Origin of the sequence: Ferruginibacter lapsinanis, from assembly GCF_020783315.1 — a bacterium.
Classification (GTDB): domain Bacteria; phylum Bacteroidota; class Bacteroidia; order Chitinophagales; family Chitinophagaceae; genus Ferruginibacter; species Ferruginibacter lapsinanis.
Genome location: NZ_CP086063.1, coordinates 3276937 through 3334342, shown reverse-complemented (window position 1 = coordinate 3334342; position 57406 = coordinate 3276937). Strand labels below are relative to the sequence as shown.

At 37.9% G+C, this 57406-nt stretch carries 63 protein-coding genes and 1 tRNA gene (2 of these 64 running past the window's edge); 25 read left to right on the top strand and 39 right to left on the bottom strand.

The genetic code is table 11. The features are described from left to right. The 4 genes from LK994_RS13965 to LK994_RS13950 form a co-directional block, all read left to right on the top strand. On the top strand, positions 1 to 35 hold the 3' portion of the coding sequence (locus LK994_RS13965) for a DinB family protein (RefSeq protein WP_229760713.1). The gene continues 427 nt to the left of window position 1, outside the view; 35 of the gene's 462 nt are visible here — the last part of the coding sequence; the start codon falls outside the window, past its left edge; it ends in the stop codon at positions 33 to 35. 342 nt (positions 36 to 377) lie between these two features. Beyond that, on the top strand, positions 378 to 881 hold the full coding sequence (porL, locus tag LK994_RS13960) for a type IX secretion system motor protein PorL/GldL (RefSeq protein ID WP_229760712.1): 504 nt from the start codon (positions 378 to 380) through the stop codon (positions 879 to 881). Between the two features lie 196 nt (positions 882 to 1077). Then, the gene (locus LK994_RS13955) at positions 1078 to 2439 is read left to right on the top strand and encodes a GldM family protein (protein WP_229760711.1); all 1362 of its coding nucleotides are present in this window, start codon (positions 1078 to 1080) and stop codon (positions 2437 to 2439) included. A 27-nt stretch (positions 2440 to 2466) separates the two neighbouring features. Further along, positions 2467 to 4590, top strand: coding sequence for a hypothetical protein (locus tag LK994_RS13950; protein WP_229760710.1), 2124 nt, complete (start codon positions 2467 to 2469; stop codon positions 4588 to 4590). Positions 4591 to 4724: 134 nt separating this feature from the next. Here the strand turns inward: LK994_RS13950 and LK994_RS13945 are convergent. Then, positions 4725 to 4797: transfer RNA gene (locus LK994_RS13945), tRNA-Lys, on the bottom strand. A gap of 5 nt (positions 4798 to 4802) precedes the next feature. After that, positions 4803 to 5240, bottom strand: coding sequence for a DUF4395 domain-containing protein (locus tag LK994_RS13940; protein ID WP_229760709.1), 438 nt, complete (start codon positions 5238 to 5240; stop codon positions 4803 to 4805). Between the two features lie 127 nt (positions 5241 to 5367). Between LK994_RS13940 and LK994_RS13935 the strand changes: the two genes are divergently transcribed. Beyond that, positions 5368 to 6795, top strand: a complete 1428-nt coding sequence (locus LK994_RS13935) for an indoleamine 2,3-dioxygenase (protein WP_229760708.1) — start codon at positions 5368 to 5370, stop codon at positions 6793 to 6795. On the opposite strand, the gene LK994_RS13930 is transcribed toward LK994_RS13935, so the two are convergent. Then, entirely contained in the window at positions 6792 to 7286 is a 495-nt protein-coding gene (locus LK994_RS13930; protein WP_229760707.1) for an asparaginase domain-containing protein, read from the bottom strand. The genes LK994_RS13935 and LK994_RS13930 overlap by 4 nt on opposite strands. A gap of 33 nt (positions 7287 to 7319) precedes the next feature. Beyond that, positions 7320 to 7718, bottom strand: coding sequence for a winged helix-turn-helix transcriptional regulator (locus tag LK994_RS13925; RefSeq protein WP_229760706.1), 399 nt, complete (start codon positions 7716 to 7718; stop codon positions 7320 to 7322). Positions 7719 to 7823: 105 nt separating this feature from the next. On the opposite strand from LK994_RS13925, the gene LK994_RS13920 reads away from it, so the two are divergent. Further along, a complete protein-coding gene (locus LK994_RS13920; protein WP_229760705.1) occupies positions 7824 to 8228 on the top strand; it encodes a DoxX family protein in 405 nt (134 codons plus the stop codon). A gap of 1 nt (position 8229) precedes the next feature. Continuing rightward, positions 8230 to 9249 carry an LLM class flavin-dependent oxidoreductase gene (locus LK994_RS13915; protein WP_229760704.1) on the top strand — a complete coding sequence of 340 codons (1020 nt, stop codon included), beginning with the start codon at positions 8230 to 8232 and terminating at the stop codon, positions 9247 to 9249. A gap of 90 nt (positions 9250 to 9339) precedes the next feature. On the opposite strand, the gene LK994_RS13910 is transcribed toward LK994_RS13915, so the two are convergent. Further along, positions 9340 to 9612, bottom strand: coding sequence for a DUF4242 domain-containing protein (locus tag LK994_RS13910; protein WP_229760703.1), 273 nt, complete (start codon positions 9610 to 9612; stop codon positions 9340 to 9342). 880 nt (positions 9613 to 10492) lie between these two features. On the opposite strand from LK994_RS13910, the gene LK994_RS13905 reads away from it, so the two are divergent. Beyond that, on the top strand, positions 10493 to 10693 hold the full coding sequence (locus LK994_RS13905) for a DUF5678 domain-containing protein (RefSeq protein ID WP_229760702.1): 201 nt from the start codon (positions 10493 to 10495) through the stop codon (positions 10691 to 10693). Then, positions 10693 to 11148: a hypothetical protein gene (locus LK994_RS13900; RefSeq protein WP_229760701.1), complete on the top strand. Its 456-nt coding sequence runs from the start codon at positions 10693 to 10695 to the stop codon at positions 11146 to 11148. The genes LK994_RS13905 and LK994_RS13900 overlap by 1 nt, the downstream gene beginning before the upstream one ends. Here LK994_RS13900 and LK994_RS13895 read toward each other — a convergent pair whose 3' ends face one another. The 5 genes from LK994_RS13895 to LK994_RS13875 all read right to left on the bottom strand — a co-directional run bounded on the left by LK994_RS13895 (position 11149) and on the right by LK994_RS13875 (position 13968). Then, a complete protein-coding gene (locus tag LK994_RS13895) occupies positions 11149 to 11358 on the bottom strand; it encodes a helix-turn-helix domain-containing protein (RefSeq protein WP_229760700.1) in 210 nt (69 codons plus the stop codon). Next, positions 11358 to 12281, bottom strand: a complete 924-nt coding sequence (locus LK994_RS13890; protein ID WP_229760699.1) for an IS1595 family transposase — start codon at positions 12279 to 12281, stop codon at positions 11358 to 11360. The genes LK994_RS13895 and LK994_RS13890 overlap by 1 nt, the downstream gene beginning before the upstream one ends. A gap of 41 nt (positions 12282 to 12322) precedes the next feature. Further along, complete coding sequence (locus LK994_RS13885) at positions 12323 to 12505, bottom strand: hypothetical protein (RefSeq protein WP_229760698.1); 183 nt, start codon at positions 12503 to 12505, stop codon at positions 12323 to 12325. A 157-nt stretch (positions 12506 to 12662) separates the two neighbouring features. Further along, positions 12663 to 13592, bottom strand: coding sequence for a P63C domain-containing protein (locus tag LK994_RS13880; RefSeq protein ID WP_229760697.1), 930 nt, complete (start codon positions 13590 to 13592; stop codon positions 12663 to 12665). Continuing rightward, on the bottom strand, positions 13576 to 13968 hold the full coding sequence (locus tag LK994_RS13875; protein WP_229760696.1) for a transposase: 393 nt from the start codon (positions 13966 to 13968) through the stop codon (positions 13576 to 13578). Before LK994_RS13875 ends, LK994_RS13880 begins: the two co-directional genes overlap by 17 nt. Before the next feature lie 153 nt (positions 13969 to 14121). Between LK994_RS13875 and LK994_RS14565 the strand changes: the two genes are divergently transcribed. Continuing rightward, complete coding sequence (locus tag LK994_RS14565; protein WP_262907834.1) at positions 14122 to 14250, top strand: hypothetical protein; 129 nt, start codon at positions 14122 to 14124, stop codon at positions 14248 to 14250. Positions 14251 to 15586: 1336 nt separating this feature from the next. Here the strand turns inward: LK994_RS14565 and LK994_RS13870 are convergent. The 5 genes from LK994_RS13870 to LK994_RS13850 form a co-directional block, all read right to left on the bottom strand. Further along, complete coding sequence (locus tag LK994_RS13870; RefSeq protein ID WP_229760695.1) at positions 15587 to 17017, bottom strand: TolC family protein; 1431 nt, start codon at positions 17015 to 17017, stop codon at positions 15587 to 15589. Further along, complete coding sequence (locus LK994_RS13865; RefSeq protein ID WP_229760694.1) at positions 17001 to 20177, bottom strand: efflux RND transporter permease subunit; 3177 nt, start codon at positions 20175 to 20177, stop codon at positions 17001 to 17003. Before LK994_RS13865 ends, LK994_RS13870 begins: the two co-directional genes overlap by 17 nt. A gap of 31 nt (positions 20178 to 20208) precedes the next feature. After that, positions 20209 to 21288 carry an efflux RND transporter periplasmic adaptor subunit gene (locus LK994_RS13860; protein ID WP_229760693.1) on the bottom strand — a complete coding sequence of 360 codons (1080 nt, stop codon included), beginning with the start codon at positions 21286 to 21288 and terminating at the stop codon, positions 20209 to 20211. 158 nt (positions 21289 to 21446) lie between these two features. Beyond that, positions 21447 to 21809, bottom strand: coding sequence for a hypothetical protein (locus tag LK994_RS13855; RefSeq protein WP_229760692.1), 363 nt, complete (start codon positions 21807 to 21809; stop codon positions 21447 to 21449). Positions 21810 to 21927: 118 nt separating this feature from the next. Next, complete coding sequence (locus tag LK994_RS13850) at positions 21928 to 22254, bottom strand: DMT family transporter (RefSeq protein WP_229760691.1); 327 nt, start codon at positions 22252 to 22254, stop codon at positions 21928 to 21930. Between the two features lie 109 nt (positions 22255 to 22363). On the opposite strand from LK994_RS13850, the gene LK994_RS13845 reads away from it, so the two are divergent. Then, the gene (locus LK994_RS13845; RefSeq protein WP_229760690.1) at positions 22364 to 23071 is read left to right on the top strand and encodes an HD domain-containing protein; all 708 of its coding nucleotides are present in this window, start codon (positions 22364 to 22366) and stop codon (positions 23069 to 23071) included. Positions 23072 to 23625: 554 nt separating this feature from the next. Here LK994_RS13845 and LK994_RS13840 read toward each other — a convergent pair. From LK994_RS13840 to LK994_RS13830, 3 genes are all read right to left on the bottom strand, one after another. Further along, the gene (locus tag LK994_RS13840) at positions 23626 to 24021 is read right to left on the bottom strand and encodes an OsmC family protein (RefSeq protein WP_229760689.1); all 396 of its coding nucleotides are present in this window, start codon (positions 24019 to 24021) and stop codon (positions 23626 to 23628) included. Positions 24022 to 24025: 4 nt separating this feature from the next. Continuing rightward, a complete protein-coding gene (locus tag LK994_RS13835; protein WP_229760688.1) occupies positions 24026 to 24907 on the bottom strand; it encodes a pirin family protein in 882 nt (293 codons plus the stop codon). A gap of 110 nt (positions 24908 to 25017) precedes the next feature. Further along, positions 25018 to 25764 (bottom strand): COG4705 family protein, encoded by a 747-nt coding sequence (locus LK994_RS13830; RefSeq protein WP_229760687.1) that lies wholly within the window; start codon positions 25762 to 25764, stop codon positions 25018 to 25020. Positions 25765 to 26491: 727 nt separating this feature from the next. On the opposite strand from LK994_RS13830, the gene katG reads away from it, so the two are divergent. Next, positions 26492 to 28705: a catalase/peroxidase HPI gene (gene katG, locus LK994_RS13825; RefSeq protein WP_262907833.1), complete on the top strand. Its 2214-nt coding sequence runs from the start codon at positions 26492 to 26494 to the stop codon at positions 28703 to 28705. A gap of 88 nt (positions 28706 to 28793) precedes the next feature. On the opposite strand, the gene LK994_RS13820 is transcribed toward katG, so the two are convergent. The 15 genes from LK994_RS13820 to sucC form a co-directional block, all read right to left on the bottom strand. Next, positions 28794 to 29150, bottom strand: a complete 357-nt coding sequence (locus LK994_RS13820; protein WP_229760686.1) for a helix-turn-helix domain-containing protein — start codon at positions 29148 to 29150, stop codon at positions 28794 to 28796. A gap of 1 nt (position 29151) precedes the next feature. After that, positions 29152 to 29445, bottom strand: coding sequence for a type II toxin-antitoxin system HigB family toxin (locus LK994_RS13815; RefSeq protein ID WP_229760685.1), 294 nt, complete (start codon positions 29443 to 29445; stop codon positions 29152 to 29154). A 69-nt stretch (positions 29446 to 29514) separates the two neighbouring features. Then, complete coding sequence (locus LK994_RS13810; RefSeq protein ID WP_229760684.1) at positions 29515 to 30033, bottom strand: hypothetical protein; 519 nt, start codon at positions 30031 to 30033, stop codon at positions 29515 to 29517. 89 nt (positions 30034 to 30122) lie between these two features. Then, positions 30123 to 30689 (bottom strand): DUF4256 domain-containing protein, encoded by a 567-nt coding sequence (locus tag LK994_RS13805; RefSeq protein ID WP_229760683.1) that lies wholly within the window; start codon positions 30687 to 30689, stop codon positions 30123 to 30125. 53 nt (positions 30690 to 30742) lie between these two features. Continuing rightward, positions 30743 to 31318, bottom strand: a complete 576-nt coding sequence (locus LK994_RS13800) for a YdeI/OmpD-associated family protein (protein ID WP_229760682.1) — start codon at positions 31316 to 31318, stop codon at positions 30743 to 30745. Between the two features lie 5 nt (positions 31319 to 31323). Next, positions 31324 to 31713 (bottom strand): DoxX family protein, encoded by a 390-nt coding sequence (locus LK994_RS13795; protein ID WP_229760681.1) that lies wholly within the window; start codon positions 31711 to 31713, stop codon positions 31324 to 31326. 7 nt (positions 31714 to 31720) lie between these two features. Beyond that, positions 31721 to 32185 carry an SRPBCC family protein gene (locus tag LK994_RS13790; protein WP_229760680.1) on the bottom strand — a complete coding sequence of 155 codons (465 nt, stop codon included), beginning with the start codon at positions 32183 to 32185 and terminating at the stop codon, positions 31721 to 31723. A gap of 1 nt (position 32186) precedes the next feature. Continuing rightward, positions 32187 to 32507 carry an ArsR/SmtB family transcription factor gene (locus LK994_RS13785; protein ID WP_229760679.1) on the bottom strand — a complete coding sequence of 107 codons (321 nt, stop codon included), beginning with the start codon at positions 32505 to 32507 and terminating at the stop codon, positions 32187 to 32189. A 175-nt stretch (positions 32508 to 32682) separates the two neighbouring features. Continuing rightward, a complete protein-coding gene (locus tag LK994_RS13780; protein ID WP_229760678.1) occupies positions 32683 to 33123 on the bottom strand; it encodes a VOC family protein in 441 nt (146 codons plus the stop codon). 1012 nt (positions 33124 to 34135) lie between these two features. Continuing rightward, positions 34136 to 34639 (bottom strand): hypothetical protein, encoded by a 504-nt coding sequence (locus tag LK994_RS13775; protein WP_229760677.1) that lies wholly within the window; start codon positions 34637 to 34639, stop codon positions 34136 to 34138. 118 nt (positions 34640 to 34757) lie between these two features. Continuing rightward, positions 34758 to 35141: a hypothetical protein gene (locus tag LK994_RS13770; protein ID WP_229760676.1), complete on the bottom strand. Its 384-nt coding sequence runs from the start codon at positions 35139 to 35141 to the stop codon at positions 34758 to 34760. A gap of 118 nt (positions 35142 to 35259) precedes the next feature. Continuing rightward, positions 35260 to 36036, bottom strand: a complete 777-nt coding sequence (locus tag LK994_RS13765) for a hypothetical protein (protein WP_229760675.1) — start codon at positions 36034 to 36036, stop codon at positions 35260 to 35262. A 205-nt stretch (positions 36037 to 36241) separates the two neighbouring features. Beyond that, entirely contained in the window at positions 36242 to 36748 is a 507-nt protein-coding gene (locus LK994_RS13760) for a GNAT family N-acetyltransferase (protein WP_229760674.1), read from the bottom strand. A 13-nt stretch (positions 36749 to 36761) separates the two neighbouring features. Continuing rightward, a complete protein-coding gene (locus LK994_RS13755; protein WP_229760673.1) occupies positions 36762 to 37142 on the bottom strand; it encodes a hypothetical protein in 381 nt (126 codons plus the stop codon). 173 nt (positions 37143 to 37315) lie between these two features. Beyond that, positions 37316 to 38527 (bottom strand): ADP-forming succinate--CoA ligase subunit beta, encoded by a 1212-nt coding sequence (sucC, locus tag LK994_RS13750; protein WP_229760672.1) that lies wholly within the window; start codon positions 38525 to 38527, stop codon positions 37316 to 37318. 144 nt (positions 38528 to 38671) lie between these two features. Between sucC and LK994_RS13745 the strand changes: the two genes are divergently transcribed. From LK994_RS13745 to LK994_RS13715, 7 genes are all read left to right on the top strand, one after another. Continuing rightward, the gene (locus tag LK994_RS13745; protein WP_229760671.1) at positions 38672 to 39484 is read left to right on the top strand and encodes a purine-nucleoside phosphorylase; all 813 of its coding nucleotides are present in this window, start codon (positions 38672 to 38674) and stop codon (positions 39482 to 39484) included. A 242-nt stretch (positions 39485 to 39726) separates the two neighbouring features. Then, positions 39727 to 41748: a putative porin gene (locus tag LK994_RS13740; RefSeq protein ID WP_229760670.1), complete on the top strand. Its 2022-nt coding sequence runs from the start codon at positions 39727 to 39729 to the stop codon at positions 41746 to 41748. Positions 41749 to 41814: 66 nt separating this feature from the next. Beyond that, the gene (locus LK994_RS13735) at positions 41815 to 42198 is read left to right on the top strand and encodes an HYC_CC_PP family protein (protein WP_229760669.1); all 384 of its coding nucleotides are present in this window, start codon (positions 41815 to 41817) and stop codon (positions 42196 to 42198) included. 94 nt (positions 42199 to 42292) lie between these two features. Continuing rightward, on the top strand, positions 42293 to 42838 hold the full coding sequence (locus LK994_RS13730) for a heavy-metal-associated domain-containing protein (RefSeq protein ID WP_229760668.1): 546 nt from the start codon (positions 42293 to 42295) through the stop codon (positions 42836 to 42838). An 11-nt stretch (positions 42839 to 42849) separates the two neighbouring features. Next, positions 42850 to 43392 carry a heavy-metal-associated domain-containing protein gene (locus LK994_RS13725; RefSeq protein WP_229760667.1) on the top strand — a complete coding sequence of 181 codons (543 nt, stop codon included), beginning with the start codon at positions 42850 to 42852 and terminating at the stop codon, positions 43390 to 43392. Positions 43393 to 43441: 49 nt separating this feature from the next. Then, entirely contained in the window at positions 43442 to 44242 is an 801-nt protein-coding gene (locus tag LK994_RS13720; RefSeq protein ID WP_229760666.1) for a hypothetical protein, read from the top strand. 58 nt (positions 44243 to 44300) lie between these two features. Next, on the top strand, positions 44301 to 44777 hold the full coding sequence (locus LK994_RS13715; RefSeq protein WP_229760665.1) for a peroxiredoxin family protein: 477 nt from the start codon (positions 44301 to 44303) through the stop codon (positions 44775 to 44777). Here LK994_RS13715 and LK994_RS13710 read toward each other — a convergent pair. After that, positions 44766 to 45776, bottom strand: a complete 1011-nt coding sequence (locus tag LK994_RS13710; RefSeq protein ID WP_229760664.1) for an acyl transferase — start codon at positions 45774 to 45776, stop codon at positions 44766 to 44768. The genes LK994_RS13715 and LK994_RS13710 overlap by 12 nt on opposite strands. A gap of 30 nt (positions 45777 to 45806) precedes the next feature. On the opposite strand from LK994_RS13710, the gene LK994_RS13705 reads away from it, so the two are divergent. The 3 genes from LK994_RS13705 (at position 45807) to LK994_RS13695 (ending at position 48202) form a co-directional block, all read left to right on the top strand. Beyond that, positions 45807 to 46241: a hypothetical protein gene (locus LK994_RS13705; protein ID WP_229760663.1), complete on the top strand. Its 435-nt coding sequence runs from the start codon at positions 45807 to 45809 to the stop codon at positions 46239 to 46241. Positions 46242 to 46362: 121 nt separating this feature from the next. Next, positions 46363 to 47067, top strand: coding sequence for a UbiA prenyltransferase family protein (locus tag LK994_RS13700; protein WP_229760662.1), 705 nt, complete (start codon positions 46363 to 46365; stop codon positions 47065 to 47067). Positions 47068 to 47095: 28 nt separating this feature from the next. Continuing rightward, positions 47096 to 48202: a M42 family metallopeptidase gene (locus LK994_RS13695; protein ID WP_229760661.1), complete on the top strand. Its 1107-nt coding sequence runs from the start codon at positions 47096 to 47098 to the stop codon at positions 48200 to 48202. A gap of 42 nt (positions 48203 to 48244) precedes the next feature. Here the strand turns inward: LK994_RS13695 and LK994_RS13690 are convergent, their stop codons facing one another. The 5 genes from LK994_RS13690 to LK994_RS13670 are packed head-to-tail and all read right to left on the bottom strand — an operon-like array spanning position 48245 to position 54228. Then, entirely contained in the window at positions 48245 to 49648 is a 1404-nt protein-coding gene (locus tag LK994_RS13690; protein WP_229760660.1) for an alpha-amylase family glycosyl hydrolase, read from the bottom strand. A 42-nt stretch (positions 49649 to 49690) separates the two neighbouring features. Then, on the bottom strand, positions 49691 to 52189 hold the full coding sequence (locus LK994_RS13685) for a TonB-dependent receptor (protein WP_229760659.1): 2499 nt from the start codon (positions 52187 to 52189) through the stop codon (positions 49691 to 49693). Between the two features lie 18 nt (positions 52190 to 52207). Next, positions 52208 to 52858, bottom strand: coding sequence for a ribulose-phosphate 3-epimerase (rpe, locus tag LK994_RS13680; RefSeq protein WP_229760658.1), 651 nt, complete (start codon positions 52856 to 52858; stop codon positions 52208 to 52210). A gap of 45 nt (positions 52859 to 52903) precedes the next feature. After that, positions 52904 to 53701, bottom strand: coding sequence for a tetratricopeptide repeat protein (locus tag LK994_RS13675; RefSeq protein WP_229760657.1), 798 nt, complete (start codon positions 53699 to 53701; stop codon positions 52904 to 52906). 41 nt (positions 53702 to 53742) lie between these two features. Then, complete coding sequence (locus LK994_RS13670; RefSeq protein ID WP_229760656.1) at positions 53743 to 54228, bottom strand: metallophosphoesterase family protein; 486 nt, start codon at positions 54226 to 54228, stop codon at positions 53743 to 53745. 119 nt (positions 54229 to 54347) lie between these two features. Here LK994_RS13670 and LK994_RS13665 point away from each other — a divergent pair, with 119 nt between their 5' ends. From LK994_RS13665 to infA, 3 genes are all read left to right on the top strand, one after another. Beyond that, positions 54348 to 56627, top strand: coding sequence for a DUF5723 family protein (locus tag LK994_RS13665; protein ID WP_229760655.1), 2280 nt, complete (start codon positions 54348 to 54350; stop codon positions 56625 to 56627). A 125-nt stretch (positions 56628 to 56752) separates the two neighbouring features. Then, positions 56753 to 57157 carry a hypothetical protein gene (locus LK994_RS13660; protein ID WP_229760654.1) on the top strand — a complete coding sequence of 135 codons (405 nt, stop codon included), beginning with the start codon at positions 56753 to 56755 and terminating at the stop codon, positions 57155 to 57157. Positions 57158 to 57354: 197 nt separating this feature from the next. Beyond that, positions 57355 to 57406 carry the 5' end (the start) of a translation initiation factor IF-1 gene (gene infA, locus LK994_RS13655; protein WP_229760653.1) on the top strand. It continues 167 nt past the right edge of the window, so the window shows 52 of its 219 coding nt (coding positions 1-52); its start codon is at positions 57355 to 57357; the stop codon falls past the right edge of the window.

The window sequence follows — 57406 nt, the reverse complement described above, 5'->3', positions numbered from 1 at the left end:
GGCAAATAAACTTATTAAGGAATCTACTTGTTTAGAATCTGCTTTTTTATCAGACCAATATGTGTTAGTGATCTAACCAATAATAAACATCCTTCATTTATTTTTAATGTTAGTATTCTTCTAAATTTTAGCAGAAAATTGTCTGATTAATGTCAGTTTTCTTCATAAATCATAAAATTCTGCCAAATTTTGCAAATAAATAAACGCATATAAAATTTACATATACAAATAGCTTCTACGTAACTATCTGAAATTGAATGAATTTTGAGTATCAGATTTGTGATTTTTATGTTTTTTTTTGTGAAATCGTTGAAAGTAGAGGGCGGAAGGCTATATTTGTAGACCTAAAATCTATTAACAACATAACCTTTTCTACAATGAAGATCAGAAATTTTGATTTCTTTAACTTATTCTATTCTTTTGGTGCTGCAATTGTATTACTCGGGGCCCTTTTCAAAGTTTTAGATACTACCTACGCAGATTATATTTTTATCACAGGACTTGTGGTAGAAATTTTGGTGTTCCTTGTTTCCGCTTTTTTATTCAGTAAAAAGCAAAAAGAGCTTTCCTGGGAAAAAGTTTTTCCGGAACTGGTTAGTGAATCTGGTGAACCTATTCAATCAGAAAATCCGGCTAATCAGAGTGTAATGTCTTTGGGAAACAATATGCAGGAGCTATCTCAAAATTTAGGAGACATAGCTAATTCGTTCAAACAAATGAGAAACACTATCAATAATCTTGATAGTTCTGTATCTCAACTTGAAAATGCAAATTCAGGGTACAAAGAAGAAATGCAGGCGTTGAAAAAGAATTTAGCAGATATCAATGACTACTATTCTGATTTTATTACAGCACTTAGTTCCAAAACCAAAAGGGACTAAAACGCTTTAGTTTCCAAAAAAAATATTGTAACAGGAGAAGGTAGTGATCTTTCTCTCTCCAAAATTATTAAAGATGACGAATGCTTTAAAAATAAGGCAAAAGTTTATTAACCTGATGTATCTGGTTTTTATTCTATTTGCGTTTATATATGCTCCAACTAACTCTTTGGACTCATTGTTGTATACCACAAAATCAATGAAGAGATCAAATAGCCTGTTAAGGGTTGAAACAAAAATGCTGAAAGATTCTGTGCAAAATGATGGGGAGTTTATCAGTGGAAATCAAAATGTTTATAATGCTATCATGAGTATTAATGATAGCGTAGAATATCTGATAAAAAGGCTGGATAGCTTTCAAAATATTTTATTGGAGCCAAAGCTAACAGGTATCGCCGGTTATCCAAAAAACTTCAGAAGTGCTTCTTTGGCAAATAAAACTTTCATTTATAATCATGCTGCTGAAGACCTGAAATTGTCTATCGAAAGAATAAAAGCTAATTTGGTAAAAGTAGGGTTGAATGATATTAAAAAGAGTATCGATAGCTTATTGCCCACCAACTCAGAGATGATCAACTCAAAAGGAGCTGAACGTGCCTGGCCTACATTTTTCTTTGCCAAAACGCCAAAGGCTGTGTTGTTGTTAACAACAGAAAAGATAAAGAACGATCTGTTAAATATTTCTAAGGATATGTTGGCTCACCTGGTTTACTTACGTACGCAGTGTATGCCGATCAAAAATCCTGAAATGTCTGATACATCATTGTTTATTGTAAAATTATTAAACGGTGTAGAAGTGCCTATTAAACTTGATTGGTCTACAGTTTCAAGCGATAGTCTTAAAGAAGTGATGTTTGATCAGATCGCTAAGCATAAACTGACAGGATTGATCAGAAGAAACGGAGCTGATATCAGTTCGGCTACATTTAATCAAAAGCCAATGAATCCGCCGCCACCTGTTAAAGATGAGCAGATGTATGCATTTGTTGGTGGAGGAGGATATGATGAAATGTATCTGGGAGTTGATAACCCGGTTGATGTTGCCTATTCAGCACCTGAAGGATATACACAGGAAATAACTTTAAGCGACGGAGAGGTTGTAAATAAAAGCGGTAAATATTTTTTAAGATTTAAAAAAGAAGGGTTTACAAAAGTGGATGTGTATGCTGTAAAGGGTGGTGTTAGAAAATTATTACAGGAAAGAACCTTTAAAGTTATTTTGATCCCTAATCCGGATGTTTATTTATCAGGATATAAAGGAGGTACTATTTCGAAGGATATTGTTAAGGTAGCTAATAGTATTGAGCTTAAGAATGAGGCCAGCAATCTTTCCAACACCGTTTATAATTGCGAAAGTTTCGACGTAACCTTAGTGCCTTTTGATAATCCAATCGGAGAAGTAAGAGTAAAAGGTAATAAAGGAACCGCATTCTCTGCGGAAAGCAAAGGGATCTTAAAGAATGTAAAACGAGGAGATGTTATTATTCTGGATAATTTCAAAATACAAACAGTAGACGGAATAATCAGGAGAATACCTACAGTGGTTTACAGGGTTATTTAAGTTTTTTAAATTGACAATTACAAACTAATGAAGAAAATTATTGTATTATTTATTCTGTGTTGCAGTCTTAAAAATATCTCTGCACAGATGCTTAAACCTGAAACAGGGTATATCTTGAGGGAGCGATACGACAGTAGTATTACATTAAAGAAAGGTGATTATATAGTGCAAAGCGATGTCGTGTTTGCTAAAACAGCATTATTGACCATTGAGCCCGGTGTAAGGATATTCTTTTCACCCGGTGCAACTATGAAAATAAACGGAGGCTTGCATGCTAATGGTGAACCAAACAATTTAATTCAGTTTTCGAGTGCAGGTGGCAGAGAGTCTGGTACAGGGTTAGTAATTGGCAGCAGCAGTCCCGATGCTGATATTAAAATTACTTACTCAAGTTTCAAATTTTTAATTAAACCATTAGAATTTATTAAAGACTGGTATAGAAAAGGAGTAGAAATAACTAATTCTGATTTCTTTAATACTTATGAATTCAATGATGCGGTTTCTGTAAGAGAGGTGGAGTTTTATCTGAATAAACAACCATTAGATTTTGTTTTCAGGAATAACGTTTTTGCGGATAACTATTCAAATATTACGATCACCAATGCAACATCTTACAGAGTAAGATACTTATTTGAAAAGAACGTTTTTGCTAACAACTTGTATTTTGATAACAGGACCAAAGTGGAAAGTAATCCGCTTTATGTTGGGCTTGATGATATCCAGGGAAAATATACAATGAAGGTATATGATAATGCTTTCTCGGATAACTATATACTTTCTCAGGATTCTTTGAAATTATTAAACCTGGGAACGATAGGGTTTTTGCATCCTAAGTCGGATTTTATCATAGAGAATAACTTTCTGAAACACGGGGTTGACAAGAAGTATATCCAAAAAGATCCGAACTTTAACTTGCATGCTTTCCCTATGGAATTAAGCATCAATGGAAAAAATATTTCTCAGGATGCGCCTATTGATTCGCTGGCAGGAAAATCGATAAAGATACTTTTTAATACTTCTATCGCTCCGAGTCAAAAGGACTATAAAGTATACTTCAACTTTATTGATACTATTTCCGGAGATATTTTAAAAATTCATGTAGATAAAAATTACACTTTTGCTGCATCATCCGGAAATGCAGCAGACTTCAGTTTTACTGATTCAATTTTAACTCAACCTATTGGTTATATCAGCATCGAAAATTTAAAAAACAGAGATGGTGTTACGGTACCAAGTGTGAATTTAGGTTTGTTGGATTTCTTTAAACGTTGTGGTAACAGAAGCTATAAAATGGATTACGTTACGCTACAGCCAAAAGATATTCAGCAGTATAATTCTAAATTGGTTGATACCACTAAAAATATTATTACTGAGATCGATTCTGTAAAATTCGGCAAATGGGAAGTTGGGATTTTTGGAGGAGTGAGCGGCTATGCCGGCGATCTAAACCATGATTGGTTCAACCAGGAAAAATGGAATAAAGCATTTGGTTTAAAGATCAGGTATCATATCAACAGGAATATTGCGGCCAGATTATCTGTAGATTTTACAAATGTTCAGGCAACGGATTATGGATTGTATGGTCCTAGAAAATTGCGATTTAAGAGTAAGATCATTAGCGGATTTGTAATGGGCGAGTATAGTTTCAGCGATAAATACAGTTCAAATCGCCACAAGGGTAATACAACGCTTGGGAAAAAATTATATCCTACTTTTGGTATCGGTGTAGGTCTTGTGAAATTTAATCCTATGGGCCAATACACAGATAGTAACTGGTATCCATTAAGACAATACGGCACTGAAGGTCAAACGGCTCCGGGTGGAAAACAATACAGTACGCTGGCTTTAACCACACCGTTCATGGCCGGAATAAACTATAGGATCACCAAAAATTTAAAAGTAGCAGTAGAGTTTACCGCTTTCAAACTCTATACAGACTATCTGGATGATGCCAGTAAGGTTTCATATGTGGATGATGGTATCATCAGAGCCGCTAATCCGGGGAATGAGGATATTGCTTCATACTTTAGAAATCCGGGAGTTGATCTTGGAGCAAGAGGTAATCCTAACGACAGAGACTTCTTCTATAACATAGGTTTTTCTATCTGGTACAGATTTAATCATAAAAAAGACCGTGACGAAGAAAGATAATATTGATCAAATAAATATAAAAAAGCCCCGGACATTTATTTCGGGGCTTTTTTATGTTCAGGATAACATGTTACACTTTCATTTTTTTGCATAAAAAAAAACTGCAGACCAATTAAAGTATGCAGTTTTTTATGTGACCCCGCGGGGGCTCGAACCCCGGACCTATTGATTAAGAGTCAATAGCTCTACCAACTGAGCTACGGAGTCATTCATTATTTTATAGTTTTTGTTTTCCTGATAAAACTATAGATGTAGCAACCTACACAAATTCCTGCAAATGATTCCAAAAAAGCAAGAATAGCAAATACAATTTTACATCCTAATGCTATTTTATACAAATGTAACTGTAATAAAATTAGTATAATAAAGGATACGATAAAACCGATACCTGCAGCAAAACGTCTTGGCTCCGCAGCGATAGGTTTATCAGGTATATTCAGTTGTTGTATGGTGTTTTTACTGTGCCAGTTTATCAGACTGAATTTTTCGAAATTAAAAGTACGAAGAAAGAAATCAGCAGCTAAAAACATGTAGATAGGTGTAGCTGCAAAGAACAAGGAAAATGCAATGAGAATAAATACCCATAAAGCATTCAATCTTACTATGTTCTCATTTATTTCAACACCATCAGCCGGGGCTTTATTTTCCATACAATCAGTTTGTTTTTTATCGATCCTGTAAAATTAATTAAAAAGAACAACAGCCCGAGGGTAGCGTAAAGTTAATTGTTCGGGAAAGAGTTTTTTCATAGCTTCATATGGCAAAATAACGATTGCTATGCCACTATTATCTAATTACAGTGATGGCTTTTTCAATGTAGGTGCCGATTGTGGTTTTCTGCCTTTGAAAGCTCCCCTTGAAACTTTGCCTGAAAGATATCAAGCTTTACAAGTTATTTTAGATGCAATGCCGGTTGTAATAGAAGGGAATAAAAACGGGTTATTACATACTCCCGATGCTATTGTAGCTCCTGTTTTAGCACTGCCTAATTTCATCGATATTGTAAGTGCAGAAACAGATGTATTTGTTATACAGGCATTGTTCAGGTCTTATGGTTTTTTGACTTCGGCCTATTTACTTGAACCATCCTTTCAGCAATTCAGAAAAGATGGCAGCTACGGAAAAGCGAGGAATTTTTTGCCAGCCAATATAGCCCAGCCTTTTTGTAAGGTTGCTGAAAAATTGCAGGTGTTCCCCTGGCTTGATTACCACTATGCTTACTCGTTAGGTAATTACAGAAAACTTAATGCTGATGGTGACCTGAACTGGGAGAACGTTACGATGTGCAATCGTTTTTCGGGGCAACCGGATGAGGTGGGTTTTATTATGCTGCATGTAGATATCAATCGTTTTTCTGCAGGCCTGGTAGGAACTGTAATGCAAACCATACAACAGTTGCAACAAACCGATGCCACTGTATCTTCTTTATTAGCGAAGAATTGGCAAACGATGAAACAGATGAATCTAAGGCGGAAGGAAATGTGGAAGGCATCGAGATGGCAGCATTACAATGATTTCAGGATTTTTATTATGGGGGTGAAAGGTAATGAGGCTTTATTTGGAGAAGGTGTTACGTATGAAAAAGTGTGGGATGAACCAAAAGCTTTCAGAGGGCAAACGGGGGCACAGGATGATATCATTCCGATGCAGGATATTTTTTCGGGAGTGATATTTTATTATCCTGAAAACGAGCTGACTAAATATTTGCTGGATCTGCGATTGTATCGACCCAAATGTATTCAGTCATTTTTTATTGACCTGGAAGGATCGGTGAAAGCGTTGCACCCTAAAGGATTGATGGGTAAGTTGGTGGATAATAAAGATATAACAGGACTTTGCTACCTGCTGGGGATACTCGAAGAAATTTATCATTTCAGAAACGGGCACTGGCAGTTTGTGCAAAAATATATTATGGCGAATACCAAATATGCTACTGCGACCGGAGGAACACCTATTACATCCTGGATACCCAACCAGATACTGTCTGTCATCAGCCAAATGGAAGATGTAATAAAGGCCTTGCATACATTACCTGTTGCTGAAGATGAGCAGGCGTTAATTCTGTTTAGAAAAAATGATGAAACATTGCCTACGAAAAAAGGACTGATAGAAGGACAACTGGAATTGGTTCGTAAAAATAATTTTTCTGCTGAAGCTGTATTTGCATTGAATGAAAAATTCGGATACAATGATCAGCACGATTAACTGATAGATTCAAATTCGCCTTTGTCGGTATTCTTTTTGACCTTATCTGCTTCAAATATTTTACCATTCATAGCAATATAAACACCTGCAGGTAATATCTGCACAAATGCCAGGGCGCTGCCTAAATTAAAAAGTCCGTCTGAACTACCGAATTTATAAGGGACCATAGCACCGGTTAAAACGATGGTCTTATTGCGACAATTTTTTGCCAGATAGGATGCAGTGATTGTCATCGTATCGGTACCGTGTGTGATCAGGATCCTTTCTTCTGCGGCAGCCGAACAGGCGTTGGCTATTGATTGTCTGTCTGCGTCATTAAAGTCAAGGCTATCTTTCATCATTAATGTATCGATGGAGAGATCGAGTCTGCATCTGCCGAGTGTAAGCATTTCATGCAAATGTGTTTCTTTAAAAAAAAGACTTCCATTCAATTCGTTGTACTCTTTATCAAAAGTGCCACCGGTGATAAAGACTTTTATTTTTTCTTTCATACAATATATTTTTTGATGAAGCTGATGTTTGTATTATGCCTCTACCATTTCTTTTGCTTTCTTACTTCTACGACTGTTATTCATCATACGCCTTCTGTGCTGCATTCCCCATTCACGCATTTCGCTGATGATCTTATTGAGCGATTGGCTGTATTTTGTTAATTCATATTCAACCGTAACAGGCGAAGTAGCGTATACGGTCCTGGTAACAAATTCATTCATCTCCAATTCTTTTAATTCTTTAGAGAGGATCTTTGGTGTGATGTCCTGTAATTCTCTTTGCAGATCTTTAAAACGGGTAGGGCCTTTTAATAGCGCAATAATAATGGGTAATTTCCATTTGCCACTTAATACATACAAAGTGTCTCTTACCGCCGCAATACTTTGCATGCAGGTTTCCTTTGTGTGCAGATTTTCTTTACAGTTTGTCATGATGAATGCGTTTAATGCTATACAAAAGGATACCGGTATCTAAAAGTATACTGGTATCTTTTAGATAGTGAAGGTAAATAACTTTGTGTTTTAAAACAAAATAATATGACACAAAAAACAAGAAACATTATTGGTTGGGTGCTTACCGGTTTATTAGCATTTGTATTTTTAAGCAGCGCAACGATGAAATTGATAGGTGGTGAAGAAGCGGTAAAAGGAGCTGCTGCTATGGGCTTATCGGCGGCAACTGTAAAATTATTGGGTATGGTGGAGATCATTTCCATTGTACTTTTTATTGTTCCCCGAACCGGCCTGTTAGGAACATTGCTTTTGGCTGCTTATCTTGGTGGAGCTATCGCCACGCATGTTGAGCATCAGCAAGCAGCTATGGTGCCGATCATTCTCCAGGTTGTGCTTTGGATAACGGCGGTGGTACGTTTTAACGAGTTAAGTAAAAGATTGGTGAGTGATCATGTGATCGCCTATGATAACCATCTGATAAAAAAATAATATGGAAATAGGAATAGATAGTTTTGCGGCAAAGTTCAGTAACCAAAATGGAAGTGCAACGGATAATAAAGCTGCAATGTCCGAATTACTGGAACGAATAGAACAGGCAGATACTGTTGGGTTGGATGTATTTGGTATAGGGGAGCATCATCGTAAAGATTTTTTGGATTCGGCACCTGCTTTGATCCTTTCGGCAGCCGCCGCCAGAACAAAGCGCATACGACTTACAAGTGCTGTTACTGTGTTAAGTGCTGCTGATCCTGTAAGGGTATTTCAAAATTTTGCTACACTGGATCTTATCTCAGGAGGTCGTGCAGAAATGGTTGTTGGCCGTGGATCTTTTACGGATGCGTTTCCTTTGTTTGGATTGAACCTGAGGGATTATGATGCGTTGTTTGCAGAGAAGCTGGAGTTGTTGCTGAAGATACGTGCCGAAGAATTTGTGACATGGTCGGGTAAATTCAGACCTGCTTTAAACAACCAGCCTGTTTACCCAAGACCATTGCAGGATGAACTGCCTATTTGGTTGGGAGTGGGCGGAACACCTGAATCGTTTATACGTGCAGGTATGCTTGGACTGCCGCTGATAGTTGCTATCATTGGAGGCGAAACGCATCGCTTTAGACCTTTGGTAGATCTGTACAGAGAAGCCGGAAAGCAGGCGGGCCATTCGCCGGAAAAATTAAAAGTGGGATTGCATTCATTGGGATATGTTGCTAACACGACAAAGGAAGCGTTGGACGGTTTTTATCCCGGCTACGCCGAGAGTATGACCAATATCGGGAAAGAACGTGGATGGCCACCTATGACCCGATCAAGATTTGAAGCCCAGATGGGACCGCAGGGAGCATTGCTTGTGGGTGGTGCGGAAGAAGTTGCTGAAAAAATTCTGCGACATGCGGAAGCATTGGGAGGTATAACGAGGCTTAGTTTTCAAATGGATACAGCGGCTTTGCCTCATGCAAAACTGATGGAGTCAATTGAATTGATAGGGAAGAAAATAAAGCCTCTTTTGGATTAATAACTTTGTTAAGCTGAATGTACATTATTGACAGTGATAGCTGTGTTGGTACAAATGCCAACACAGCTATCATAACCCGAAAGCAAGCACCTACTCTGACGTTGTTGGATCGATGATCGCTTTTACTTCATTCACTGCATTTGCGGGGAAGCCGCCTTGTTTGGCATGTTCTCTAACCATTTCTTCATTGGGAGCAATGTACACACAGTAGATCTTGTCGCCGGTAACATAGCTTTGTATCCACTGTATCTGGGGCCCCATGTTACTTAACACTCCACAGGAAGTTTGTGAAATTCCTTTTAATTGTTCTGCGGTTAATTTACCTGCACCGGGGATCTCTCTTTCGATTACATACTTAGGCATGGTGAATATTTTTAGTTTTCCTACTCATATGGCTTTTCGGTTACGCCCCGTTTTTTTATGTGGTAGCTTGTTTCCACATTGCGGTTGATTCGCAATATTGAAGATACCTTTTTAGGGAGGTTGTTGCAAGTGTTTTTACAAAAAAATACATTTTGTTTTGTGTGGGGGTGGTGTTTTCTGCTTTGACGATGTTGATTTCTGTGCTGACAAAATCGATTTCTGCACTGACATTGTCGATTTCTTGAGTGGAGTTGTTGATTTCTGTCCTGGAGTTGTCGATTTCTTTACTGACAAAATCGATTTCTTCTCTGACAGAATCGATTTCTGCTCTGACAATGTTGATTTCTTCTCTGACGATATCGATTTCTACTCTGATAGAATCGATTTCTGCTCTGACAATGTTGATTTCTTCTCTGACGATATCGATTTCTTCTCTGACAAAATCGATTTCTACTCTGACAGAATCGATTTCTTCTCTGACGCTATCAATTTCTACTCTGACAAAATCGATTTCTTTTCACGAAGGATCATTAATTTATTGGTAATCAATTGTGATTAATGATTTTACTTTTTTGTCTTGAAAGGTAACTATATACCTGTTAGACCATGAAAATTGTATATAATCACCAAACAGCTACCATATATATTAAATATTTTTTTATTTCGTTATAAGAAATTTTTTCTATAATAGGCTAGGTTTTATGTGTTATTCTACTATATTTGTCAAACCTAAACCTACAATACATTAGATGAACCACCCACTATTAGACCTATCTTATGACGTTTTTAACAATTTTATGCAACAAAATACAATAAACTGGGCTTTAATTTGTTCTGTTAATAATATATAAAACTTTATTTAAAATAAACCCTTTCGGTTATGGTACAAAAACAACAACAAAAATTTGTTTTGACAGTAAGGCCTAAGCATGCTGATTCAAGATGGGTAGCGTTGGATGTGAACGATAAAATTATTTCAGAAGGTAAAAACCCTAAAGATGTTTCTTTTCAGGCTCAAAAGATATGTTCTAAGTTCTTTTTATTTTTTATTCCCGAAAGAGGTCATACTTACGTTTTCTAATGGCAATATTTGAGTATCCTTTTTATGATAAGGGTGTTACTTTATCCCCTCATGTACCTATAATTATTACTAACCCTATCGAAAATATTTCGATAGCAGTTTACGCACTATTAGATACGGGGGCAGATGATAGCGTCTTTACAAATTATATAGCAGACGCTACATGGCATAATTTAAAAGGGGATGGCGTACAAAACTCTATTACACAAGGTGTGGGTGCTGGTCATGTAGAAACATGGAAACATACTTTTACTATTACCCTTTTATCACCTAATAAAAATACCAAGATTTGGCGGAGTGAAAATAGTTTAATAAGCTGTGTAGATCACGACCTAATGCCGCCAATTTTAGGGTTCACGGAGTTTTTGTCAAAATTCAAAATAACTTTTGACTATAATTGCAATAAGATAATAATCGAGATTCCTGATGACCAGCTAATCAATGAACCGTATTAATTATAAAAAATCTTTCACATCCTTATTATAAACGTCTGCAATTTTCTTTAAGTTTAGTATATGTATATCCTTCCTGCCATTCTCAATAAACCATAGGCTTGTAAGATGTAGCCCTGCCAACAAACCCAACTCCCTTAATGAGTGTTTGTTGGCTAACCTTTCTGCTTTGATCTTGCTGCCCATTTCCTTTAAAAATATTCCGTCTTTCATTATTTACCTGTTAGTTGTTTATACTTTAAAGAACCGTTACAATTAGCCAATGCAGCCGCAAATCTTTCATCTTGAAATACACCTCTGTTATTATACCTGAAAGCACTTTCGTTACAATAACGTTGTAAGTGTTTTGGACTAACTGAATGATGTATGCCGTCTATTTGTTTCTTTAAGATGCTCCAATAACCTTCAATGTTGTTTGTATGTACTTTCAAACCCTTTTCATTACGTACATATTCTTTATCCCTGTGGTTAACAGTTTTATGGTTATACTTTTCACCAACTTTTTTATACGCATGGTGTTCGTCTGTTACCATAGTACTATCCTTTGCAACAAAATCTTCTATTGCATTAGTTACATTTTCTAAGTTAGTTTGTGGGATAACTCTTGTTCTCACTTTACCGTCACGTTGTACAGCACCAAATACCATAGTCTTACCGCCTACACCTGCCTTTACTTTTCTTTTGCTTTTATGTTTGTTAGCTTCTTTACCGCCTACATAAGTTTCATCGCACTCAACAATACCTTCTAATAGTTCGGGTGCGTTATCTGTCAGCATTTCACGAATACGGTGGTTTAAATGCCATGCAGTCTTTTGGGTTACTCCCAACCATGATGCTAACTGTAAACTGCTAATCCCTTTACTATGTACCGATAAAATGTAAGTAGCTAAAAACCATTTAGCCAAAGGAATTTTTGTGTTTTCGTAAATTGTTCCCACAGTAACACTAAACTTTTGTCTGCATTGCTTTTCTCTACACTTGAATATTTTACTATTAGGGAAACGATGTACATTTATAGAGCCACAAAAAGGACAGGCGGGTGTACCGTTCCAACGTTGTTCTTCTAAATACTTTCTGCACTTCTCTTCGTTGCTAAACTCTTTCTGGAAATCTAATATGTTTTTGAATGTTTTCATTATTTTGTAGTTTATAACTTTCAACTATTATGATAAAAAAATTATTTCCTCCTATTCGCTACTGGAATAGTAGGGTATTTGTCTGTTTCAATAAATTGTATGCCATCAATAACAAAGCTGCTCATCTTGCCTTCTTTTATCAATTTGTATATATAAGATGCTGTCACACCTTCTCTATCAGCGTAGTTTTTAATGTTCATTAAATGTTTAATCTCAACTTTCATATAACAAAGATAGTATTTTAGTTTGTAATTGCAAACTAACAACTAATTATTTTAAAAATAATTTTGTACCTTTAATAAAATGAAGCGGGGTGAGTCTGCTAAACTCGATTACAGTTGACTAATGAGATCAATTTTCACCCCCGCTCATTCGGCTTCTTTATTCTTCTTCGAATCCTAATTCTTGTATCTGACTTCCGTCCTTACCGAATTTTGGTAATGCTTTATTAACCATTCTTTCCCATGCATTCCAATTGTATCCCGCTGCTTTTGCGAAAGCGGTTAATATCATTAAATGATCTTTAAGCTTTGGATGTCCGTATTTTTCGTCAATATATTGGGTATACTTCCCCTTCCTTTTCCCCGTTACTTCATCTTTAGGACTTACTCGCCTTAATTCTTCTAAGACTTTAGGCCCAATTCTCTCATAAACATAATTATTAAGTAAATGACCAAAGTACTGCGGTTTTTTACCTTTGTTAGCCAAAGACCAATTTAATCCTCTCATTTTAAATAAGGCTTCAAAAAAATCATCAGGGTATGTTGGCATATACACACCACGTTGTTCTTTTATAAACCTTGATAAAAACTCTTGTAATGCGTTTTTATCTCTTTCTTCCTGATAACCTGTCACTTCATCTACCAACCCAATAATACCAACTTTTGCTAATGCCCTTAAAACAGTTTCAGCAGCAAATACATTTGGCATCTGCTTGGTTGTTAGTACTGGTGTTCCATTGGATTTTATTGCATTTCTTGCATCAACATATACTTCGCATATTAACGGCAAAATTGTTGCGTCATATCCGTCCGTTCGTTTACCTTTTAAATCTTCATATTCCACAACTTTGATCAGTTCATATAACTCATTAGATATGAATGGTTTAAGGTTCTTTGCATCTATCAAACCAGGCAGTTTTGGAACATCTTGATCAGCTAATGATCTTGAGCCACGCATTGGTCTTCCAAATGCTTCAAAAATTGCAGACTGAGTAATAATTCGTTTGCGATTTGAAAGAACAGCGACCTTTAAGTTAGCCGTTCCAATTGTTATTTCTCCTTCGTGTGTTGCTTTAATAATATTGCTCATATATTTCTTTTTTTATTTTATTTATAATGTCAGGTCTATTACGACGGGCTATCGAGATTCGCACTAACATAAAATGTGCGGTGTCTTTTGTTACTCCAATTTGCTTAGCTAGTTTACGGCAAGTAAGATGATCATTTGAAACAGCAAAAAACCATTTTTGCAAATCAACCTTTGTTTTATGAAAAAGTGTTAATACAGTTACGCTGAATGGCGATTTACACGCCTTGCACCTATACCTATTTTCTGTTTGGATAGTATTATATTTTCTATATCCACAAAAGGGGCAAATAGGTGAACCATCCCAAAAAATGCCTTCCAAATACAGGATGCATTCTTTTTGATTTTTGAAACGTTTATATATCGGTGTTAAACTCATCTTAATATTATAGATGCAAAGTAATGAAGCCAAGAATCCAATATCTATGACAAGCTAAGATTATGTATCCATTAAGTATGACATTTTTTAAAATTCCATTCCATTAAGTATGACGCTATTAAAATGAAGTAAATATTTGTACCTTTATTATCTATGGCAAAAGCAGTAAAAAAAGATATCGACAAAACACCTAAAGAGGCATCTGCCTTATTCCATAACATAATGGCTGCATCTGTAAAGGGTAATCCTAAGCCTGTAAAGAAAGCTGCTAAAAAGAAATGACACCCGAGGAAAAACATGATATGAAGTTAATAGCAATTTTAGTAGCTGTTATAGCTTTAATATGTATAATTGCTATAATTAGAGCAATAGCACATTGGGGTATGTGCTAATTTTTTACCCTCATGGTCTAACAGATATATAGTTACCTCTTGAAACAAAAAAGTAACAAAAAAATTCAAGGCAGAAACGATTACAGCCCGTTTCTGCCGTATAGCTATGTGCATCTGTTGTACTACTGTGAATTCAGCATTGGTAATTCTATTCTTAGGGGCGGAGAGTTTATGTTTTTTGGATTGCTTGTTATGAATGATGATTTTGCTTTTTTGTCTTGAAACAGTACTTCGACAAGCTCAGTAGTAACAAAAAAATTCAAGGCAGAAACGATTACAGCCCGTTTCTGCCGTATAGCTATGTGCATCTTTTGTACTACTGTGAATTCAGCATTGGTAATTCTATTCTTAAGGGCGGAGGGTTTATGTTTTTTGGATTGCTTGTTATGAATGATGGTTTTACTTTTTTGTCTTGAAACAATACTTCGACAAGCTCAGTAGTAACAAAAAAATTCAAGAACGAAAGAAATACAGCCTCTTTCGTTCAAGTAGCTATGTGCATCTGCTGTACTTCCCGAGACTACGCTCGGGATTTGCAAACTGTGGCTTCGGCATTGGTAATTCTATTCTTAGGGGCGGAGGGTTTATGTTTTTTGGATTGCTTGTTATGAATGATGATTTTACTTTTTTGTCTTGAAACAAAAAAGTAACAAAAAAATTCAAGGCAGAAACGATTACAGCCCGTTTCTGCCGTATAGCTATGTGCATCTTTTGTACTACTGTGGCTTCGGCATTGGTAATTCTATTCTTAGGGGCGGAGGGTTTATGTTTTTTGGATTGCTTGTTATGATTGATGATTTTACTTTTTTGTCTTGAAACAAAAAAGTAACAAAAAAATTCAAGGCAGAAACGATTACAGCCCGTTTCTGCCGTATAGCTATGTGCATCTTTTGTACTACTGTGGCTTCGGCATTGGTAATTCTATTCTTAGGGGCGAAGGGTTTATGTTTTTTGGATAGGGTGTGGAAGGGGCTTCGCCATAGTTGGTCGCCTGACCAACTATGGTAATATTTTTACAGTAGTGCAAAATTTTATTACAGCAGTGGAATTACGGATGATTTTGGATTTCTAACTCATTATAATGGTTGATTATATTGAGTGTTATGGGTTGTATTGAAAGTTGTTGGTCAGGCGACCAACAACGGCGGAGTAGTATTAATGTTTGTTACATAACACAATCCCATACGCCAGGGCGTATGGGATTGTGTTATTAGTATGCTGTGCGATCATTGCCAGCCGCCGCCTAAGGAGCGGTAGAGGTTGGTAACGGCGTTGAACTGATGGAGCTTGGTTTCTATCAATTCTAATTTTGATTCTACTGCATCTCTTTGTGTCATCAATACTTCAAAGTAGTTGGCTCTTGCTGATTTGAAGAGGTCGTTGGAGATGTCGATGGATGCAGTGAGTGCATTTACTTCTTTTGATTTCAACTGATAGGTCTTCTCCAGGTTGCTTAGGTTTGATAATTCAGTTGATACTTCGATGCAGGCATTTAAAATTGTTTTTTCATAATTGTAGAGTGCCTGTGTTTGTCTTGCATTGGCATTGTCAAATTCTGCTTTGATGGCATTTTTGTTGATGAGCGGACCGGCTACATCACCGGCCAACGATGCCAACAGCGACTCAGGGAATTTTACCAGGTACGATGGCTTGAATGCATTGAAACCGATGGAAGAGGAGATGCCGAATGATGGATAAAATTCTGCACGGGCAACTTTTACATCGAGTTTTGCTGCAGCCAGATCGAGCTCGGCCTGTTTGATATCGGGCCGCTGTTGTAACAACTGCGAAGGGATACCGGTTTGTACCTGCTGCGGCACTGCATTGAAAAATGCTGTAGTATTACGAACTACCGGTTGGGGATACCTGCCCAATAAAAAATTGATCTCATTCTCTGTCTCTTTTATTTTTTGCTGAATATCAAATTCTCTGCTTTGGGAATTGAGTACTTCGGCTTCGAATTTTTTGACCGCTAATGAGGTCTCTCTTCCTGCATCTTTTTGCACCTTCACTACTTCCAATGCATTTTGTTGCAGTGTGATGGTTTGCTTTACGATCTCCAACTGATTATCCAACGCCAGCAATTCATAATAATCATTGGCTATCTCTGCAATGAGATTTGTTATCAAAAAGTTTTTGCCTTCTACAGTAGAGAGATAGCGGGTAACGGCCGCCTTTTTTTCAGTGCGGAGCTTTTTCCAGATATCTATCTCCCAGGTGGCGTATGCGCCTACTTTGTAATCGGGCAGCCAGTCGGGAACTTCCGTGCCGGGCTTGATCTCTGTAGATGCATCGCCTGCACCCTGGCTGGTGTAGCGACCTACTTTTTCAACACCAATACCACCACCACCTATCACGCTTGGTAATAGCTGTCCTTTTTTTACCCGTATATCATTCCGGGCAATTTCTATTTCCTGTAAGGTGATCAATAGCTCTTTGTTGTTTTTAAGTGCTGTGTCGATCAGAGTCTCCAGGTCTTTATCGGCAAAAAATGTACGCCACTGAATGGCTGCAGAATTTGCCGTGTCGGTGGAATTGCCGTAAGATAATGGGACTGTTGGCTTTGCTTTGTTCTCAACAATTGCCGGTACTTTGCAGCCTATCTGCACCAGGCAGATAACGGCAATGCATGTGTATATTTTAGATAGGTTCAACATTGTTATCAATTTCTTCTGTTAAAGGATTTTCGTATTCATCTTCTACCATCGGGTTCTTTTCTGATATTAAGGCGAAGATGTAGTATAAGCCGGGTATGAGCAGTACGCCAAATACAGTACCCAGCAGCATACCGCCTGCTGCGGCAGAACCGATGGTTCTGTTTCCTACGGCACCGGGTCCTGTTGCTTTTACCAATGGTATCAGGCCGGCGATGAATGCGAAAGATGTCATTAAGATGGGGCGGAACCTTACTGCTGCACCTTCGATAGCTGCCTGCAATACGGTGCTGCCTGAACGATGTTTCTGTACTGCAAATTCAACGATCAATACCGCATTCTTACCGAGCAGACCAATGAGCATTACCATTGCTACCTGTGCATAGATATTATTTTCGAGTCCTAATATTTTTAATAACAGGAAGGCGCCGAAGATACCGGCTGGTAAAGAAAGAATAACCGGTAACGGCAATACAAAACTTTCGTACTGTGCTGCCAATAGCAAATAAACAAACACCAAACAGATCAAGAATATATATATGGCTTGATTGCCCTGTGCTACTTCATCTTTTGAGATACCAGCCCAGTCTATTCCAAATCCTCTTGGTAATGTTTTTTTAGCCACTTCTTCAACGGCTTTGATAGCGGCACCACTACTATAACCGGGAGCTGCTGCACCGCTGATCTCAGAAGAGTTGTACATATTATGCCGTGTTATCTCTGATAAGCCATATACTTTTTCCATGTGCATGAACGCAGAGAATGGTACCATTTCATCTTTATCATTTTTGACATATAGTTTTAAGATGTCTTCGGGCAATGCTCTGTATTGCGGCAATGCCTGTACCATTACTTTATACTGCCTGTCGTAACGAATGAAATTGGTTTCGTAGTTACTACCTACCAACGTAGATAATGTATTCATCGCATTTTCGATGGTGACTCCTTTTTGTTGGGCTGCATCGTTATCTACCGTTAACATGTATTGCGGAAAGCTGGCACTGTAGAAACTAAATACTGAAGAGAGCTCAGGCCTTTTGTTTAAGGCTCTTACAAAATCATTATTTACTGTTTCCATTTTTTTGTAGTTGCCACTTCCGGCTTTATCCAGTAAACGCAACTCAAACCCGCCGGCGGCACCATAGCCGGGAACAGCAGGAGGAGGAAAGAATTCTACTGTGGCACCTTGTATGTCTTTCGCTTTTTCTTCGAACTCTTTGATGATATCATTTACAGAATGTTTTCTATCACTCCAGTCTTTAAGGTTTACCAGGCAGGTACCAGAGTTTGCCCCGGTACCTTCAGATAAAATTTCGAAACCTGCCAGGGAGGAAACTGATTTTACATCTTCCATGCCCTGGGCAATTCTTTGTAATTGTCCTACCACTTCATTGGTACGCTCTAATGTGGCACCGGGAGGGGTTTGCACAATGGCGTAAAACATACCCTGGTCTTCGTTAGGAATAAAGCCAGATGGTAACTGAGTATTTAAGAACCAGATGCCGGCACAAAAACCGAACAATGCCAACAGGGAGATGATCCTTTTATTGACAATGAACCCGAGAATGCTTTTGTATTTACCCAGTGTTCTTTCGAACCAATTATTAAATCCATCTAAGAGTTTTCTTAAAGGAGTTTGTTTTCTTTTTGCACCATGTGTATTTTTTAACAGCATGGCACATAGGGCAGGGGTTAACGTTAGTGCCACTAAACCTGACAGACCAATAGATGTAGCCATGGTGATAGAGAACTGTCGGTAGAAGATACCTACCGGCCCAGACATGAATGCCACGGGAATAAATACTGCTGCCATTACCAATGTGATGGCAATAATTGCACCGCTGATCTCATGCATGGCTTCTTCGGTTGCGTAGGCCGGACTTAAATTCTTTTCTTCCATTTTAGCATGTACTGCTTCCACAACGACGATGGCATTATCTACCACAATACCAATGGCCAATACCAATGCAAATAAGGTGATAAGATTGAGTGTGATGCCGAAGAACTGCATGAAGATAAATGTGCCTATCAATGAAACCGGAACAGCAATGGCGGGGATTAAAGTAGAGCGCCAATCTCCGAGGAATAAAAACACTACTATACCTACGAGTATAAATGCTTCTACCAAGGTGTGTAATACTTTTTCAATAGAGGCATCGAGGAAAGTAGAAACATCATAGCTGATCTCATAATTCATTCCTTTGGGGAATGAAGTGTTCTTGATCTCTTCCATTTTAGCTTTGATATTTTTTATTACCTCGCTGGCATTACTTCCATAGGATTGCTTGATCATGATAGCGGCAGAAGGTTTGCCGTTGAGACCGGAATAGATATCATAATAGCTGCTGCCAAACTCCACTTCGGCCACATCTTTCACACGCAGTATCTCTCCATCGGGACTAGACCGGAGAATAATATTTTCATATCCTTCTTTGGTTGTAAAACGGCCGGGGTATTTTAATACATATTCAAAAGCCTGTGATCTTCTTCCTGAGCTTTCGCCTGTTTTGCCGGGTGAAGCTTCTAAGCTTTGTTCATCTAATGCTTTCAATACATCATCTGCAGAAATTTTATAGGCAGTCATGCGATCGGGCTTTAGCCAGATACGCATGGCATATTCTCTGTTGCCCAGGATATCGGCCACACCCACACCATTCACACTCTTGATCTCTGACAGTAAATTGATGTCGGCGAAATTGAACAGGAACTTTTCATCCAGTGCCGTATCAGTACTGTAGAGGTTCACATACATCAACATGTTAGATTCCTCACGGGTAATTTTTACTCCTTCACGAACAACGATGGGTGGTAATTTGTTGATCACAGAAGCCACACGGTTCTGAATATTTACGGATGCGATGTTGGGATCGACACCGGAATTAAATACCACCTGTATAGACGCTTCGCCATCATTACCAGCATCGGAGGCAATGTATTTGATACCGGGAACACCATTGATAGCTCTTTCCAATGGAATTACCACAGCTTTGATCATCAGCTCGCCATTGGCTCCGGGATATTCAGCAGCGATGTTTACCTTAGGCGGGGAAATAGAAGGGAACTGTGTTACGGGCAATTGTATCAATGCCACCACACCCAGTATGGTGATCATCAGCGATATTACAATTGACAGTACAGGCCTGTGTATGAATTTATTGAACATAGTATTTTATTTGCAGTAATCCTGAATTGTATTATTTGATTAATTGAAGATTGGAGATCACTTTATCGGGTGTGATGAATTGATAGTTGATCTTATCATCTTCTTTTACATTTTGCACGCCTTCCAATAATATCTTATCGTTTTCTGTAATACCGGAATCTACCACGTAGAGATCAGGCATCTTGTTTCTGATGGTAAGTTTTTTTGCTTTCACCACATTGTTTTGATCTACCACATACACATAAATATTATCCTGCATTTCGTAAGTGGCTTTTTGTGGAATGATCAATGCATTATTGATAGGGATCGTCATTTGTACCTTTCCGGTCTCTCCGTGTTTCAACAACATATCCGGGTTGGGGAATTTTGCCCTGAAAGCAATATTTCCGGTGGCATTATCAAATTCACTTTCGATGGTTTCTACCTCTCCTTTGTATTTATGCATTTCGTTATTTGCCAGCAGCAGGCTTACCACGGGTTTATCTCCTGCGTTGTTATGAGTTTTGAAATTCAGGTATTCACTTTCTGATACATTGAAGTATGCATATACAGATTTGTTGTCGGATAGTGTGGTCAGTAATCCACCTTCATCTATCAGGCTGCCGAGTTTAAAACGTATCCTGTCAATCACTCCATCAAACGGTGCTTTGATCTCGGTAAGCGAAAGATGTACCTGTGCCAACGACATCTCAGCTTTTGCCTCATCTAGTTTTGCCTGTGCAATAGACAGTTCTGTTTTTGAAACAATATTTTTATCTGCCAGCATTTTGGTATTCAGCATTTCTAATTCGGCTGCTTTTGCTTCTGCCTGTGCTTTTAAAAACTCAGCTTCATACATTTTAGGCATAATGCGGAAAAGCACCTGTCCGGCTTTTACATACTGCCCTTCATCTACATAAATATTTTCCAGGTATCCTTTTTCCTGTGCCCTTACTTCAATGTTGCGGACGGATTGTATTTGTGCGATATAGTCTTTTGTGAAAGACGTATCAGCTTTCAGGGCACTGGTAACAGTGTACTTAACTGCTTCTTCTTTTTCTGTTGTTTTTGTTTTGCAGCCAGTACTGTAAATGAGTGTACATAAGCTGATAAGCCATACGATTCTGTTCATGGTGATATACGTGAGTTATTGTTTAATAGAACATACACGGGCTGTAAGTAATTTCTATACAGACGCCGTTCGGTTGATGAACCGATTGTAAAAAGATCAATGTGTTGTTGAGGAAATATGCATCAGCAGCAGTTGAGTAACGGATGCATGGAATATAATCAGATCCTGATCACTCTTAAAAAGAGGTATCTGTCGGAAGGAGTGTAAATATATTGTTTGTTACTCCATTGTTTGTTGTTGAGAGCATTGGAAAGATAACTTAGTACAATTGCCTTATTGTACATAGAGGTAAAGCTGATCGTTTTTTTTCTGATGGATCCTGATTCGTCCTCGTCGTTCTCATCATTATTTTCTGCATACGTGAGTTCAACAGCAGTGTGCAGATGACTACCGAAACATAATATATTATTATGCTGAGCAGGAGAGTGTTTAGAATGATGTTGTTGTGCCGGAGGAATGGCATACCCATAGCCTGTTAGCAGCATACATAATAAGAACAGGTATGTCAGTCTTAATTTCATTCGGGTGACAAAATTAACGTTGAAAGGGTTTAAAAATTAAACACTGCTGTTTTTAGTATATCGTTAACAAAGGGAAATGTGGAAAATATGATGATAACCAGGTGTGTTTATGTGGCAATTAGTGTGATACAGATTTTAGTCCGATGACAGAACCGATAAGGGTAATGATGAAGAAAATGCGCCAGAAATTTGTTGGGTCTTTGAATACAAAGATTCCCATCAACGCTGTGCCCACTGCGCCAATTCCAGTCCATACGGCATAGGCGGTTCCGATCGGTAAACTTTGCGTTGCTTTAACCAGCAGCAGCATACTGATGGTGAGAGCAATTAAAAAACCGCCATACCACCAATACACATCACTCCCTGTTGCTTCTTTAGCTTTACCCAAACAGGAAGCAAATGCTACCTCAAATAACCCTGCGATGATGAGTATGATCCAGTTCATATTTTATTGTTTATCAGGCAAAGGTCTTAAATAGAATGGAATAAAACTTTATAAATAATGAACCGGAAAAACATTTAGTTTTAACTACTGAAATAATCAATACGTGAACATGAAAAAAGCAGACTTTGATCCGCAACTGTTGGAAAAAAAGGTGAGAGATTCCGGTTGGTGGGTAAAGGCTGAAAATATGGTGGATAGTCATCATAGTAATACCAGCGGGGTAATGCTCTCTCATCATTTGTTGGCAGTTTATGATACTATCGATGCCATCTTTAATAAACATGAAGAAGGTTTTTACGGAAGAATGTTTTCTATCTTACGGCAATTGGATCTTGATAAAGAACAAGTGAGGAACGAGCTGAAGATAGTTGCCTTGCTGCATGATATTGGTAAAACAGAAGAAGATAAAACGGTATTGATCCCACATCCGCTAACGGGCAAGCCTGCACACAAGCGGCATGGCCTGGTAAGCCTGATAGCTGCGATGGAAATATTTGGTGCAGATATTGAACATCTGCCCGATCATAAAAAAAGAATTTACCGTACTATAGAATTGCATGATATGTCGTATGGATTATTTCGTGAGTATTCCCTTAATGGAGATATCCCACAGAAAGAAAGATTGCGTCATATTGATAATAAAATACATCATATGTCGGGAGCAGGTTTGCTCTATCTTTTGCTTTTTAAATTAGCGGATACACATGGGCATGATGATATTGAAGATGTGATCTGGTTTTATACTATTGCAAGAGAACATTTTCTGACCGATTTTGCAATAGACCTGCCGATACCTGAAGAAAGTGATATACGATGAGGATGTACATCTATTTTTGTACAGAGGAAAAAGTGTTTGGGGTTATACAGACGGCGTATCAATGATACACTTTGTCTCCATCAAAAGATGGGAGTGTATCAGTTTGAAAATTATAATAAAAGTGATTTCATTTGCAGATGCTCTTCTGTTACTTTTTTTGCGGAAAAAAAGTAACCAAAAAAGCCGCCCCAAAACGATTACATCCCGTTTTGGGGTTGGTTCCCTGATTAAGCTTTTGTACTACTGTAAACTGAGCATTGGTAATTCTACATTATGTTATATTCTTAAATTGATTTACTATTAAAAGATTACTCTTTTGTTTCAAAATCACTCTTTTTGCTTCAAAATCACTCTTTTTGCTTCAAGATCACTTTGGCTTTTCTTACCTGTTTTTTTGTGATGAAGTGAACGTTCTCATTAAACAATATCCATCCTCCGATAGCGCCAATAAAACTACCAATTGCAATGTCGATAAAACGGGTTGTGAATCATGTATTGGGGCATGGTCTGTTAGAACTTTTAAATGTTAAGCGCTCATGCATATTTAAAATTGCCTACTTAATTGTAGTGTTAATTTCTATCGGGTTGCTTAATATCTTATGCACCGGACAGGCATTGGCCACTGATAAGAGCCTTGCTGTTTGTGCATCATCCAAATTCCCGACGAATGCTATTTTTCTATTGATCACTGTCTTGTTGGTTTCCTGGATATATTCCAGTTCTACCTCAACATTCACTTCTTCTAACGGCCATCCTTTTCTGTCGGCATACATTCTCACTGTTGCACTTGTGCAAGCGGTCAATGCGGATGCTAATAATTCTTTTGGAGAAAATCCGAGGTCTTTTCCTCCGTTGGCTATTGGTTCATCAGCAATCACCACATTGCCTGATGGAGATGTTATTTCAATTTTGTATAACTCTTTTTTTATGTTGGATGATACGCTTGCCATGCTGTTATTTTTTTAATGAGGGGTAGGGTACAAATTCTGTTTCATCACCTTTTATTTTATCAAATTGTTGCGCTGCCCATTTTTGCTTTGCTTCATCGATGAGTTCTTTGTTGGTAGCAACAAAATTCCAATCGATCAATCTTTCTTCCGGAAAAGGTTCGCCACCAAAAATATAAATGGTGCTATTTGCTCCGATGGTAAATTTACAAAGGCTTCCATCTTTTGCTACCAATAATTGTTTTGGTTCGTACACATTGCCATCGCTTTCAATATTTCCTTCGAGAATATACAAACCTGATTCGCCATATAATGCATGGCTTATATCCACCTCTTGTTTTTCTGTGCTTTTTATTTCGATCATAAAGAGTTTGCTATAGACAGGTACGGGAGATCTTTTGCCAAAGGCTTCGCCGGCCACTAATTTAAATTGGAGACTTCCTTCGGTCCAGGCAGGGATCTGTTCTTTATCGATATGAAAAAAAGAGGGATCTATTTGTTCCAGTTCTTTCGGCAGCGCCACCCAGATCTGTAAGCCATGCATGTTCTTATCGGAATGGCGTAAATATTCAGGTGTTCGTTCAGAATGAACAATGCCTTTTCCTGCCGTCATCCAGTTTACAGCTCCGGGTTTTATTTCTACCTCTGTACCCAGTGTATCCCGATGCATGATATTTCCTTCAAATAAAAACGTAAGCGTGGATAACCCAATGTGCGGATGTGGCAGCACATCAAAATTTTCCCGTTCATTCATTTTGACGGGACCCATATGGTCGATATAAATGAATGGACCTACCATTCTTTTTTGCCGGAAGGGGAGTAAACGTCCTACCATGAATTTGCCAATGCTAGTGGCTCTCTCTTCTATAATAAGATTGATGTTTGACATATTGAAAATTGCTAATAAAGATACTATTGTTTTTTTGCAGAAATGATATCCTTGTTTTTTTACATCAGTGTTTTATACTGGTAAGGATACAAGATACAAACCAAGATCACCTATGCCGGGATCGATCTGTTATTTTGTCGATGCGAAATAAAAATGAGCATCATCAAAATTGCGATTGACACTAAAGAAGAGGGTAAAGTTCCGAGGTCTAATCCTCCTTTTGATAATGGCTTTGTAAGGAAGTCGCCAAAAGTTGCACCAAAGGGCCTGGTAAAAATAAATGCTATCCAAAATAAAAGTATGTGATTGATCTTTGTGTAATAATGAAGTAACGCAACTATTGCGATGATGATTCCAGTAATCAATGCGCCGGATAAATAGCTTAACCCCATATTATCACTTAGAAAATCTCCGAATGCTGTTCCTAAACTATTGGAGAAAAGAATGGCTACCCAATAATAAATTTCTTTTGATCTTTCTGCTATAGGATATACACTAAGATCTTTGTAGCGCCTGTTCCATAAGAACAAAGAAAAGAGTAAACAACAGATGAGTATCAAACTGCCGAGGGCATATCCCAGATGCAGAGACCTGTCAATATAGTCGGAGATTTCTGTGCCTAAAGTAGTTGTGCCAACGATCACTGACCAATAAATTACGGGGATATATTTTTTGACAGAGAGTTGTGTAAGGAGAATGATCAAAAAAAATAATAATGTAATTCCTATTCCTATAGTATACCCCAGATCAAGGGTCATAGAAATAAAGTCTCCCAGTGTTTCCCCTAAAGTTGTAGCAACAATCTTCATCACCCAGAATATGAGGGTGACTTTAGCTACTTTATTCAATTTATCCATTCTTTAAACAGGTTGATCTTTTTGAGATAATGTTTTTCATTTAAAACATTTCGGATGTTGTTGTCTTGTGCCGATGGTGGCAAGTATTTTGTCAATTCATGGTCATATTGGTTTAAAATATTTGTTGAAGTTATGAACCAAAGTTGAAACTTGCTTGTCCAGATCGTACTACATCTGTATATATTAACAAAGGTAAGCGGTGAACTTGTAATGAATTTTGCCAATCAATCAACAATTCAGTAATTTTTGGTAGTGCATCAGTTTGAAAATTATAATAAAAGTCATTTCGTTCGCAGATGCTCTTCTGTTACTTTTTTTGCGGAAAAAAAGTAACCAAAAAAGCCGCCCCAAAACGATTACATCCCGTTTTGGGGTTGGTTCCCTGATTAAGCTTTTGTACTACTGTAAACTGAGCATAGGTAATTCTACATTATGTTATATTTTAAAACTGATACACTATTTAAAAGATCGGTATTTTCTGACTATACCGAATCGTACAATGAAAGAATGGAGCTAGAAGACATTTAGCGGAAGAACGTGTAATATTAATATCTGACCAATCAAACAATTCGGTAATTTTTGTGTTTTTGCATTGAAAACTTATATCTAAATGCTTCAATGCTTTTGTAATTTAGCATAACTTTGAAAGCATTTCGAAAAGCGTCAAATAAGCCTTCAAAATGTTCATAAACCTATATTACTAACAACTTATATTAATTTTTAAGCAATGGAAAATAACACAAATACTGGTGGAGGGAAGTGTCCGTTTACCAGTGGTATGCTAAAGAGCAGCGCAGGCAGTGGTCCGAGCAACCGTGACTGGTGGCCCAATCAATTGAATTTAGGGATCCTTCGTCAGCACTCTTCGCTATCAAATCCGATGGGAGAGTCGTTTGACTACGCAACCGAATTCAAAAGCATCGACCTTGATGCTTTAAAGAAAGAGATATATGAACTAATGACCACCTCTCAAGACTGGTGGCCTGCAGATTATGGACATTATGGTCCGTTCTTTATCCGTATGGCATGGCATAGTGCCGGTACGTATCGTATCCACGATGGTCGTGGTGGTGGCGGATTTGGCACACAGCGTTTTGCACCGCTGAATAGCTGGCCTGATAATGCCAATCTGGACAAGGCCCGTTTATTATTATGGCCGATCAAAAAGAAATATGGCAGAAAGATTTCGTGGGCTGATCTGATGATCCTTGCCGGTAACTGTGCGCTGGAATCGATGGGCTTTAAGACCTTTGGTTTTGGCGGCGGACGTGCAGATGTATGGGAACCATCTGAAGATATTTATTGGGGTTCTGAAACAAAGTGGTTAGGAGACAAGCGCTATACCGGTAATCGTGAATTGGAAAATCCGTTGGGTGCTGTGCAGATGGGGTTGATCTATGTGAATCCGGAAGGGCCTAACGGTAACCCTGATCCATTGGCAGCGGCTCGTGATATTCGTGAGACGTTTCGTCGTATGGCAATGGATGATGAAGAAACAGTAGCGTTGATCGCAGGTGGTCACACGTTTGGTAAAACACATGGTGCTGCAGATCCGGGTAAATATGTTGGCAGAGAACCAGCTGCTGCAAGTATTGAAGAGCAAAGCCTGGGTTGGAAAAATACTTTTGGCAAAGGAAATGCAGAAGATACTATTACCAGTGGTTTAGAAGGCGCATGGACCACCACACCAACAAAATGGAGCAATAACTTTTTTGAGAACCTGTTTGGCTACGAATGGGAATTGACAAAGAGTCCGGCCGGTGCTCATCAATGGAAACCAAAAGGAAATGCCGGCGAAGGGTTGGTGCCTGATGCACATGATCCTTCCAAACGCCATGCACCGTTTATGCTGACAACTGATCTGGCATTGAGAATTGACCCTGCATATGAAAAGATATCTAAACGTTTTCACGAAAACCCTGATCAGTTTGCGGATGCGTTTGCCCGTGCATGGTTCAAACTAACGCACAGGGATATGGGGCCACGTGTTCGTTATTTGGGTAAAGAAGTACCTGCTGAAGAACTGATCTGGCAAGATCCTGTTCCTGCGGTTACGCATGAACTGATCAATGCTGCAGATATTGCTGCATTAAAAGCGAAAATATTGGCGAGCGGATTGTCTGTGTCTGAACTGGTATCTACTGCCTGGGCATCTGCCTCTACTTTCCGTGGTTCTGACAAACGTGGTGGTGCTAACGGTGCCCGTATACGCTTGGCGCCGCAAAAATATTGGGAAGTAAATGATCCATCTCAATTATCGAAAGTGCTGGATACATTGGAAAGCATTCAAAAAGATTTTAATAGCGCCGGTGGAAATAAAAAAGTGTCGTTGGCCGACCTGATCGTATTGGGCGGATGTGCAGCTATTGAACAGGCTGCAAAAAATGGTGGTCATGCGGTGACTGTACCATTTACACCTGGCCGTACTGATGCAACGCAGGAACAAACCGATGTGGAATCTTTTGCTGTGCTTGAACCGGCTGCAGATGGTTTCCGTAATTATATAAAACATAAAGCGGCTACTGGATCTCCGGAAGCAATGTTGATCGATAAGGCGCAACTGCTTACATTAACGGCGCCTGAATTGACGGTGCTTGTTGGAGGATTGCGTGTGCTGAATGCAAATACCGGTCGATCTAAACATGGTGTATTTACCAACCGCGTAGATTCGCTTACCAATGATTTCTTTACCAACCTGATCGATTTTGGAACAACATGGAAAGCAACTTCAGATGCGAAAGTAGAGTTTGAAGGCAGTGATCGTAAGACAGGACAGGTGAAATGGACAGCAAGCAGGGTTGATCTTATCTTTGGTTCTAACTCAGAATTACGTGCTATTGCAGAAGTGTATGCATGTGAAGATGCGAAAGATAAATTTGTAAATGATTTTGTTGCTGCATGGACTAAGGTGATGAATTTAGATCGTTTTGATCTTGTTTGATCTTAATATTGAATGCATAACAAGAAGGTGGTTTGGCAACATACCACCTTCTTGTTGTTTTACGCAGTGGATGTTACCAGAAGCAGCCTTAGTAAGCTTGGATTAAAACTTCGGTAGGAATATTTAACCTATCGTGAAGTTGTCTGATCATTTCAAGTGAAAGTTTTCTTTTCCGATTTAAAATTTCGCTGGCCCGGCTTTTTAGTCCCACAACATTTGCTAAATCTGTTTGACTATATCCAAGTTGCTCCATTCTGAATTTAATTGCTTCTACAGGGTCGGGGAAGTTTATTGGGAATTTTTCATTTTCATATTTTTCAATTAACATTCCCAATATTTCTAACTCATCACCTTTATTTGTACCCTTTTTTGCATCAAAAATTACATCAAGTCTTTCAAGAGCTTGTTCGTAATCTTTTTTTGTTCTAATTGGTTTAATGTTCATTTTAAATTGTTTTAGCATTTATTTTATCATACCCGGCATGTGTGCCAATAAAGCGAATCCAAATCATTTGATAGTCGTAGTTAATTTTTACTATCAGCCTGTAATGATTTCCTTTAATATTAAATACAATTCTGTTGCCTGGTAAGAAACTTGCACTTGGGTACTCGGCTTTTATTTCATTCGGAGTTGTCCATTCGGCTTTTGCAGTTTCCTGATACCATGCCTTTAATTGCTGTTCACTGTCTGGATGCACCTCCCAGAAGTCTCTTAAAATTTTCTTTGCGATAATTCTCAACCTTTGCCTTTTGACAAAGATAATAAAAGTTCCCAAAATGGGATAATTTATTTATCCTTCCTGCCGGATCTAGCGGATGTTTTTTAACGTTATCTCGCTCACTTCTGCAACACACTCGTCTTTGTAATAAGGGCAAACAGCATGTAACACTTTATATTTAACGGTTGCAATTTCAAGACTAAATACTTTGATCAGTAGCGCATTCACGGGGCCTGTATTCCTGGTTTGATCCATTTTTATCAAATATTCTTTTTCAAAGGAAGAACGTTGGTCCAATAATTTTTTAGTGGTTGTTCCGGATGAGTCTTTTGAGAAACGAACAGCATAAAGTTCAAAACTGTTGCACAAAGTATCCAATACTTCATTATAGCTGGCAAGTTTTTGTTTGCCTAATGCGAAGCAATATTTTTCGAAACTGAAAGGGGCCTGGTTCTCTTTGCGTTTTAAAAGTATCAAATCACCAGACTTATCAACTAACCCTGATTGGTAAATTGTGCTGAATTCAACAAAATGATACTGCGTAGCATTCTGTGCTTTACAAGAAATGATTAGTAGAAAACAGCTGAGTAGTAAAAGAAATAATTTCATATGCCTGCTTGAAATTAGGAAGTAGCCAAAAATAAGGAATGAGAAACCATTAGTACATCATCAAATTTTCAAATCTCCAAATCTTCAAATCACACCCTCAGTACTCCACGGAATGCTCTTGCAGCGTAGTAAGATTCTGCGCCGTTGTGATATACAAAAACAGTGTTGAAGCGACGATCTCCGAAAATGGCACCGCCGAGTTTTCTGATGGCAGGTGGTGTTGTGAGCCAGCTGGAGGTTTTAGTATCAAATTCTCCCAATTGCTGCAATGCCCGGTATTGTTCTTCTGTTAAAAGTTCAATGCCCATGTCGGCAGCCATTTCAATGGCACTGTTTGCAGGTTTATGTTCTTTTCTTGATTCTAATGCTTCATGATCATAACAAATACTTCTGCGGCCTTTAGGGCTTTCTGCGGAGCAGTCAACAAAAATATATTCATCAGTCTTTTTATCAAAGCCAATAACATCGGGCTCTCCGCCGGTGCTTTCCATTTCGTCGAGTGACCAAAGTTTTCCGGGATCGGCTTTTAGTTTTGCTTGTATTGCTGCCCAATCAAGTCCTTTATGACGTTGCATGTTTTTTTCAAAACGGGCTTTTAATATGCGGAGTAGTTCATCATTTTGTTCAGATGATAATTTCTTTTTATTGCTTTTCATGTTTTTGGTATTGATGATATGGTCTTTTTTAAATTTTTATTTTTGACTAGATATTAATCATTTAATCCCTTTCCGTTTAGAATATCCGGGATGCATTTTTCAACCCTTGCCTCACGGGTTTTGGATTGTTTGGGTTGAGAGAAATAAAAAATATACGCTCTTTGCCGTCCCGGTGTTAATGCGTTGAAAGCTTTTTTTAACCCCGCTTTTTTATTTAACTGTTGTTGGAATTCTTCAGGGATATTGAATTCCGACGTCTTTTTTAAAGTTACTTTTAAGCCGGCTTTTTCTACTTCAATGGCTTCATAAATATAAGCTTTAAGGGTAGCTTTTATTTTAACGATATCCTTCACATTGGTGAAGCGTATCTGCCGTGCTGCCTGCACGTTTGCTGTTTGTTGTATCAGTATATGCCCGGTATCTTTTAATAATGCTCCTTTGAAAAACAATACTGCACAGTACTCTTTAAATACGTGTATTAAAACAATATTGCGTTTATCAAAAGTGTAACAAGGAGAGCCCCATTTCAATTCTTCAATGAGTCCACAGTCGAGAACGATCTTTCGCAATAAGCCGATCTCTTGCTGCCATTTGTCTTTGCTAAAATAGAAATCAACCTTGGGGTTCATGTTGTTCATTTATTAAAATTAACTGAAATTATTTTTCTATCCGCCGGTCTGAAATACCAGGATATCATTGTTAGAATCAGTAATAATGTTGGTCCGAAAAATTCTTTAGTACCATCACCAACAGCTATATGAGAAAAGATAGCACCCGACATAGCGAAGAAGAATCCTGCATAGGCCCATTCTTTTAACAAAGGGAATTTAGGAACAAGGACTGCTATTACTCCCAGGAATTTCCAGATGGCCAGTATAGTGAGTAAATAAATAGGGTAGCCTAAATGAGTAAACATGGCCACTTCTTCTTTCATTTTAATTAGCTGCACTATTCCGGTTGATACCATCCCTAAAGCAAGCCATAGCGTAGCAACCCAATAGATGATCTTATTTCTTTTTGTCATACGGTGTTTATTTTAATTTGTTTACGATGTCTTGTAACCGGGCATGTGCCATATTGATGCCTTGCGCAAAAGGCAGTTGCAGCATCTGGTTCCTCGATTCTATCGATCTATATATGATCTGCATAGTAAGTTTGCTGGTATCGTCGGTGAGTTTTTCAAACGCTAAGAATTCGAGCTGAACAGGAAAAGGCGTGTTCTCCATTTCAAATGTTCGTGTGATTTTCTGATTGGGAACAAACTCATGTATCACTCCATTGAAGCCATGTTTGTTTCCCTTAGGATCGGTTGTTTCAAATTGATAACTGCCGTGTCTTTTATTTTCCAGTTTCAACACTTTTGTTCCCATCCATTGTTCAACGATGTCCGGCTCCACATATGCTTTAAATAATAATTCCAGCGGCAGCTCAAATTCTCTTGTTATCAGCAGATCCTGTTTGCCATCTTCAGCATGTATCTTTGTTTTCAGTTCCATATTATTTGCTTTTGTATTTTTTCATTACTGATTCTAATTTGTTGAACCGGTCGTCCCACATTTTACGGAATGGCTCAATGAAGTCGGAAACTTCTTTCATTTTTTTTGCATTGATGTGATAGGAGATCTCTCTGCCGCTTTGCGTGGGAGTAAGCAATTCGCATTCGGTGAGTATTTGCAGGTGTTTAGAAACGGTTGGCCTTGCCGTATCGAAGTTGGCTGCTATGGCACCCGCTGTCATTGATTGTGACGCCACCAACAGCAGTATGGCCCTTCTTGTAGGGTCTGCGATGGCCTGAAATACATCTCTTCTTAAATTCATTGTGTAGCTATTTGGCTACAAATATAAGTGTCGTTATTTGGCTACGCAAGTTTTTTGCATTCTTTTTTGTGATCTGTGCCGGAATGGAAGGGTGAATTACAGCAGTATAGTAGGGTTGGTAATTTTCTTCGCCTTGTTTTGTGGCACAGGAAACAGGGTAGTGGTTGTTCTTCGCTTATACTTTTCCCTTATACTTCGGGTCAAAGTCTACCATCCATTCAATGCCGTATTTGTCTCTGAACATGCCAAAATATGACCCCCAGGGGCTGTCTGAAATAGGTACTTCAATTTCTCCACCAGCCGAAAGTCCGTTAAATAATTTATCCGCTTCTTCCTTGCTTTCTGCACTGATTGAAATTTTACTTCTGTTCTCTCTTTCGTTTACTTTTCCCAGGAATTCCGGTACATCATTTCCCATCAATACATTAGTTTTTCCTATGGGCAAGGCAATGTGCATGATCTTGTTTTCGTCACTTTCTGCTACAGGAAATTCGGCGCCTGCCAGATCTTTTAAACGAACCACTTTTGCAAACTCTCCGCCAAATACGGATCTGTAAAACGTAAAAGCTTCTTCGGCATTGCCGTTGAAGTTGATATGAGGATTAATTAGTGCCATTGGTTTTGTTTTTATCGTTACTCAAAAATACCATTTAAACACTGACAAATGAGGTGTGATGGCGTCAAAAAAGAGGGTGTCTGCGTCAGGTCATAGTGTGGTTATGTTGTGTTTGAGGATATCATTACGTCGGGGTTTCACGGTTAAAACAATATTGCAGTGAGACTAAACTGTGAAAACCCCGACGGCGAAGAAAATGGCGGAAGGTATATTGAAGGTTGTTGGTCAGGCGACCAACAACGGCATAGAGTAAACTAAAACAAGCCTTTATTGTAAACCCGCCTTTCGACGGGTTTTTTATTGTTTATACCTATCCTGGATTGGTTTTAAATCTAACTAAGCTATGTTACTCAACCTATCCTGATTACGTTAGTGACCATACCTAGATAAGTTACCTAACCTAACTAAGATACGTAGATGATATAAGTAGGATAGCTTACCAAACCCAACCAAGATAGGCAGATAACATAAGTTGGATAGGTTACATAACCTAACTAGGATATGTTGATGACGTAAGTAGGAAAGGTTACCCAATCTAACTAGGATAGATAGATGACGTAAAGAGGATAGGTTACCCGATCTAACTAGGATAGATAGATGACGTAAAGAGGATAGGTTACCCCATCTAACTAGGATATATAGATGACGTAAAGAGGATAGGTTACCCCATCTAACTAGGATATATAGATGACGTAAAGAGGATAGGTTACCCCATCTAACTAGGATACATAGATGACGTAAGTAGGATAGGTTACCATTCTTTTTTAGTTTAAAATATGTTGCTATTCAGAATGCCCCCCCGCCTGGTCTCTGACCAGCAGGATTGATATGCCACTGTAATATTTGATGAAATGTTATATGGAGATAAGAGGGCTCTTTTAAAATTGTGCCGTTGGTAGGAGACCAGACGGCGGCATGTTATACTTGTTACAGTTGGCTTATGTGGGATATTGAAACACCTACAGCGGTGGAAAAAGCCCCAATAGCATAAAGCCCCATGATGTGCGAAGTTTTATGCATTTTTTTCAAAGCCTAGGTCGATTGCCGGATATTTTTTAGAGTTAATATTTATCGCTTCTTTAACCTCTTCATATGTTTTATCGTAAAAGGTAAGATCTATTTTGTAATCTTTCTCATCGTTTTTTACCTTGAGTATGATAAAATGAAACGTGCCAGCCTTAGTCGTTTTCTCTTCTTTGATATAAAAATACCAGAAGTTTGACCAATCGATAAAGCCAGTTTTTAAACTCCAAATGCCTTTCGAATTTATTATTAGTTTGATTCTTTTATCAAAGACTTTGAACCAATAGTAAATTGACATGCCATATATGAAAAAAACAAGCAGTATCATTAGGTAGTTAGTTTCGTTGATAAGTTTTTTCCAATTGTCAAGCGACTCAGTCAAAAGTCCAATACATGGAATTGATAACAAAATTGCAAGAATTATTGGCCGTTTATAGCTTCCTCTAACAACCAGTTCTTTTGGCTCGTTTAGAATAGTTTCGTTCCTGTTCATTAAATTGATAGATATGTTACTTCAAAATTTCTTATTCTTCGCCTTGGTTCGTGGCACACGAAACAACATTAAGCTTGCCGTTTCGTGTGCCACGTACCGGTGCGGCAGTTGGCTGCTGTTACTTGTCCGGTACGACTTCTTCATCAACTATTTTTTTGAAAGTGTATATCTTTTTAACCTTATTTTTTGGACTTGTAAATTGAATTTCTGCAGTGAAGTTATCAACAAATTTTACCTTACCATTTTCAATACTTTTATCTGCCCAAGTTATCACAAGGGTTGCTTGTTTATTGAATGTATATGTACCAATTTGAGGAGCTTTATCCCAAATATATTCACCAGCAAGTCCAGCCCTTTTTTCGATAGTTCCATTCTCTTTTATGAAAAATGAAATTGCATTCGCTGAATCACGGAAAAGCCATGAGCCAACAATTTGTTTCGACTGGGAATAACTGTCAATTGTAGAAAAAAATAAAATGATGGTCAGGAGTTTTTTAAGCATATGTTGAATTATAAATCTGAAAAATATTTTATTTTTTTCTTCGCCTTGGTTCGTGGCACACGAAACAACATTAAGCTTGCCGTTTCGTGTGCCACGAACCGGTGCGGCAGACAGTTATTCAAGTTCTGTCTACCTTTTTGTCTAGAGAATTTATATAATCCTCGATAGTTTCAAATCCAGGCGGTATGTAAACCCATCCTTTTTCTTCGTCAGTAAAATCAAAGTCTGCAATTCTATCTGGAATAACGGGTTGGGGTGTGACTTTTCCTAAGTAACCGTTGAACAGATGATTGATTTTACATTCACCAACTTTGCTACGCAATTCATGCCATCTATCATCTTCGTCGAACCCATCCTCAATGTAAGAGTCCATTATCCATCCCCAAATTTCAAGTTCAGCATCATCAATCGTTAAACCCATAGTTGTAAAGTGTTCACGGGTATAATATTGTTGTGGGTCTACATGAATACCTAAAACTAAGTAACAGTCATACACAATTTCAAGAAGATTTATAAAGTGAACTCGACAGCATGAAACGATGTCTTTATACTCCAATTTATCTTGGTCTTTGAAGCGATATTCTGATTCTCCTCTGTAAAAAGAGCCTCCTACAACTGGATTTGGTCCACCGTGAACATTATCGTTTCTTACCTCTAAGATGAATTTAGCAAGTGGGTCAGATTTTAGAGCTGCTTGCTTCGGATTATACCATTCATCAAATCCAGAAATAAATTTGAATCGCTGTAGCGCTAATGTAATTGCTCTGGATGATGATAGGAATGCGGTTAAATAACAAGAAAATTCAAACCAATTGCTTTTAGCTTCAATCATTTTCCTGAGAAAAAATTCAGTCTCATTAACCTTTTGGTCTACTATGTCAAAGGAGTACGACATGTTTTTATGATGTTTGCTAATTACCTACAACACATAAATATATGACATTATGTGCCGCTGTTAAAAAATATATTTAGTTAAAAATCAACCTTTTAGTCTTATACATTTTGTATTGTTTATAGCGCCAATGACATTTGTTATGCTACAATTTCTTTCCTTATCAAGTCATTTAATGCACTGGTAATATTGATCGGTTGTTGTTGTGTTAGCTTATCCAATGTTGTTTGTCGATGGTCATATTTATGGCTGTCCAGGTATTTTCTTTTACGGTTGATGTAAATATTTTATCCGGATTTATGGTAAAGCCAACTTTTTCATAACACTTGATGGCGCTTGTATTCCAGTCGTACACATTGAGTTCTGCTCTTTCTTTGCCAAGTGTTATGAATGATATTTTCAATAACTCATTTATTATTTGCTGACCAAGTCCTTGTCCACGTTTTTGTTTGTCGCCAATGAGGATCCTGCAAATTTTCATTGTCTTGTTATCGTCTGACGGAAAAAGTTCGGCGTGCCCGATAGGTGTTTTACTTGATTGGTCTACCACCTTAAAGGAAAGTCTTTGTTTGTCATTTGTATAGGCTTCCAATTGTTCTATTGTTAGTGGGAATGAAAATATTGGTCCGCCGAATTGAACCAATATTTCTTCGGTATCGATCCAATTAATCAATCTTTCAAAATCTGTTCTTTCAAATGGTTCAAGTGTTATCATGCTGAATGGGCTGTTAAGAGTTGATCTTATAAAATAGATAAGGGGCGATGGCTACCCAGATAGGAATGAATATCCAAACACGGCCTTTTAAAATATTGTACTCTGCCAAAAGATTAGATAGAGCGTTGCCACGGGCAAGACCAAAACCAAATTCGAAGAGCAATGTAAGTGCCAACCAAAGCAGGCCAATATAAACGGCCTGCTCTCCGGATCGGGGAGGGATCATTTTTACAATACAATTGATGTATACACCAAACATGATGATCAAGGAAATGGTTGAGACCTGATGGGCTGTTAATTCGCCAAGATATTTTTTATACCATAGGTCTCTTGCTGTGCCATTGAGGATGGCTATCAGGAGCATTGGGAACCAGCAAAGGAAATAGGTAAACATGTCTATAAAAGTAATAAATGTTGAGATAATCTTCGCTTTGATAAAAGCTCAATAATGGTATGCCGTACAAGTGAGTGACACAACGATGATGACCAAAGCAAAAATGTTTGTTCCATAAAAAATCCCATCCGCCGCGGCGGATGGGATTCGAGTATTATAAAAACGTTTGTAAATTATGCTACTGCTTTATTCACCAAAGCTGCTGCTTCGCTTAATAAGATAGCACTTTGTACTTTTAAACCGCTTTTGTCAATTAATTCTTTTGCAACATCTGCATTGGTTCCTTGTAAACGAACAATGATAGGGATGTTGATAGTTCCGATAGAATTGTATGCATCGATGACACCTTGTGCCACACGATCGCAACGAACGATACCACCAAAGATGTTGATCAATATTGCTTTTACTTTAGGATCTTTTAAGATGATACGGAAACCGGCTTCTACAGTTTGTGCGTTGGCAGTACCACCTACGTCCAGGAAGTTAGCGGGTTCACCACCACTTAATTTGATCATATCCATGGTAGCCATTGCCAAACCGGCACCGTTTACCATACAACCTACGTTACCATCTAATTTTACAAAGTTCAGGTTGTGTTTGCCTGCTTCTACTTCGGTAGGATCTTCTTCATTCACATCTCTTAAACCTGCTACATCGGGGTGACGGGTTAGAGCGTTGTCATCAACATCCATTTTACAATCCACCGCAATGATCTTATCATCACTTGTTTTGAAAAGAGGGTTAATTTCCAGCATGCTGCAATCTAATCCTACATATGCATTGTACAGATTGGTTACAAATTTTACGCAGTTTTTGAAAGCATCTCCGCTTAAACCTAAGTTGAAAGCGATCTTACGTGCCTGGAAACCTTGTAGTCCACCACCCGGGTAAACCCATTCTCTGAATATTTTTTCAGGAGTATCGTGTGCCACGTCTTCAATGTTCATACCACCTTCGGTGCTGTACATGATAACGTTCTGGCCTTTGGCTCTGTCCATCAATACAGACAGGTAAAATTCTTTTACCGGGTTAGGGCCATCATAATATACATCCTGTGCTACTAATACTTTATTGACTACTTTACCTGCAGGTCCTGTTTGGATGGTTACCAATGTACCGCCGATCAGGTTTTGTGCGATCTCTTTTACCGCATCGCCATTTTTACCAACAGCCACACCACGTTGGTCTTTACCTACGATGGTTCCTTTACCACGTCCGCCGGCGTGAATCTGCGCCTTAACTACAGCGAAGTTGCTGCCGTATTGTGTTTTAATTTGTCTGTAAGCTTCCTCAGCTTCACCGGGTGTATTACAGGCAATGCCTTCCTGTACCGGAACATTGTACTTTTTTAAAAGCTCTTTGGCTTGGTATTCGTGAAGATTCATTTTTTAAAAGTTTTGGCGAAGATAATAAAGTGTATTGAGTTATGATTTCCGGGTTTGGATTTTAGGTTGTTTCTTTATGCAAACGATGCCAGTATTATAAATAATACAGAATTCTGTACCTTAGCCTACAAATTTTATAAAAACATGATGCAAAAAATTAATGAAGCGGTTGCTTACATTCAAAAAATTTACGGAGAAACTCCGAGTGTTGGTATTGTATTAGGTAGTGGTTTAGGCAACTTTGCAGCCGAAATTAAAGCGGAAAAAGAGATCCCTTACGGGGATATTCCTCATTTTCCGGTTAGTACGGTAGAGGGGCATAGCGGCAAATTGATTTTTGGCGAATTGGGAGGAAAGAAGGTAGTGGCAATGGCGGGCCGTTTTCATTATTACGAAGGGTATACCATGCATGAAGTGGTTTTCCCTATCAGGGTGATGAAGTTTTTGGGGATACAAACTTTATTGCTGAGTAATGCGGCAGGTGGGGTGAACAGGAAATACAAAGTAGGAGACCTGATGATCATTACTGATCATATCAGTCAGCTGACGGTTAATCCGTTGATCGGGAAAAACGACAAGGCGATGGGGCCACGTTTTCCGGATATGACAGAGCCATACAAAAAGCACCTGATCGCCAAAGCAAAAGATGTTGCTGCTAAGGCAAATATCAAAGTACAGGAGGGGGTATACGTTGCAGTAACGGGTCCTACTTTTGAAACCAAAGCAGAATACCTGATGATAGAAACCTTAGGTGGCGATGCAGTAGGTATGAGTACGGTGCCTGAGTGTATTGTGGCCAATCATATGGGATTGCATGTATTTGCCATGAGTGTTATTACTGATGTGGGTATCAGGGAAGAAGAAAATGTAATTACGCATGAAGAAGTGTTAGAGGCTGCCAAACATGCGGAGCCTAATTTTACACATATATTCAAAGAATTGGTAGCGGCGATATAAATTTTTAGAAGTTTAACGCTGAACAGTCACAGAGATAGTATTCTGATTAGAATGTTTTCTCTGTGGCTTTTTTATTTCACTGAGATACATCAAGAATGCACAAAGGGCACCGAGAAAGTTCATTAACTCGAAGATTCTCTCTGTGTAACGCAGTGCATCCTTAGTAGACTTTGTGAAAATCAACAACCTACCCGCCGAAACTCTATAATTAATTATACATATTTTTGCTGCAATATCAAAGAATGAAGAAATTACTCCTGACTCTTTTTATAGTGATCGCTTATACTTTTTCCTATGCACAAATAGGAAGGGTATTTGATAAATTAGGTGCCGATGGCCCGAGACGTGGAAGAAATACTACAGGAACAACAGATACTTCCGGGGGCAGAACCGGATTGGGTTTTGAGCACAGGGATGATGCCAAGGATTCCATTACCATCAGTTTTAAATATATAGATGGGATCAAGTCTAACCGTATCGATTCTTCTATCAATGATTTCTATAACTATTTTTCGGTACCGGCCGCACAGCAATATTTAGGCAACAACGGCTCTGCCGGATATTCTTTAATTTATACTCCGTTCACAAAAGCAGGTTGGGATGCCGGGTTTCATGCATACGATGCCTATCGCTATACACTGGATAACAGCCGTTTTTTTAAAACAACCAAGCCCTTTACGCAAATGAGCTATCAGCTGGCCAGCGGAAAAGAGCAGATGATAAAAATACTGCACACACAAAATCCAATGCCTAATTTAAATTTTGGCTTCGAGTATAAATTAATTACTGCTCCCGGTTTTTTTGTTACACAAAATACCAGTCATAACAGTTACAGGATATTCAGTAATTACCAGGGTAAAAGAAAAAGATATGCCGCCTATTTCATGTTGATGGGTAATACACTTAAGGGGTCAGAGAATGGGGGGATCAAAAATGACAGTTTTTTGCTGAGCCCGAATTTTTCGAAACGTTTTACTATTCCGGTTAATTTGGGCAGAGATTCCGGCTCTCTTCCCAATCCATTTAATTCATCAGTTACCACGGGCAACATTTATAAAGATTTTACTTTCTTTCTCCGTCAATCGTATGATATTGGTAAAAAGGATTCTATTATTATTAACGATTCTACTACTGAATATTTGTTTTATTCTAAACTTCGTTTTCAACATACACTTACTTACAGCTCTTACAATTATCAGTTTAAAGATGTGGAAGCTGATTCAGGCATTTATAAAAGATGGTACGATACAACATTGAAGAAGTTTACTGATAGTCTGATAGTGACTGATCGATGGAAAGTGGTGACCAATGATTTTTCGTTGATGCAATTTCCTGATACCAAGAACAGTGCTCAATATTTGTTGGCAGGAGCCAGGCTTGAAAATATTACCGGTACATTTTCGGGAGGCAGCAAAAACTTTTACAATATTGTGTTGCATGGAGAATACAGAAACAAAACAAGAAACAGGCTTTGGGATATTTTAGTGAATGGAGAGTTTTACCTCAACGGCCTCAATAGTGGCGACTACTCTGCCAATGCGATGTTAGAAAGATTTTTGAATAAAAAATGGGGGAATGTAAAATTGTCTTTTTCTAATGTGAACAGAAGTCCGTCTTTTATTTATAACACATTGTCTTCTTTTAATTTCGGTAATACAGCATCTTATAAAAAAGAAAATATTACGGTGGCTAAAGTATCTGCAGATAATCCTTTTATCAGTTTGTCTGCTGCAAATTATTTCATTACCAACTATATTTATTTTACCAACTATTATCAGACAGCCCAGTATAGTAAGGTCATTAATTTGATACAGGCAAGTGCTTCTAAAAAGATAAAATTATCTAAACGTTGGAGTTGGTATGCCGATATAACCTTACAACAAACTGATGCAGCAGCCCCTATAAAAGTGCCGTTTATTTTTACCAGGAACAGAATTGCGTATGAAGGTGTTTTTTATAAGAATCTTAATTTGAGTACCGGTCTTGAGTTAAGGTATTACACGCCATTCAAAGCATATAACTATTCGCCGGTGATGGGGCAGTTTATGCCACAGGATACACTTACTATTAAAAACAGGCCTGATATCGCTGCATTTTTACATTTCAGGATCAAGTCATTCACAGGCTTTTTAAGAGCCGAAAATTTGAATGCAATAGATTTTACCAATGGCTTCGGGTTTACTAAAAATAATTTTGCTGCTCCGCACTATGTATATCAAGGATTTATATTCAGGTTTGGTATACGGTGGAATTTTGTGAATTAAACCGGTGTTCCCTTAAACACTTCATTAACATTGTAACCAGATTTTTGTGTTAACTTTACTTAGTAAATGAAAAAGGTTTTTGTAGCCATATTAGCTTTTCTGTATCTGGGTGTCTCCTCGGGAGTAGCCATGGAGATACATTACTGTATGGGTAAAAAAGCCGGAGTTGATTTTTATAGTTCAGATAATGACAAGTGCGGTAAATGTGGAATGAAAGCGAAGAAGGGTTGCTGCAATGATGAACACAAGTTTTACAAAATTAATGACTCTCATAAAAGCGTTTCAAACGACCTTAGTTTTCAGGCTCCGGTTTTCGTTGTTCTGACCCAATATCCTCTCTACGAAACTAAGTTTATTTATACTGTTGCAGATAAGACAGTACAAAATCATTCACCACCTATATATACAAAGCCTTCTGCTTGTATATTGCATGGCGTTTTCAGACTATAGACAAATATTGACTGTTACATCGGTAGCGATAGTTATCGATGCCTTGTGCTATACGCACTTTTTAATTGTTTAATAAAATCTAAAATTTAATAAAATGAAAGCATTATCAATATACGCTGTAATATTATTCAGCATCTTCAACAGTTTTACATCGTTTGCACAAAAGGGAGCAGTGGCCAATACAGCTACCATTAAAGTTTGGGGCAATTGCGAAACCTGTAAGAAAAAGATAGAGAAAGCTGCTAAAAACAGTGGTGCCGCTACAGCGGTTTGGAGTGAAGAAACAAAAGAATTAGTTGTTACATATGATGGCGCTAAAACATCTACTGAAAGAATACAACAATCAGTAGCTGCTGCCGGATATGATACACAGGATTTTGTAGCAAGTGATGCTGCATATAATAAACTTCCCGGTTGTTGCCAGTATGATAGAAAACCAGTTACTACCGAAGAGGTAAAAAAATGCTGCAATATGGAAAAATGTGGTAAAGATGCAGCTGCCTGTAAAGAAATGAAATGTTGCAAAGATGCCAAATGTTGTAAAGAAAAAGGTTGTGTAAAAGGCAAAGCTTGTTGTAAAGAACATGCATCTGTAACAGATAAATCATGTGGACAAGAGAAGTCTTGTTGTACAATGTAAACAGTATCAATATGAAAAAAATATTGCTGACAATTACTGTTCTTTTTTCGTTTGCCACGCAGGCGCAGGTAACCAAGGTGTCTATACAGGCAAGTGGATTAACCTGCAGCATGTGTAGCAATGCTATCAATAAAGCGTTGCGTTCGCTGGACTTTGTAGATAAGGTAGATGCAAATATCAAAAATTCAACTTTTGATATTTCATTTAAGCCGGATCATACAGTTGATTTTGACAAGTTGAAAAAGAAAGTAGAAGATGCCGGTTTTTTTGTAGCAAATTTTGTTGCCACCATTCATTTTGATAATGCAGTTGTAACGAATGATAAACACACCACCATTAATGGTACTGTATTTCATTTTTTGAATGTTACAGATCAAACGGTGAATGGGGATAAACAAATTCGCTTTATAGATAAAGGATTTGTGTCGGCTAAAGAATTTAAAAAGAATAGCCGTTTTACTGTAATGCAATGTTACCAGACCGGAGTAGCAGAGGCTTGTTGCACAAAAGACAAGTTGGCTAAAGGAACAAGAATATTTCATGTAACTATTTAGTTTATTATTGTATGGTGCCGCAATAAGGTTGCGGCACCATTTTTTTGTTATGAGAATATTGCTGATCATATTGTTTTTTTGTTTGCATCATGCCGTAAAAGCGCAAGAGCTCTTTGTGTATACAGAGCCTGCCAGTAATATGGCGGCTAAAAGTGTTGGTATAAGAATGAATAATATGCTGATGAAAAACAAGCATACCGGAAAGAATGAGTATCACCTGATTCCGGAAGTAATGTTTGGGATATCTAAAAAAGTAATGATACATATGGATGCTTTTTTTAGTAATGTATCGGGTAAATTTAATGCAGAAGGGGCGAGTGTGTATGCTAAATACCGGTTCTACAGTATTGATGACATTCATAGTCATTTCAGGATGGCGGCTTTTGGCAGGTATAGCCTGAATGATGGTCTGATACATGATGCTTCGATCAATTTGTATGGAACCAATAGCGGTTATGAGGGAGGGATAGTGGCTACACAATTGGTTCAGAAGATCGCTTTATCTGCCAATGCTTCAGTTGTGCATGCCTTTGATAATGGTAAATATATTTTTGCAGATGATTTTCGTAATGCATTCAATTATTCATTCTCTATCGGAAAGTTAATGTTGCCTGCTGATTACACCAGTTACAAACAAACAAATGTAAATTTGATGGTTGAATTACTTGGTCAGACTAATTTGGGCAGGAAATTTTCATACCTCGATCTGGCACCTTCTTTGCAAATGATCTTTAATAGCAGGGCCAGAGTGGATATAGGATACAGATTTCCATTGACGGATAAATTTTACAGGTCGATGGAACGTGGCGTTTTGTTAAGAGTAGAGTATAATTTTTTCAATGCGTATTAAAAATGAAAAAGATATTGTTATTCATATTATCATTATTTAAAAAGAAAAATTGTTGTCGATGAAGAGATGGCTGTTGTTAGTATTGCTTTTTACAGGAGTGGCCAAGGCACAGGTTGCCGTAGGAAGGCTTGCCCCCGAAATAAGTTTACCGAATACAAAAGACAGTATACTTCACCTGTCATCTTTAAGAGGCAAGGTTGTGCTGATAGATTTTTGGGCCAGCTGGTGTGGGCCTTGCAGGCAAGCCAATCCCAAGGTGGTAGCCTTGTATAAAAAATACAAAGCACAAGGGTTTGAAATATTTGGTGTTTCATTAGATTATAAGAAGCAAGCCTGGATAAAGGCTATTAAAAAAGACAGGATCACCTATACACAAGTGATGGATAAGGATGCCTGGAGATCGGCAGTTGCTGAAACATATGGGGTAAATGGTATTCCGGCTTCTTTCCTATTAGATAAGAACGGCGTAATTGCCGGTATTGATCTGGAAGGGAGAGAATTAAAGTACAAAATTGAAGAACTGCTACAACGTTAGCAAGCTACAACCTCTGATATCACTATTATCAAGTCTGCCGATTATTTCAACACTTCCATCGGGGTATAACTTTCCTGCATCTTCGGCAGCAATAAATGAGCAGGAATAGATGTTTGCCAGATCTATGATATTTACGGCTCCGCTATATGTTTTATTCAATGAGGCAGATTGAATGCTGAATGGATCATCATCTTCCCTGACTAAAATTTTCATCCACGGCGGGCAGTTAAAAATACCATCGCCTTTTGAATATGCCTGACTTAATAATTCTGTCATCCCATATTCAGAATGTATTTTTTTTGCATGAAAACTATTGCATAAAATTTCATGCACTTCAGCACGTGTAATTTCTTTTCTCCGTCCTTTCATGCCACCTGTTTCCATTATGGTTGTGTATTGCAATGACATAGGAAACTGTTCAGCAAAATCGAGCAAAGCAAAGGTGGCGCCAATCAATAAGGTCTTTTGTTTTTCTTTTTCAAGTGCCAAGATGGTTTCTTGTAATGCAAAGAGATCATGCAAATAAAAACCACTTCTGGGATGATTACTGGCTGTTATCAATTTATCAACCATCATTACTAAGGAAGAATTATTTCGTTCTAAGTAAGATGGGAGTAATGCAATGATGCAATGGTCTGCATCATAAAACAGATCAAATCCCCTGGTGAAACTTTCCTGATAGATATCGATACTTTTTACATGATGTTTACTGTTGATCGTTTTTGTAGTGCCACTGCTTTCAAAAATTACTTCTGCTTCAAAATCAGTTGTCTTGATCGTATGTGTTTTAAAAAAACTGATGGGTAAGAAAGGGATCTTTTCTAAAGAAGTGATGTTGGCTATATCGATATGTAAACTCCGGCAATATTGATTGTATACGGGATTAAACTCATGTTGAAATTGAAATATAGCCAATGCCAGCTCCTCGAAATTTTCGGGAGTGACAGAAAAGACCTTGTCAGGCCAGTCGATATTTTTAACAGCAGTATTCAATTTCAATCATTAAATTTGTGATACATAGATACAAAGATGCGATACACAATTTTAATAGCCATATTTACCTTACTTTTTATTGGTTGTAAAAAGGATAAATTTACAACAGCTCCACAGTTAAAGTACAAATCTGTAAATACGAAGGTGTTGGATAAAGGGCAGATACTTAAGTTTACACTTGGTTTTACTGATTCGGAAGGTGATGTGGATTCAATATTCCTCAGAGAGGTTAATCCGAAATGCTCGTTGAATTTCTTTAAAGATAGTTTTGCGTTGCCTGCTTTTCCTCCTACCAAAAATGTAAATGGAGATATTTTTGTTACCTATGGTTATCGTGTAGATGGTATTCCTCCAATTCAGGAGCCACTTTGTGCCAATAATGACACCTGTTATTTTCAATTTGTAATAAAAGATAGTAAGCAAAACAAAAGTGATACTGTCAGTTCAGAAACAATTGTAATTATTAAATAAAATCTTCCTGAAAAAGATTTTACATTTCATCTTATCCCATTCCATTTTTGTTGCGTTTTGTGCAGCTGCACTTTCTTTGCAAACATTTCAGTTAACAAATACTCCCATTGATATCTACCTGATGGGCTTTATTTTTTTTGCTACTTTATGCAGTTATAATTTCTATTGGTTGGTAAGTAAAAGATATTTCAGCAATTTCAATTTGGGTAAAGAAGCCGGCAAGATCAGCCTCTTGCTTATTGCAGGAGTTGGCACGCTTATTTGTTTTATGCGATCGGAGTTGCCTTTATTGTATGTATTGCCAGCGGTTGGTTTAACTGTATTATATACACTGCCCTTATTGCCATTTAAGTTTTTAAATTTTACAAGAAGGTTCGGCGTATTAAAAACTATCGTGTTGAGTCTGTCGTGGATGTATGTAACGGCCTACCTTCCCGTTCATATTCCTCCTGCAGCATTAACAGCATCTGATGGGTTTATTTGTATGCGGCGTTTTTTATTCATGCTGATGCTTTGCATTATTTTCGATAGCAGGGATAGTGCAATTGATAAAATAAGAGGGATGCGTAGTTTGGCTACAGACCTATCTCCTAAAGCATTGCGTATTTTTATCTGGGTGACATTTATTGCATTGTTTGCCACCAATTTTTTCTATTATCATTATGGGATAACAGCAAAACAGTTTGCCGCATTGCAGGTATCTGCATTGGCATTGTTGATAGCCTATTATTTTTCGACAAAAAAGCAAGGGTATTTTTTCTATTATTTTATAATAGATGGGTTAATGTTATTTTCAGCACTTACAACATTCGTAGCAAGTATTTAATTAAATTTGTTTCTTATAAAAATTTACTATGGCAAAGGCAAAAAAAGCGAAAAGTATTCTTACAGAAAAATCTTACACTTTCTTAAAAGACTATATCAATAACCCTTCTCCTACAGGGTTTGAAAGCAGCGGACAAAAAATGTGGCTGGAGTATATCAAACCATTTACCGATAGTTTTTTTACTGATCCATACGGAACAGCTGTGGGAGTAATTAACCCTACGGCAACCTTTAAGGTAGTAATTGAAGCGCATGCGGATGAGATCAGCTGGTTTGTAAATTATATTTCTCCGGAAGGATTAATCTATCTGAAACGTAATGGTGGTGTGGATCACCAGATCGCTCCTTCAATGAGGGTTTTGATACATGGGAAAAAAGGCGCTGTAAAAGCGGTATTCGGCTGGCCGGCTATTCATACCAGGTTGCAAAACCCTGAAGCGAAAGAACCACAACCTAAAGTAGATAATTTGTTTTTGGATTGTGGCGCAAGAACAAAAAAGGAAGCAGAAGACCTGGGAATACATATTGGTGCAGTAGCTACCTATGAGGCCGGGTATGAAGAATTAGCCTATGGTAATTTAATAGGCAGAGCATTCGACAACCGTATTGGTGGTTTTATGATCGCTGAAGTTGCAAGACTGCTGAAAGAAAACAAAAAGAAATTACCTTTTGGTTTATACATTGTAAATGCAGTGCAGGAAGAAATTGGTTTAAGAGGAGCGGAGATGATCGCAAGAAGGATCAAGCCTGATGTCGCTATCATTACCGATGTAACGCATGATACCTCTACGCCGATGATCAGCAAGATCATCCAGGGAGACACAGTTTGTGGTAAAGGACCTTCTTTAACGTTTGGTCCTGCAGTACATAATAAATTGTTGGATGTTGTGCAGCATGTTGCCAGCAAAACAAAAATTCCTGTGCAGTTACACACTGTAAGCAGAAGTACAGGAACTGATACGGATTCTTTTGCATATGCAAATGACGGCTGCCCGTCTGTATTGATCTCTATTCCTTTACGCTACATGCATACAACGGTAGAAATGCTGCATAAAGATGACGTGGAGAACACCATCAAACTGATGTATGAAACGTTGCTGACCTTAACACCTAAAACTAACCTGAGTTATTTTTAGTCAATATAAAAAAGATCCGAAGCAATGCACTTCGGATCTTTTTTATTTAACCAACACGAGGTATCCCCAGGCTGGCAAAGAGATCTCATCGTCACCCTTTAACTCATATTTTGTTCCTGTAAATAATTCGGTGTAGGTACCTTTCTGGTATTTTGAATTCAGGATTACTTTCACTGGTTTGTTGCTGTAATTGATCACAGGTATCACTTTATCTCCATTCTTTTCTCGGGAAAATGAAATGACCTGGTTAGGCATATCATTAAAGATCCGAATCATTTCTCCGCCCCAGGCTCCATTCCATAATGCCTGGTTCTTATGTTTCAGCTCAAAAAGTTTTTTATAGATATTGAAGAAAGGATGTTGCTGCCAATGGATGGAATCTTTTTCAAAGAATGCCAGCGAACGATTGAGTCCGGCTTCCTGCCCGCTGTAAACGAGCGGCATACCATTTACCACTCCTGCCAGTACCATAGAGGCTTGCAGTCCGTCTCCGAAATTAGAATATTGATTTCCTTCCCACGAATTTTTATCATGGTTTTCAGTAAAGGTCATTCTGTAAGCATCTTTCGGAAAGGTACTTACATCATGTGCCATGTATTCTACCAATCCACCGATGTTTTTTTTATCAGCAGTTACTGCATGCATTTTTTCCCACAGGCTCCAGGAGTAAGTCATGTCAAAAGCATTTTTGTGCAGGTCTCTCGATTCCCATTCCGCCAGCATAAATACCGGTTTTATCTGGTCTAATTCCTTTCTTGCGTTATCCCAGAAATCTACGGGAATAAATCCTGCTACATCACAACGGTATCCATCAATATCAGCTTCTTTTACCCAGTATTTCAATGCCTCAGTCATGTATTTACGCAGGCCAGGTTTATCATAGTCAAAATCAATTACATCATCCCAATCATACCATGGAGTAGGTTGAAAATTTCCTTCGGGTGTTTTGCTGTACCAATCAGGATGTTCGGTGGCCAATGGATTGTCCCACGCAGAATGATTGGCTACCCAATCAATAATTACATGCATACCCATTGAGTGTATCTTCTTTACCAATGCTTTCAGATCATCCAATGTACCAAGTTGAGGGTTAACCCCATAATAATCTTTTACAGAATAATAACTGCCCATTTTTCCTTTCCTGTTCTTCTCTCCGATAGGGTTGATGGGCATCAGCCAGATTATATCAATGCCCATATCCTTTAAGCGGGGCAGATGGGATTCAAATGCTTTGAAAGTTCCTTCCGGCGTGAATTGCCTGAGATTTACTTCGTAGATGGTAGCATTCTTACTCCACTCAGGATGCTTTAGTTCTACATATTTTTTGGGAAGATAATTGCTGCTGTCATTTATGGCGTTGCTTAGTTTTTGCTTGCCGGTATTGTTGCATGATACAATACTGATAAGCATGATGCTGCAGGCAATCGTTTGAAAATACTTTTTCATGATGAAAAATATTTTATTGATGTATAATGCGAACCGTTAAATTTAAAATCTTCCTACAATTTTAAAATTCACTAATCTTGGAGTCAATCGATTAGGAATGCTATACACTGTATTACTGAAATCTTTTATCAGTTGATAAGAGATGGTATTACGACGGTCGATTAAATTAAATACCTCAAAGCTTGCCCAGATGTTATCAAAATTTTTGAAAGGGCTATGACTTCTGCGTTTGTTTTTTTCACTGAGTAACAGTGCACTAAAGCCAATGTCTGCTCTTATATATGGCTCAATGATAAGTCCATTTCTATATTTAACACTATTAGGAATATTGTAAGGCATATTGCTTCCGTATAACAGGTTCAAATGCACTCTGAAGTTTTTGTTGGTAGAGAGGTAATCCTGCAAAAATAAACCAATGGTGATCAACCTGTCTGAAGGACGGCGTAACCAACCCACTTCATTTCTTACACTGTCCACGGGAACCTGGTCCTGACTACGTGAGGTAATAGTTTCACCGGCAGCATTTTTATATTGGTAATAATGATCACCTTCGATATTTTCTCTGGTACGCATCAAACCTATGCTAAGCCAGCTTTCTGCGTCTTTTACCAATTCGCTGTATAATCTTGTTTCAATACCGTAAGCGTATGCTTTGGCATTGTTGTTGCCAAAATATCGCACTCTTACATTATCAATATCATAGGGGATAACATCCCACATACTTTTGTAATAAGCTTCTGTTGTGATACGGAAAGGCCGATTTTTCGATTTGAAATTATAATCCATTCCGGCAACCAGCTGGTAACTTTTTTGAGATTTTACATCTATATTCAGTGTGCCGTCATATTTTCTTAATTCTCTGTAAAAAGGAGGTTGGCTGTAAAGCCCAGCTGCAAATTTTATTACAACATCTTTTTTCCAGTTAGGTTTTATGCTGGCTTGTACACGAGGGCTTACCAAAAATTCTTTACTGAGAGAATTGTAATTGTATCTGATGCCTCCTTGTAGTGTGATATCTCTTTTGTCATTTTTAAAACTGATATTATCCTGCACGTAACCGGTATATTTTTGGATAGAAAGAGACGCATTGGTATTTAAGAAATTATATAATTTGCCTGAGTTTAGCTGCAACGAATATCCGGCACTGTCCTGGTACTCCCATTCGTATAATTTATCCTTTATATTCGTTTGTTCAATACTGTTACCAAATTGTATAAAATGCTTTCCCTTGTCGATACTACCTTTCAGTGTTCCGTTCCAAACTTCAATATTCAGTTCATTTCTTGCATAATTTTGATAATATCCTGCACCCAGAGGATTTACGATCTGTCCGAAACTGCTGCTGCTGTTATCAAAGTCTCTGTCGCCGAACAAGTAAGCACCTGCAATATCAAAATTCTCATTTTCTTTATTTTGAAAATGACTGACCATCCATTTTAGTTTCGTTTTTTTATTGATTTGATTTACGGCACTTAATCCGATAAGGTTAGTTGTATAGCCATCTTTTTCCTGTCCTTCAAAATAAATATCCAATCCAAGATTTGCGGTAAAAAGAGGAGAGAAGACAGAAGATGTTTTTTGTGCAGATTCAGGGAAGAATGAAAACTTACTGGTTGAATAATTGGCCAGCATTTCCAACTGCCATTTGTCATTTAATTTGTATGTAACAAAAGCCTGCAGGTCATTTGACGAAGGGATATATGAACCTTGTGTTTCCTGGCTGCTTAATAAGTTACGATTACTTTTATTTCTTACACCAATCAGGTATGAAACTTTTTCATTTTTGGCAGATCCTTCTAAATGAAAACCTTGCTCCAATAAACTTACATACACAGAACCACCGAAGGCCCTGGGTTTTTTATATTGGATATCCAGTACACTGCTCATTTTATCGCCGTACTTACTTTGAAATCCACCATTATAAAAATTCACATTCCTGGTCATTTCAGGATTGATCAAACTCAACCCTTCCTGTTGACCACTTCTTACTAAGTAAGGACGGAATATTTCAAAATCGTTGATATAAATTAAATTCTCATCGTAGTTACCTCCACGTACATTATACTGTGAGGTAAGTTCGTTGTTACCACCAACAAGGATTTTGATCAGGCCTTCTACACCACCGATAGTAGAAGGTAATGTAATGGCACTTTTGGGATTGATCTTGGTAAGCCCTGTTTCAACTCTTTCTCTTTCTCTGTCATCACCCACTACGACTTCATCCAACACTTTACTGTTTCTTTCTAATCTTACAGTAATTTTTTCTTCTTCATTTTCGCTTAAGTAAAATATTTGCTTGGTTTCACTAAAGCCACTGTAGGAGAAAACCAGTGCCAATGTTTTTTCGGCGGCAACTTTTATTTTAAAATAGCCACTATCATTGGTGATAACACCGGTTGTCTTGCCTAAAATAGTTACAGAAACTTTTGCTAAAGGATTTTCATTTTCATCCAGCACTTTACCACTCACAAAAGCAGCTTTTTTTTGTGCAGTTGCCGATAAGAAAAATAGTGATAATACAAGGGTGATGAATGATCTCATATGCTAAAGATAAATAGTTTACACAATCTTTTTTAATTGTGCAATAGTGTCTATCGGGTCGGCAGCTTTAAAGACCGTACTGCCTGCTACCAGTACATCGGCCCCGGCATCGATAATAGATTTAGCATTAGCTAATGTAACGCCACCATCAATTTCTATTTTTACATCTAATAGTTGTTCGTCGATCATTTCTCTCAGGCGTTTTATTTTGTTGATCGTATGAGGGATAAAGGCCTGACCGCCAAAACCAGGGTTTACACTCATCAAACAAACCAGGTCAATATCACCCAAAATGTCTTTTAATAATTCAACAGGCGTATGCGGATTAATGGCAACGCCGGCCTTCATACCCAGGCTTTTTATTTGTTGAATATTTCTGTGCAGATGGGTGCATGCTTCCTGGTGAACTGTTAGAATATCGGCACCTGCTTTTTTGAATGCCTCAGCATATCTTTCTGGTTCTTCGATCATCAAATGCACATCGCATACTTTGGTAGTACTTTTTCTGAAAAATTCCACCAGCATTGGTCCGAAACTAATGTTGGGAACAAATCTGCCGTCCATTACATCGAGATGGAACCAATCAGCTTTACTTTTATTCAGCATATCACAATCTGCCTGTAACTGTAAAAAATCGGCAGAAAGTAAGGAAGGAGCTATTATAGCCATATATAGATTTTGAATATTAAAATTACGGATTTATATCGATGCAGGTTATTTAACGCCTAGTTTGCCCAGGGCATCTTTAGCTTCTATGTAATTATCATCCAGTTGCAGCGCTATCTTATAATTAGCGATAGCCTCATTTTTGTTATTCAATTTTTCGTAACAACGTCCCATCCAGTAATAACCATCCGGATAGCTGCTTTGAATGGATACCGATTTTTCGGAAGTTTTCAGCGCCTCTGCATATTTACCCATGTCAAATAAAGCAATGGTCTTTTCTGTATAAGCATCAAGGAATGTATAATCGGCCTGAATACAGGTATTGAAGAAGGTAATGGCTTGAACATAATCTCCGTTGTAGTTATAATACAACCCTTTTATGAAAAAAGCCTGCGTTTGTGCATTGGCTTTAGGGGCATTTAAAAGTGCATCGGCCATGGCTAAGGCCATCGGATTTTTTGTTTGAGCATAAACAGTTCCCAATGAAATGATGTATTGCGGATCGGGAAAAATTTCTATTGCTTTTTCAAAAGCTTTGATCGTGTTTAAAGTGTCTTTGTTTTGAAAATGCAATGTGGCCTTGATATCCCATAAACGGGCATTGGCGGTATCTTTTTTTATATACTTATCTACTTCTGCAATTGCCTGTGAGTAATTACTGTTATCGCAGTAATATTGAATTAGATTTTCTTTTAATAAAAGGGAGTCAGGGAATTTTTCTATGGCATTTTTTAATTCTTTTTCCTGTAGAGGCAAGTCTGCTGTGTTACTGTTTTTTTCAACACTTGTATCAGAGCAGGATGACAAGAAAAGCAATACGCCCAGGATAGTGATCGGTAGTCTCATGCTGCAAAAATACGTTGAAGATTGTTTTGTATTTATAAATTTTATAATTCAATTACTTCACAATCCTTTATATTGTTGCCATCAATAGTAAAACGTACAATGGTTCTCACTTTGTGCCAGCCTTGTTTGCCGGCGGCACCCGGGTTCATGTGCAAACATTCCAGTTTATCGTCATACATTATCTTTAAAATATGACTATGTCCGCTGATAAATAATTGAGGTTTGTGGAGGAGTAATTCTTTCTTGGTTTCTGGATTGTATTTTGGTGGATAACCACCTATATGCCTCAGCATAACTTTTACATCTTCACACATAAAAATTAATTGCTCGGGGTAAACGCTTCTGATGTCATTGCCGTCAATATTGCCATATACGCCTTTCAATGGTTTAGAAGAGCCCAGTTTTTCTGCGATAGCAATAGTACCAAAATCACCGGCATGCCATATTTCATCACAGTCTTTGAAATGCTCCAATATGATATCATCCATATAATGATGTGTATCGGATAGTAAACCTATTTTTTTCAATTTTTTGTTTTAGTAGGTTATTAGTAGTAATTCGGGTATAAAGTTATTGCGTTTATGCAACTATTTATTATTTTGTATCGTCTTAGCAATTCATATCAAAACTAAACAACCTAACAGTTATGAGAAAAATTCTTCTTTTTATCGCTTTGATTACCCTACACGTAATCAGTTTTGCACAAAGTTTTCCGGGATATATTTCCGGGAATTATATTGGAGTAAACAGCGTCTTTTCTAATCCGGCCAACATTGCAGATAGCCGCTATCGATGGGATGTCAACCTTGTTTCCGTTCATGCAGGACTCGGTAATAACAATGCATCTTTTAAGATCGATAATATCGGGGATGCGTTTGGCAAAAATATTGATAGCGTTCTGTTTGGCAGCAGTGCTAAAAAAACAAATGCAATGGCCAATATTGATGTTTTTGGTCCATCATTTATGTTTAATGCCGGTCCTAAAACTTCAGTTGCAATTACTACCCGTGTTCGCACTTTAGCTAATATTAAAGACATAGACGGACAGTTAATAAAAAGTATAGATGATAATCTTGAGGGCTCTTTGCCTTTAACATTAAGTAGTGATGCCAATCAAAAGATTGTAGTAAATGGCTGGGCAGATTTTGGTCTCACATTAGCACATGTGCTATATAGCGATAAGCATCATTTCCTGAAAGGAGGGATCACCGGTAAATACCTGGCAGGGGTAGCTAATACTTATGCAAACATTGCAAATTTTAAAGGTACAGCCGATGAAGATCTTCTTGGAGATACTTATATCAGAGATGCTTCGGGTGCTGTAGCAATTGGTATCAGTGGAGTGGATATTGATAATTTTGAAGCAAATGACCTGACTAAATTTAAAAGCTCAGGATTTGGTGCAGACCTTGGATTTGTGTATGAATATCGTCCTTATGGAGATGCTGCTACAGCAAAATATCCAAACAAGTATAAGTACAAAGTAGCTGTATCATTGATGGATATGGGGTCTATTAAATATACGCCTGATGCCAATAAAACAGGCGCCTATTCTGTTTCTATCAGCGGAGGACAAAAATGGTATCCTTCAGATCTGGATGGGAAATCTATAGAAGAGATTAAAACTTATTTAGACGGCAGTCCATATTTTACTAATCTTGGAACCGCTGCGTCAAGTTATAAAGCATCGTTGCCAACTAACTTACAGGCAAGTGTAGACTATAATATTCATAAAAATTTATTTGTTGGATTGTCTACACAATTAAACGTTGCAAAAAAGGATAATAAATACGCCTCTTATTACAACAATTCTGTAACACTTACACCAAGATATGAAGGCAGGAAATTTGGATTGTACATTCCGTTGAATTATAATGAGCTTACTAATTTCAATGCAGGGTTGTCTCTTCGTATCGGACCATTGTTCTTTGGTTCGGGAAGTATTTTAACTGCATTGATGGATAAATCAAAACAAGCGGATGTTCATTTCGGTATTCGTTTCGGAGGGCTAAAGAAAAAAAATCTGACTGCTGTTAAAACCACTGTAGTTGAACAAACAGTATATAAAACAAAAAAGCATAAAGCCAAAAATGATAACAATGCATCAAATTCAAATGATGTAAAAGCGCCTTTGGCTAAAGAAGAAAAAGCCGCGGTGATAGCAGTTGTTGATACAGACGGTGACGGCATCAACGATGATGTGGATAGTTGCAAAACTGTTATGGGGGTAATAAAATATAATGGTTGCCCTGTTCCTGATACAGATGGCGACGGAGTAAATGATGATATGGATAGTTGTAAAACCATTGCCGGGCTGGCGAGATACAATGGTTGTACAATTCCTGATACAGATGGTGATGGAGTAAATGATGAAGAAGATCAGTGTAAAACCGTGGCCGGAGTAGCAAAATACAAAGGATGTCCTATTCCGGATACTGATGGAGATGGCGTGAATGATGAGGAAGATAAATGTCCGGGTCTGGTTGGAGATAGAGATAATTTCGGTTGTCCTCAACTTAAAAAAGGAGCTAAGAAACCTGCCGCAGCGGCAAGCGAACCAGCTGTTAAAAAGGACCTGATCAAAAAGGTAAATATTGCTGCTAAAGGGTTACAGTTTGCTACAGGTAAATCGGTGATCCTCAAAAAATCTTATGCTGCATTAAATAATGTAGTGAAAGTCTTAAAAGCTGATCCTTCTTTACAACTTTCAATCGAAGGGCATACGGACAGCGTAGGTAATGCTGATAAAAATATGCAGCTGTCAATTGACAGAGCTAATGCGGCAAAAGCCTATTTTGTTAAAAAAGGAATTGACGAAAGTCGTATCACTGCAGAAGGGTTTGGTGCTGAAAAACCAATAGCCTCAAATAAAACTGCTGCCGGCAGATTAAAGAATCGCAGGGTGGTATTTACTTTAACCAAATAACAGTCTAAACAATAAATAAAAAATGGCCGCTTTTACCAGCGGCCATTTTTTATAAAAAGCCGGTAAGTTTAATTGGATATACCAAAAAATACATTAAATTGGAGGTAACATTAAAACGATTTGCCATGATTAAATTTCAAGACATTAGAGTAGGTGATTTCTTAATTGCCGATAACGACGGAGACAAGCTTCCCGGGGAAGTTACTAATCTGAATCATGATGAAAAGCAGGTCTGTGTAGACACAGGAGTGCAGGAGTTTTGGTTCGAATTGGATCAATTGAGCCCGATACCCCTGAATGAAGAGCAGTTAATGAATTTAAAGTTTACCAAACAGGAAAATGAAGACGGCTCTGTTAAATATATGAAAGGAGCATTCAGGATACTATTACCTATAAAAAGTGATTTTTCTAAAATGGAGATATGGTACAGGGATGAGAGAAGGATCATTGGTAATTGGATAAGTGTACATCAATTACAGAACCATTTCTACGAAATGACCAAGGTTCACCTCAACGAAGAGGCATTTTAAAAAAGACGTTGTTACGGCCGGAATACTTAATTCCGGCATTTTTATCTTCGTTCCGCAAGCTATTTTATCCCCAAAATATGGGGATAAGCCGCCCATTAGCCCCCTTTTACTAAAAAAATGTCACATTTATAGGTATTTGTAGGCATTTTTTTGTAATAATTAAATTATTACCCTTACCTTTGCACTCCAAAATTTATATGGCTAAACAGGCACTTATTAAACAAGACGGTACGATTTTAGAAGCATTAA

Excerpts from the sequence above, each read along its gene's own strand:
- LK994_RS13875 (WP_229760696.1), bottom strand. The coding sequence starts at position 13,968 with ATGAGTTTAACACCGATATATAAACGTTTCAAAAATCAAAAAGAATGC.
- LK994_RS13690 (WP_229760660.1), bottom strand. The coding sequence starts at position 49,648 with ATGAAAAAGTATTTTCAAACGATTGCCTGCAGCATCATGCTTATCAGT.
- LK994_RS13940 (WP_229760709.1), bottom strand. The coding sequence starts at position 5,240 with ATGGAAAATAAAGCCCCGGCTGATGGTGTTGAAATAAATGAGAACATA.
- LK994_RS13890 (WP_229760699.1), bottom strand. The coding sequence starts at position 12,281 with ATGAAAACATTCAAAAACATATTAGATTTCCAGAAAGAGTTTAGCAAC.
- LK994_RS13745 (WP_229760671.1), top strand. The coding sequence starts at position 38,672 with ATGATGCAAAAAATTAATGAAGCGGTTGCTTACATTCAAAAAATTTAC.
- LK994_RS13895 (WP_229760700.1), bottom strand. The coding sequence starts at position 11,358 with ATGAAAGACGGAATATTTTTAAAGGAAATGGGCAGCAAGATCAAAGCA.
- LK994_RS13860 (WP_229760693.1), bottom strand. The coding sequence starts at position 21,288 with ATGAACAGAATCGTATGGCTTATCAGCTTATGTACACTCATTTACAGT.
- LK994_RS14565 (WP_262907834.1), top strand. The coding sequence starts at position 14,122 with ATGGCAAAAGCAGTAAAAAAAGATATCGACAAAACACCTAAAGAGGCA.
- LK994_RS13760 (WP_229760674.1), bottom strand. The coding sequence starts at position 36,748 with ATGATAACACTTGAACCATTTGAAAGAACAGATTTTGAAAGATTGATT.
- LK994_RS13705 (WP_229760663.1), top strand. The coding sequence starts at position 45,807 with ATGCGATACACAATTTTAATAGCCATATTTACCTTACTTTTTATTGGT.
- LK994_RS13910 (WP_229760703.1), bottom strand. The coding sequence starts at position 9,612 with ATGCCTAAGTATGTAATCGAAAGAGAGATCCCCGGTGCAGGTAAATTA.
- LK994_RS13665 (WP_229760655.1), top strand. The coding sequence starts at position 54,348 with ATGAGAAAAATTCTTCTTTTTATCGCTTTGATTACCCTACACGTAATC.
- LK994_RS13880 (WP_229760697.1), bottom strand. The coding sequence starts at position 13,592 with ATGAGCAATATTATTAAAGCAACACACGAAGGAGAAATAACAATTGGA.
- LK994_RS13870 (WP_229760695.1), bottom strand. The coding sequence starts at position 17,017 with ATGTTGAACCTATCTAAAATATACACATGCATTGCCGTTATCTGCCTG.
- LK994_RS13790 (WP_229760680.1), bottom strand. The coding sequence starts at position 32,185 with ATGGAACTGAAAACAAAGATACATGCTGAAGATGGCAAACAGGATCTG.
- LK994_RS13885 (WP_229760698.1), bottom strand. The coding sequence starts at position 12,505 with ATGAAAGTTGAGATTAAACATTTAATGAACATTAAAAACTACGCTGAT.
- LK994_RS13905 (WP_229760702.1), top strand. The coding sequence starts at position 10,493 with ATGGTACAAAAACAACAACAAAAATTTGTTTTGACAGTAAGGCCTAAG.
- LK994_RS13820 (WP_229760686.1), bottom strand. The coding sequence starts at position 29,150 with ATGAACATTAAACCAATTAGAACAAAAAAAGATTACGAACAAGCTCTT.
- LK994_RS13935 (WP_229760708.1), top strand. The coding sequence starts at position 5,368 with ATGCCACTATTATCTAATTACAGTGATGGCTTTTTCAATGTAGGTGCC.
- LK994_RS13685 (WP_229760659.1), bottom strand. The coding sequence starts at position 52,189 with ATGAGATCATTCATCACCCTTGTATTATCACTATTTTTCTTATCGGCA.
- LK994_RS13720 (WP_229760666.1), top strand. The coding sequence starts at position 43,442 with ATGAGAATATTGCTGATCATATTGTTTTTTTGTTTGCATCATGCCGTA.
- LK994_RS13810 (WP_229760684.1), bottom strand. The coding sequence starts at position 30,033 with ATGAAATTATTTCTTTTACTACTCAGCTGTTTTCTACTAATCATTTCT.
- LK994_RS13730 (WP_229760668.1), top strand. The coding sequence starts at position 42,293 with ATGAAAGCATTATCAATATACGCTGTAATATTATTCAGCATCTTCAAC.
- LK994_RS13695 (WP_229760661.1), top strand. The coding sequence starts at position 47,096 with ATGGCAAAGGCAAAAAAAGCGAAAAGTATTCTTACAGAAAAATCTTAC.
- LK994_RS13800 (WP_229760682.1), bottom strand. The coding sequence starts at position 31,318 with ATGAACCCCAAGGTTGATTTCTATTTTAGCAAAGACAAATGGCAGCAA.
- LK994_RS13775 (WP_229760677.1), bottom strand. The coding sequence starts at position 34,639 with ATGAACAGGAACGAAACTATTCTAAACGAGCCAAAAGAACTGGTTGTT.
- LK994_RS13920 (WP_229760705.1), top strand. The coding sequence starts at position 7,824 with ATGACACAAAAAACAAGAAACATTATTGGTTGGGTGCTTACCGGTTTA.
- katG (WP_262907833.1), top strand. The coding sequence starts at position 26,492 with ATGGAAAATAACACAAATACTGGTGGAGGGAAGTGTCCGTTTACCAGT.
- LK994_RS13755 (WP_229760673.1), bottom strand. The coding sequence starts at position 37,142 with ATGTTTACCTATTTCCTTTGCTGGTTCCCAATGCTCCTGATAGCCATC.
- LK994_RS13675 (WP_229760657.1), bottom strand. The coding sequence starts at position 53,701 with ATGAGACTACCGATCACTATCCTGGGCGTATTGCTTTTCTTGTCATCC.
- LK994_RS13950 (WP_229760710.1), top strand. The coding sequence starts at position 2,467 with ATGAAGAAAATTATTGTATTATTTATTCTGTGTTGCAGTCTTAAAAAT.
- LK994_RS13915 (WP_229760704.1), top strand. The coding sequence starts at position 8,230 with ATGGAAATAGGAATAGATAGTTTTGCGGCAAAGTTCAGTAACCAAAAT.
- porL (WP_229760712.1), top strand. The coding sequence starts at position 378 with ATGAAGATCAGAAATTTTGATTTCTTTAACTTATTCTATTCTTTTGGT.
- LK994_RS13770 (WP_229760676.1), bottom strand. The coding sequence starts at position 35,141 with ATGCTTAAAAAACTCCTGACCATCATTTTATTTTTTTCTACAATTGAC.
- LK994_RS13735 (WP_229760669.1), top strand. The coding sequence starts at position 41,815 with ATGAAAAAGGTTTTTGTAGCCATATTAGCTTTTCTGTATCTGGGTGTC.
- LK994_RS13865 (WP_229760694.1), bottom strand. The coding sequence starts at position 20,177 with ATGTTCAATAAATTCATACACAGGCCTGTACTGTCAATTGTAATATCG.
- rpe (WP_229760658.1), bottom strand. The coding sequence starts at position 52,858 with ATGGCTATAATAGCTCCTTCCTTACTTTCTGCCGATTTTTTACAGTTA.
- LK994_RS13925 (WP_229760706.1), bottom strand. The coding sequence starts at position 7,718 with ATGACAAACTGTAAAGAAAATCTGCACACAAAGGAAACCTGCATGCAA.
- LK994_RS13900 (WP_229760701.1), top strand. The coding sequence starts at position 10,693 with ATGGCAATATTTGAGTATCCTTTTTATGATAAGGGTGTTACTTTATCC.
- LK994_RS13930 (WP_229760707.1), bottom strand. The coding sequence starts at position 7,286 with ATGAAAGAAAAAATAAAAGTCTTTATCACCGGTGGCACTTTTGATAAA.
- LK994_RS13795 (WP_229760681.1), bottom strand. The coding sequence starts at position 31,713 with ATGACAAAAAGAAATAAGATCATCTATTGGGTTGCTACGCTATGGCTT.
- LK994_RS13725 (WP_229760667.1), top strand. The coding sequence starts at position 42,850 with ATGAAAAAAATATTGCTGACAATTACTGTTCTTTTTTCGTTTGCCACG.
- LK994_RS13850 (WP_229760691.1), bottom strand. The coding sequence starts at position 22,254 with ATGAACTGGATCATACTCATCATCGCAGGGTTATTTGAGGTAGCATTT.
- LK994_RS13700 (WP_229760662.1), top strand. The coding sequence starts at position 46,363 with ATGGGCTTTATTTTTTTTGCTACTTTATGCAGTTATAATTTCTATTGG.
- LK994_RS13805 (WP_229760683.1), bottom strand. The coding sequence starts at position 30,689 with ATGAAAAGCAATAAAAAGAAATTATCATCTGAACAAAATGATGAACTA.
- LK994_RS13765 (WP_229760675.1), bottom strand. The coding sequence starts at position 36,036 with ATGTCGTACTCCTTTGACATAGTAGACCAAAAGGTTAATGAGACTGAA.
- LK994_RS13660 (WP_229760654.1), top strand. The coding sequence starts at position 56,753 with ATGATTAAATTTCAAGACATTAGAGTAGGTGATTTCTTAATTGCCGAT.
- sucC (WP_229760672.1), bottom strand. The coding sequence starts at position 38,527 with ATGAATCTTCACGAATACCAAGCCAAAGAGCTTTTAAAAAAGTACAAT.
- LK994_RS13780 (WP_229760678.1), bottom strand. The coding sequence starts at position 33,123 with ATGGCACTAATTAATCCTCATATCAACTTCAACGGCAATGCCGAAGAA.
- LK994_RS13855 (WP_229760692.1), bottom strand. The coding sequence starts at position 21,809 with ATGAAATTAAGACTGACATACCTGTTCTTATTATGTATGCTGCTAACA.
- LK994_RS13830 (WP_229760687.1), bottom strand. The coding sequence starts at position 25,764 with ATGGATAAATTGAATAAAGTAGCTAAAGTCACCCTCATATTCTGGGTG.
- LK994_RS13785 (WP_229760679.1), bottom strand. The coding sequence starts at position 32,507 with ATGAATTTAAGAAGAGATGTATTTCAGGCCATCGCAGACCCTACAAGA.
- LK994_RS13840 (WP_229760689.1), bottom strand. The coding sequence starts at position 24,021 with ATGGCAAGCGTATCATCCAACATAAAAAAAGAGTTATACAAAATTGAA.
- LK994_RS13835 (WP_229760688.1), bottom strand. The coding sequence starts at position 24,907 with ATGTCAAACATCAATCTTATTATAGAAGAGAGAGCCACTAGCATTGGC.
- LK994_RS13955 (WP_229760711.1), top strand. The coding sequence starts at position 1,078 with ATGAAGAGATCAAATAGCCTGTTAAGGGTTGAAACAAAAATGCTGAAA.
- LK994_RS13740 (WP_229760670.1), top strand. The coding sequence starts at position 39,727 with ATGAAGAAATTACTCCTGACTCTTTTTATAGTGATCGCTTATACTTTT.
- LK994_RS13845 (WP_229760690.1), top strand. The coding sequence starts at position 22,364 with ATGAAAAAAGCAGACTTTGATCCGCAACTGTTGGAAAAAAAGGTGAGA.
- LK994_RS13715 (WP_229760665.1), top strand. The coding sequence starts at position 44,301 with ATGAAGAGATGGCTGTTGTTAGTATTGCTTTTTACAGGAGTGGCCAAG.